This is a genomic window from Streptomyces sp. NPDC104307, from assembly GCF_055584045.1.
Window position 1 is genome coordinate 1 of the sequence record NZ_JBVJMU010000007.1, and the last position, 57,671, is coordinate 57,671.

51 protein-coding genes and 1 tRNA gene (1 of these 52 running past the window's edge) are annotated in these 57,671 nt (G+C 68.3%); 24 read left to right on the top strand and 28 right to left on the bottom strand.

The window, feature by feature from the left end:
* The 3 genes from repSA to ACZ601_RS19555 all read left to right on the top strand — a co-directional run.
* On the top strand, nucleotides 1-1,338 hold a 1,338-nt coding region (gene repSA, locus ACZ601_RS19545; protein ID WP_469539528.1), incomplete at its 5' end, for a replication initiator protein RepSA.
* Nucleotides 1,331-1,510 (top strand): helix-turn-helix domain-containing protein, encoded by a 180-nt coding sequence (locus ACZ601_RS19550; RefSeq protein WP_469539531.1) that lies wholly within the window; start codon nucleotides 1,331-1,333, stop codon nucleotides 1,508-1,510. The genes repSA and ACZ601_RS19550, both read left to right, overlap by 8 nt.
* Complete coding sequence (locus ACZ601_RS19555) at nucleotides 1,510-2,667, top strand: tyrosine-type recombinase/integrase (protein WP_469539534.1); 1,158 nt, start codon at nucleotides 1,510-1,512, stop codon at nucleotides 2,665-2,667. Before ACZ601_RS19550 ends, ACZ601_RS19555 begins: the two co-directional genes overlap by 1 nt.
* A 55-nt stretch (nucleotides 2,668-2,722) precedes the next feature.
* Here the strand turns inward: ACZ601_RS19555 and ACZ601_RS19560 are convergent.
* The 9 genes from ACZ601_RS19560 to dnaA form a co-directional block, all read right to left on the bottom strand.
* Nucleotides 2,723-2,799: transfer RNA gene (locus tag ACZ601_RS19560), tRNA-Ile, on the bottom strand.
* Between the two features lie 77 nt (nucleotides 2,800-2,876).
* Nucleotides 2,877-3,473, bottom strand: coding sequence for a DUF3566 domain-containing protein (locus ACZ601_RS19565; protein ID WP_469539537.1), 597 nt, complete (start codon nucleotides 3,471-3,473; stop codon nucleotides 2,877-2,879).
* 93 nt (nucleotides 3,474-3,566) lie between these two features.
* Nucleotides 3,567-6,218, bottom strand: a complete 2,652-nt coding sequence (gene gyrA, locus ACZ601_RS19570; protein WP_469539540.1) for a DNA gyrase subunit A — start codon at nucleotides 6,216-6,218, stop codon at nucleotides 3,567-3,569.
* Nucleotides 6,219-6,306: 88 nt separating this feature from the next.
* Nucleotides 6,307-8,418, bottom strand: a complete 2,112-nt coding sequence (gene gyrB / locus ACZ601_RS19575; protein WP_440574431.1) for a DNA topoisomerase (ATP-hydrolyzing) subunit B — start codon at nucleotides 8,416-8,418, stop codon at nucleotides 6,307-6,309.
* A 393-nt stretch (nucleotides 8,419-8,811) separates the two neighbouring features.
* Nucleotides 8,812-9,411: a DciA family protein gene (locus ACZ601_RS19580; protein WP_469539543.1), complete on the bottom strand. Its 600-nt coding sequence runs from the start codon at nucleotides 9,409-9,411 to the stop codon at nucleotides 8,812-8,814.
* Complete coding sequence (gene recF, locus ACZ601_RS19585; RefSeq protein ID WP_469539546.1) at nucleotides 9,408-10,538, bottom strand: DNA replication/repair protein RecF; 1,131 nt, start codon at nucleotides 10,536-10,538, stop codon at nucleotides 9,408-9,410. Before recF ends, ACZ601_RS19580 begins: the two co-directional genes overlap by 4 nt.
* Before the next feature lie 82 nt (nucleotides 10,539-10,620).
* Entirely contained in the window at nucleotides 10,621-11,499 is an 879-nt protein-coding gene (gene gnd / locus ACZ601_RS19590) for a phosphogluconate dehydrogenase (NAD(+)-dependent, decarboxylating) (RefSeq protein WP_440574428.1), read from the bottom strand.
* 131 nt (nucleotides 11,500-11,630) lie between these two features.
* Nucleotides 11,631-12,761 (bottom strand): DNA polymerase III subunit beta, encoded by a 1,131-nt coding sequence (gene dnaN, locus ACZ601_RS19595; protein WP_024489504.1) that lies wholly within the window; start codon nucleotides 12,759-12,761, stop codon nucleotides 11,631-11,633.
* A 917-nt stretch (nucleotides 12,762-13,678) separates the two neighbouring features.
* Complete coding sequence (dnaA, locus tag ACZ601_RS19600) at nucleotides 13,679-15,490, bottom strand: chromosomal replication initiator protein DnaA (RefSeq protein ID WP_469539550.1); 1,812 nt, start codon at nucleotides 15,488-15,490, stop codon at nucleotides 13,679-13,681.
* A gap of 379 nt (nucleotides 15,491-15,869) precedes the next feature.
* Between dnaA and rpmH the strand changes: the two genes are divergently transcribed.
* The 9 genes from rpmH (at nucleotide 15,870) to ACZ601_RS19645 (ending at nucleotide 22,663) form a co-directional block, all read left to right on the top strand.
* Nucleotides 15,870-16,007: a 50S ribosomal protein L34 gene (gene rpmH, locus ACZ601_RS19605; RefSeq protein WP_010985740.1), complete on the top strand. Its 138-nt coding sequence runs from the start codon at nucleotides 15,870-15,872 to the stop codon at nucleotides 16,005-16,007.
* A gap of 21 nt (nucleotides 16,008-16,028) precedes the next feature.
* Nucleotides 16,029-16,400, top strand: coding sequence for a ribonuclease P protein component (gene rnpA / locus ACZ601_RS19610; RefSeq protein WP_093895046.1), 372 nt, complete (start codon nucleotides 16,029-16,031; stop codon nucleotides 16,398-16,400).
* Nucleotides 16,397-16,756: a membrane protein insertion efficiency factor YidD gene (gene yidD, locus ACZ601_RS19615; protein ID WP_078617610.1), complete on the top strand. Its 360-nt coding sequence runs from the start codon at nucleotides 16,397-16,399 to the stop codon at nucleotides 16,754-16,756. The genes rnpA and yidD overlap by 4 nt, the downstream gene beginning before the upstream one ends.
* A 3-nt stretch (nucleotides 16,757-16,759) precedes the next feature.
* Nucleotides 16,760-18,025 (top strand): membrane protein insertase YidC, encoded by a 1,266-nt coding sequence (gene yidC / locus ACZ601_RS19620; protein WP_469539554.1) that lies wholly within the window; start codon nucleotides 16,760-16,762, stop codon nucleotides 18,023-18,025.
* 14 nt (nucleotides 18,026-18,039) lie between these two features.
* Complete coding sequence (locus tag ACZ601_RS19625) at nucleotides 18,040-18,549, top strand: Jag family protein (RefSeq protein WP_073733240.1); 510 nt, start codon at nucleotides 18,040-18,042, stop codon at nucleotides 18,547-18,549.
* A gap of 107 nt (nucleotides 18,550-18,656) precedes the next feature.
* Nucleotides 18,657-19,373, top strand: a complete 717-nt coding sequence (gene rsmG / locus ACZ601_RS19630; protein WP_024489509.1) for a 16S rRNA (guanine(527)-N(7))-methyltransferase RsmG — start codon at nucleotides 18,657-18,659, stop codon at nucleotides 19,371-19,373.
* A gap of 293 nt (nucleotides 19,374-19,666) precedes the next feature.
* Entirely contained in the window at nucleotides 19,667-20,746 is a 1,080-nt protein-coding gene (locus tag ACZ601_RS19635) for a ParA family protein (protein WP_440574425.1), read from the top strand.
* Nucleotides 20,743-21,846 carry a ParB/RepB/Spo0J family partition protein gene (locus tag ACZ601_RS19640; RefSeq protein WP_469539560.1) on the top strand — a complete coding sequence of 368 codons (1,104 nt, stop codon included), beginning with the start codon at nucleotides 20,743-20,745 and terminating at the stop codon, nucleotides 21,844-21,846. The genes ACZ601_RS19635 and ACZ601_RS19640 overlap by 4 nt, the downstream gene beginning before the upstream one ends.
* A gap of 199 nt (nucleotides 21,847-22,045) precedes the next feature.
* Nucleotides 22,046-22,663 (top strand): GNAT family N-acetyltransferase, encoded by a 618-nt coding sequence (locus ACZ601_RS19645; RefSeq protein WP_073733237.1) that lies wholly within the window; start codon nucleotides 22,046-22,048, stop codon nucleotides 22,661-22,663.
* A 110-nt stretch (nucleotides 22,664-22,773) separates the two neighbouring features.
* Here the strand turns inward: ACZ601_RS19645 and trxA are convergent, their stop codons facing one another.
* From trxA to ACZ601_RS19680, 7 genes are all read right to left on the bottom strand, one after another.
* Nucleotides 22,774-23,100 carry a thioredoxin gene (trxA, locus tag ACZ601_RS19650; RefSeq protein WP_371777300.1) on the bottom strand — a complete coding sequence of 109 codons (327 nt, stop codon included), beginning with the start codon at nucleotides 23,098-23,100 and terminating at the stop codon, nucleotides 22,774-22,776.
* Nucleotides 23,101-23,142: 42 nt separating this feature from the next.
* Nucleotides 23,143-24,105 (bottom strand): thioredoxin-disulfide reductase, encoded by a 963-nt coding sequence (gene trxB, locus ACZ601_RS19655; RefSeq protein ID WP_440574422.1) that lies wholly within the window; start codon nucleotides 24,103-24,105, stop codon nucleotides 23,143-23,145.
* A 134-nt stretch (nucleotides 24,106-24,239) separates the two neighbouring features.
* Entirely contained in the window at nucleotides 24,240-25,196 is a 957-nt protein-coding gene (locus tag ACZ601_RS19660; RefSeq protein WP_469539564.1) for an anti-sigma factor, read from the bottom strand.
* The gene (sigM, locus tag ACZ601_RS19665; protein WP_469539567.1) at nucleotides 25,193-25,894 is read right to left on the bottom strand and encodes an RNA polymerase sigma factor SigM; all 702 of its coding nucleotides are present in this window, start codon (nucleotides 25,892-25,894) and stop codon (nucleotides 25,193-25,195) included. The genes ACZ601_RS19660 and sigM overlap by 4 nt, the downstream gene beginning before the upstream one ends.
* 25 nt (nucleotides 25,895-25,919) lie before the next feature.
* Nucleotides 25,920-27,611, bottom strand: coding sequence for a protein kinase family protein (locus ACZ601_RS19670; protein WP_440574419.1), 1,692 nt, complete (start codon nucleotides 27,609-27,611; stop codon nucleotides 25,920-25,922).
* A gap of 128 nt (nucleotides 27,612-27,739) precedes the next feature.
* The gene (murJ, locus tag ACZ601_RS19675) at nucleotides 27,740-29,896 is read right to left on the bottom strand and encodes a murein biosynthesis integral membrane protein MurJ (RefSeq protein WP_469539570.1); all 2,157 of its coding nucleotides are present in this window, start codon (nucleotides 29,894-29,896) and stop codon (nucleotides 27,740-27,742) included.
* 49 nt (nucleotides 29,897-29,945) lie between these two features.
* Entirely contained in the window at nucleotides 29,946-32,243 is a 2,298-nt protein-coding gene (locus ACZ601_RS19680) for a DUF6049 family protein (protein ID WP_440574417.1), read from the bottom strand.
* Nucleotides 32,244-32,426: 183 nt separating this feature from the next.
* Between ACZ601_RS19680 and ACZ601_RS19685 the strand changes: the two genes are divergently transcribed.
* Nucleotides 32,427-33,869 (top strand): CCA tRNA nucleotidyltransferase, encoded by a 1,443-nt coding sequence (locus tag ACZ601_RS19685; protein WP_469539573.1) that lies wholly within the window; start codon nucleotides 32,427-32,429, stop codon nucleotides 33,867-33,869.
* A 133-nt stretch (nucleotides 33,870-34,002) separates the two neighbouring features.
* Here the strand turns inward: ACZ601_RS19685 and ACZ601_RS19690 are convergent, their stop codons facing one another.
* From ACZ601_RS19690 to ACZ601_RS19705, 4 genes are all read right to left on the bottom strand, one after another.
* Nucleotides 34,003-34,617: an LppU/SCO3897 family protein gene (locus ACZ601_RS19690; RefSeq protein WP_469539576.1), complete on the bottom strand. Its 615-nt coding sequence runs from the start codon at nucleotides 34,615-34,617 to the stop codon at nucleotides 34,003-34,005.
* A gap of 47 nt (nucleotides 34,618-34,664) precedes the next feature.
* The gene (locus ACZ601_RS19695) at nucleotides 34,665-35,933 is read right to left on the bottom strand and encodes an MFS transporter (protein ID WP_440578106.1); all 1,269 of its coding nucleotides are present in this window, start codon (nucleotides 35,931-35,933) and stop codon (nucleotides 34,665-34,667) included.
* Between the two features lie 168 nt (nucleotides 35,934-36,101).
* A complete protein-coding gene (locus ACZ601_RS19700; protein WP_440578107.1) occupies nucleotides 36,102-37,184 on the bottom strand; it encodes an inositol-3-phosphate synthase in 1,083 nt (360 codons plus the stop codon).
* A 62-nt stretch (nucleotides 37,185-37,246) separates the two neighbouring features.
* The gene (locus ACZ601_RS19705) at nucleotides 37,247-37,951 is read right to left on the bottom strand and encodes a PadR family transcriptional regulator (RefSeq protein ID WP_440578108.1); all 705 of its coding nucleotides are present in this window, start codon (nucleotides 37,949-37,951) and stop codon (nucleotides 37,247-37,249) included.
* A gap of 402 nt (nucleotides 37,952-38,353) precedes the next feature.
* Here ACZ601_RS19705 and ACZ601_RS19710 point away from each other — a divergent pair, with 402 nt between their 5' ends.
* Together ACZ601_RS19710 and ACZ601_RS19715 are read left to right on the top strand one after the other, a co-directional pair.
* The gene (locus ACZ601_RS19710) at nucleotides 38,354-41,149 is read left to right on the top strand and encodes a transglycosylase domain-containing protein (RefSeq protein ID WP_469539580.1); all 2,796 of its coding nucleotides are present in this window, start codon (nucleotides 38,354-38,356) and stop codon (nucleotides 41,147-41,149) included.
* A gap of 122 nt (nucleotides 41,150-41,271) precedes the next feature.
* Complete coding sequence (locus tag ACZ601_RS19715) at nucleotides 41,272-42,768, top strand: glycosyltransferase family 87 protein (RefSeq protein ID WP_469539583.1); 1,497 nt, start codon at nucleotides 41,272-41,274, stop codon at nucleotides 42,766-42,768.
* Nucleotides 42,769-42,825: 57 nt separating this feature from the next.
* On the opposite strand, the gene ACZ601_RS19720 is transcribed toward ACZ601_RS19715, so the two are convergent.
* The 3 genes from ACZ601_RS19720 to ACZ601_RS19730 form a co-directional block, all read right to left on the bottom strand.
* A complete protein-coding gene (locus tag ACZ601_RS19720; RefSeq protein ID WP_440573527.1) occupies nucleotides 42,826-43,857 on the bottom strand; it encodes an alanine racemase in 1,032 nt (343 codons plus the stop codon).
* A 169-nt stretch (nucleotides 43,858-44,026) separates the two neighbouring features.
* Entirely contained in the window at nucleotides 44,027-45,145 is a 1,119-nt protein-coding gene (locus ACZ601_RS19725) for a lipid II:glycine glycyltransferase FemX (RefSeq protein ID WP_328696292.1), read from the bottom strand.
* Nucleotides 45,146-45,336: 191 nt separating this feature from the next.
* Complete coding sequence (locus tag ACZ601_RS19730; protein WP_390088478.1) at nucleotides 45,337-45,651, bottom strand: hypothetical protein; 315 nt, start codon at nucleotides 45,649-45,651, stop codon at nucleotides 45,337-45,339.
* A gap of 280 nt (nucleotides 45,652-45,931) precedes the next feature.
* Here ACZ601_RS19730 and rpsF point away from each other — a divergent pair, with 280 nt between their 5' ends.
* The 4 genes from rpsF to rplI all read left to right on the top strand — a co-directional run bounded on the left by rpsF (nucleotide 45,932) and on the right by rplI (nucleotide 47,675).
* A complete protein-coding gene (gene rpsF / locus ACZ601_RS19735) occupies nucleotides 45,932-46,222 on the top strand; it encodes a 30S ribosomal protein S6 (protein ID WP_018101872.1) in 291 nt (96 codons plus the stop codon).
* Nucleotides 46,223-46,296: 74 nt separating this feature from the next.
* Nucleotides 46,297-46,929: a single-stranded DNA-binding protein gene (locus tag ACZ601_RS19740; RefSeq protein WP_073733222.1), complete on the top strand. Its 633-nt coding sequence runs from the start codon at nucleotides 46,297-46,299 to the stop codon at nucleotides 46,927-46,929.
* 44 nt (nucleotides 46,930-46,973) lie between these two features.
* Entirely contained in the window at nucleotides 46,974-47,210 is a 237-nt protein-coding gene (gene rpsR / locus ACZ601_RS19745) for a 30S ribosomal protein S18 (RefSeq protein WP_003967857.1), read from the top strand.
* A gap of 18 nt (nucleotides 47,211-47,228) precedes the next feature.
* Entirely contained in the window at nucleotides 47,229-47,675 is a 447-nt protein-coding gene (gene rplI / locus ACZ601_RS19750) for a 50S ribosomal protein L9 (protein WP_073733221.1), read from the top strand.
* Between the two features lie 142 nt (nucleotides 47,676-47,817).
* On the opposite strand, the gene ACZ601_RS19755 is transcribed toward rplI, so the two are convergent.
* Complete coding sequence (locus tag ACZ601_RS19755; protein ID WP_469539590.1) at nucleotides 47,818-49,155, bottom strand: MATE family efflux transporter; 1,338 nt, start codon at nucleotides 49,153-49,155, stop codon at nucleotides 47,818-47,820.
* 476 nt (nucleotides 49,156-49,631) lie between these two features.
* Here ACZ601_RS19755 and dnaB point away from each other — a divergent pair, with 476 nt between their 5' ends.
* The gene (gene dnaB / locus ACZ601_RS19760; protein ID WP_063624777.1) at nucleotides 49,632-51,092 is read left to right on the top strand and encodes a replicative DNA helicase; all 1,461 of its coding nucleotides are present in this window, start codon (nucleotides 49,632-49,634) and stop codon (nucleotides 51,090-51,092) included.
* Between the two features lie 45 nt (nucleotides 51,093-51,137).
* Here the strand turns inward: dnaB and ACZ601_RS19765 are convergent, their stop codons facing one another.
* The gene (locus tag ACZ601_RS19765; RefSeq protein WP_469539593.1) at nucleotides 51,138-51,497 is read right to left on the bottom strand and encodes a putative quinol monooxygenase; all 360 of its coding nucleotides are present in this window, start codon (nucleotides 51,495-51,497) and stop codon (nucleotides 51,138-51,140) included.
* Nucleotides 51,498-51,597: 100 nt separating this feature from the next.
* Here ACZ601_RS19765 and ACZ601_RS19770 point away from each other — a divergent pair, with 100 nt between their 5' ends.
* Both ACZ601_RS19770 and ACZ601_RS19775 read left to right on the top strand, forming a co-directional pair.
* The gene (locus ACZ601_RS19770; RefSeq protein WP_469539596.1) at nucleotides 51,598-51,915 is read left to right on the top strand and encodes an ArsR/SmtB family transcription factor; all 318 of its coding nucleotides are present in this window, start codon (nucleotides 51,598-51,600) and stop codon (nucleotides 51,913-51,915) included.
* A 132-nt stretch (nucleotides 51,916-52,047) separates the two neighbouring features.
* Nucleotides 52,048-53,178 (top strand): NADAR family protein, encoded by a 1,131-nt coding sequence (locus ACZ601_RS19775; RefSeq protein WP_469539598.1) that lies wholly within the window; start codon nucleotides 52,048-52,050, stop codon nucleotides 53,176-53,178.
* 89 nt (nucleotides 53,179-53,267) lie between these two features.
* On the opposite strand, the gene ACZ601_RS19780 is transcribed toward ACZ601_RS19775, so the two are convergent.
* The 3 genes from ACZ601_RS19780 to ACZ601_RS19790 all read right to left on the bottom strand — a co-directional run bounded on the left by ACZ601_RS19780 (nucleotide 53,268) and on the right by ACZ601_RS19790 (nucleotide 56,330).
* Nucleotides 53,268-54,071, bottom strand: a complete 804-nt coding sequence (locus tag ACZ601_RS19780; protein ID WP_469539601.1) for a helix-turn-helix domain-containing protein — start codon at nucleotides 54,069-54,071, stop codon at nucleotides 53,268-53,270.
* A 103-nt stretch (nucleotides 54,072-54,174) separates the two neighbouring features.
* The gene (locus ACZ601_RS19785; protein WP_469539604.1) at nucleotides 54,175-54,984 is read right to left on the bottom strand and encodes an alpha/beta fold hydrolase; all 810 of its coding nucleotides are present in this window, start codon (nucleotides 54,982-54,984) and stop codon (nucleotides 54,175-54,177) included.
* Nucleotides 54,985-55,220: 236 nt separating this feature from the next.
* Nucleotides 55,221-56,330 (bottom strand): FAD-dependent oxidoreductase, encoded by a 1,110-nt coding sequence (locus tag ACZ601_RS19790; protein WP_469540064.1) that lies wholly within the window; start codon nucleotides 56,328-56,330, stop codon nucleotides 55,221-55,223.
* 141 nt (nucleotides 56,331-56,471) lie between these two features.
* On the opposite strand from ACZ601_RS19790, the gene ACZ601_RS19795 reads away from it, so the two are divergent.
* Entirely contained in the window at nucleotides 56,472-57,152 is a 681-nt protein-coding gene (locus ACZ601_RS19795) for a TetR/AcrR family transcriptional regulator (protein ID WP_469539607.1), read from the top strand.
* 176 nt (nucleotides 57,153-57,328) lie between these two features.
* Nucleotides 57,329-57,671, top strand: the start of a protein-coding gene (locus ACZ601_RS19800; RefSeq protein WP_469539610.1) for an N-acyl homoserine lactonase family protein. Its footprint extends 359 nt past the window's final position; the window shows 343 of its 702 coding nt (coding positions 1-343); the start codon lies at nucleotides 57,329-57,331; its stop codon lies beyond the right edge, outside the window.

Consider the following 57,671-nt stretch of genomic DNA (forward strand, 5'->3'; position numbering starts at 1 on the left):
ACCGGCTTCGACCGCTGGAACGAACAGATCCGCCGCACCGGAGGATGCGCCCAGCCCATCCACCTCACCGGCGCCACCAAGACCACCGACCGGGCCACCGGCACCCTGCTGCACCACTACACGACCGACAACGAGCCCGGCGGCCGGTTACGTATCGCCTGCGGCAACCGCCGCGCCTCCCGCTGCCCCGCCTGCGCCTGGACCTACGCCGGCGACACCTACCACCTCATCCGAGCCGGCCTCACCGGAGACCCAGACAAAGGCACCCCCCACACCATCCGCAACCACCCCCGCGTCTTCGCCACCCTCACCGCCCCCTCCTTCGGACCGGTCCACAACCGCCCCGGGAACCGGCCCTGCCGCTGCGGCACCCACCACCCGGAGACCGCCCCCGAACTCGGCACCCCGCTCGACCCCGACCGGTACGACTACGCGGGCGCGGTGCTGTGGAACAACCACGCCTCCGACCTGTGGCGCTACTTCACGATCTACCTCCGCCGCGAAATCGCCAAGCGTGCCGGCCTCACCCAGAAAGCGGCCCGCGAACAGTCCCGGCTCTCCTTCGGGAAGGTCGCGGAGTATCAAAAGCGCGGAGCAGTTCACTTCCACGCCGTGATCCGCTTCGACGGACCGGACGGCCCTGACTCACCGCCCCCGGCCTGGGCCACCCTCGATCTCCTCGACGACGCCATCCGCGCCGCCGCTGCCCGGGTTGAGGTCACCGTGCCCGCGAACGAGGAAGCCGGGTTCCCCACGCCCTGGGTGCTGCACTGGGGCACCCAGCTCGACGTCCAGCCCATCGGCGCGTTCGGCAACGGCGAAGACCTCACCGAACAAGCCGTGGCCTCCTACGTCGCCAAGTACGCCACGAAAGCCGCCGAGACCACCGGGACCGTGGATCACCGCGTCGGCAACAAGGAGTCGCTGATCCTCCTCGGCGTCCCTGAGCACCCGCGCCGGCTGATCGAAGCATGCCTGGATCTCCACCACTTCTACCCCGATCGCAAGCTCCGCGACTGGGCGCACATGCTCGGCTTCCGCGGCCACTTCTCCACCAAATCCCGCGCCTACTCCACCACCCTCGGCGCCCTCCGCCAGGTCCGCGCCGACTACCGCGCCGCCCAGCAACGCGCCGCCCTCGGCCTCCCCGACCCCGACGACCACCCCGAGGCCACGACCCTCACGCTCGCGCACTGGACCTACGCCGGCCACGGCCACACCCCCGGCGAATCCTGGCTCGCCGCCAACATCCACCGCGACCTCCAACACAACCGCGACACCGCCCGCGAAGCACGAGCCGAACTCGAAGCCCTCGACGGTGGTGACTGGGATGTCTGACGAGCTGCTAACGGTGCCTGAGGTGATGTCCCGGCTCAAGGTCGGCCGGACCACCGTCTACGACCTGATCCGTACGCGCCGCCTGCCCTCGCTGACGATCGGCAGCAGCCGCCGAATCCCGGCGGACGGCCTGCGCACGTTCCTCGCATCCCGGCTTGAGGAGGCTGCCTGATGGCCAAACGTCGCCCCAACGGTGGGGGAACCATCACCAAGCGCAAGGACGGCCGCTATCAGGGGGCTGCGTACGTCACCAACACGGAGGGGCATCGGGTCCGGAAGTTCGTCTACGGCGCGACGTACGACGAAGCGAACGAGAAGCTGGGCAAGCTCCAGGACCAGGAGCGCAACGGCGTACCGGTGCCCTCGCGGACCTGGTCGCTCGGTGAGTGGCTGGCCTACTGGCTTGAGCACATCGTGAAGCCGAACCGGGAGCACAACACGTACGTGAAGTACGAGTCCAAGGTGAGGCTGTACCTGGTCCCCCATCTGGGCAAGAAGCCGTTGGTTCGGCTGACCCCGGCTCAGCTCCGCTCGTTCATGGCCGAGCTGAAGCGCACGGAGGTTCCGCCGGCCGCCCGCTTCGAGGTGCTGCGGGTCCTGCGGAACGCGCTGAACCGGGCCGTTCGTGAGGAGCTGCTGACGCGAAACGTCGCTGAGCTGGTGGACATGCCGAAGGTGACCAAGAAGGAGGCCAAGCCGTGGAACGCGCGGGAAGCGATCTCGTTCCTGCGCTCGGCTCGGGCGCACCGCCTTTACGCGGCCTGCGTCCTGGTGCTCGTCCTGGGCCTGCGTCGCAGCGAGGTACTGGGCCTGCGCTGGCAGGACGTCGACTTCGATCAGCGGCAGTTCACACCGCTCAAGCAGGTGCAGCGGGTCAAGGGCGTCGGCCTGGTCCTCAAGGACCTCAAAACCGAGTCCTCGCACGCGGTGCTGCCGCTGCCCGAGTTCTGTGCCCGTGCCCTGGAGGAGCGCCGGACGCTGCAAGACCTGGAACGGAAGATCGTGGGGGACCACTGGAACCAGAATCCGGGGGAAGAACTGATCTTCTCTTCCGAGCGCGGCGGCCTGATCGATCCCGTGGGCTTCTCCCGCAGCTTCAACGCCCTGGTGAAGCGGGCCGGTGTCCGCCGGATCACCGTGCGGCTGGCTCGCCATACCTGCGGCACCCTGCTGGCCTTCTTGAAGGTGCACCCCAAGGTCGCGCAAGCGATCCTCCGGCACAGCCAGATCAGCATGACCATGGACGTCTACACCCACGTGGTGGGCGACGGTGAGCGGGAAGCCGTGACGCTGCTCGCGGAACTTCTGGAAGATCCCCTGATCGGCTGATGTCAGCCGGAGATGTCAAAGGCCAGTGACTCACGTGAGTCACTGGCCTTTGAGCTGGTGGGGCTAACAGGATTTGAACCTGTGGCCTCATCCTTATCAGGGATGCGCTCTAACCAACTGAGCTATAGCCCCGCCGCGCTTTTGTGTCGCGCTGACGTGAAGAAGATTAGCGCACGTCGGGGCCAGTCCCAAAATCGATAGATGCGCCGCTACTCGTCCTCGGCCAGCGTGAGCTCGACACCGCCCACGAAGCCGGCCGACAAGTTGTAGATGAAGGCGCCCAGCGTCGCCAGCGCGGTCGCCAGCACCACATCGATCACGGCGATGACCGACGTGAAGATGAGGACCCTGGGCAGCGACAGGAACGCCTGCAGGTCGAAGCCGCTGCCCTCGTTGGAGCCGGTCGCCTCGCTGATCGTGCCGCCCACGGTGGAGAAGACGCCCATCGCGTCCATCACCATCCACAGGACCGCCGACGCCACCACCGTGCAGATGCCGAGCGCGATGGACAGCAGGAAGCTGACCTTCATCACCGACCACGGATCGGCCTTGGCCACCCGCAGGCGCGCCTTGCGGGTACGCGGAGTGGTCCGCGCCCCCGTCCGCGGCTTGCGGGCCGCCTGAGCCGCGCCCGCGCCCTGCGGGGCCCCCTGGGGGCGGCCCCCGTGGGTCCCGCCCGGAGGCGAGGGGTAGGCCTGCGGCGGGTGGTAGGGCCCCGCCTGGCCCGGTGCGGGCTCACGCTCGCCGGGCAGGGGCCCGGCCGCGTAGCCCTCGTACTGGGGTTGAGGACCCCGGGTATCCGTCACAGTGCCCCCTTGGGAGTCCGTGGCAGGGCCACGGGCACCGTTCGCGCCGGCTCCGGAAGCGGCCGAACCGGCGCCCGTGGCTCCACTCACGCTCTACTCCTCGTGCTCCCCGGTCGAGGACGTCGTGCCCTCGACAGTGCTCTCACCAGCCGCGTCGGCCGTCTCGGCCTCAGCTGTCACTGCCTCGGCCGCGTCGCCGTCGGCGTCGACGGGACCGTCGACCTCTTCGGCCTCACGACCCGCCTCGGCGTTACGGGCGATGCCGACCACGGCATCACGCTTGCCCAGGTTGATCAGTTGGACGCCCATGGTGTCACGGCCCGTCTCCCTGACTTCATTGACTCGCGTACGAATCACACCACCGCCGAGCGTGATGGCAAGGATCTCATCCGTAGCCTCGACCACCAGCGCACCGACCAGTGAGCCCCGGTCCTCCACGATCTTGGCGGCCTTGATGCCCAGGCCGCCGCGACCCTGGACGCGGTACTCGTCGACGGGGGTCCGCTTCGCGTACCCGCCGTCAGTGGCAGTGAACACGAAAGTACCGGGCCTGACGACATTCATCGAGAGGAGTTCGTCTCCCTCGCGGAAACTCATGCCCTTGACACCCGAGGTGGCACGGCCCATCGGGCGCAGCGCGTCGTCCGTCGCGGTGAACCTGATCGACTGGGCCTTCTTGCTGATGAGCAGCAGATCGTCCTCCGACGACACCAGCTCCGCGCCGATCAGCTCGTCGTCCGAGCCGTCCGCCGTCTCGCGCAGGTTGATGGCGATGACGCCACCGGAGCGCGGGGAGTCGTAGTCCTTCAGCGCGGTCTTCTTCACGAGACCGCCCTTCGTGGCCAGGATCAGGTACGGCGCGGCGTCGTAGTCACGGATCGCCAGGATCTGCGCGATCTGCTCGTCCGGCTGGAAGGCCAGCAGGTTGGCGACGTGCTGACCGCGTGCGTCACGGCCGGCGTCCGGGAGCTCGTACGCCTTCGCCCGGTAGACGCGGCCCTTGTTCGTGAAGAACAGCAGCCAGTGGTGCGTGGTCGACACGAAGAAGTGGTCGACGATGTCGTCCTGCTTCAGCTTCGTGCCGCGCACGCCCTTGCCGCCGCGCTTCTGCGAGCGGTAGTCCTCGGTCTTCGTACGCTTCACATAGCCGCCGCGGGAGATCGTGACGACGATGTCCTCCTCGGCGATCAGGTCCTCCACGGACATGTCACCGTCGAAGGGCACCAGCTTGGAGCGCCGGTCGTCGCCGAACTTGTCGACGATCGCCGCCAGCTCCTCGCTGACGATCTGCCGCTGCCGCTCGGGCGAGGACAGGATCGCGTTGTACTCGTTGATCTTCGCCTGGAGCTCGTCGTGCTCGGCGGTGATCTTCTGGTGCTCCAGCGCGGCCAGCCGGCGCAGCTGCATCTCCAGGATCGCGTTCGCCTGGATGTCGTCGATCTCCAGGAGGCCCATCAGGCCCTCCCGCGCGATCTCCACGGTGTTGCTGCGCCGGATGAGGGCGATGACCTCGTCGATGGCGTCCAGGGCCTTGAGGAGGCCGCGCAGGATGTGCGCCCGCTCCTCCGCCTTGCGCAGCCGGAACCGCGTGCGCCGGACGATGACCTCGATCTGGTGCGTCACCCAGTGGCGGATGAAGGCGTCGATCGACAGGGTGCGCGGCACCCCGTCCACCAGCGCCAGCATGTTGGCGCCGAAGTTGGACTGCAGGTCGGTGTGCTTGTACAGGTTGTTCAGGACGACCTTGGCGACCGCGTCCCGCTTGAGCACGACGACCAGGCGCTGGCCGGTGCGCGACGAGGTCTCGTCACGGACGTCGGCGATGCCGCCGACCTTGCCGTCCTTGACCAGGTCGGCGATCTTCTGCGCGAGGTTGTCGGGGTTGGTCTGGTACGGAAGCTCCGTGACCACCAGGCACTGGCGGTTCTGGATCTCCTCGACCGCGACGACCGCGCGCATCGTGATCGAGCCACGGCCCGTGCGGTACGCCTCCTCGATGCCCTTGCGGCCCACGACGAGGGCGCCGGTCGGGAAGTCCGGGCCCTTGATCCGCTCGATCAGGGCTTCCAGGAGCTCCTCCTGCGAGGCCTCCGGGTGCTCCAGGTACCACTGCGCACCGGAGGCGACCTCGCGCAGGTTGTGCGGCGGGATGTTGGTCGCCATGCCGACCGCGATGCCCGCGGAACCGTTCACCAGCAGGTTCGGGAAGCGCGCCGGCAGGACCGTCGGCTCCTGGTTGCGGCCGTCGTAGTTGTCCTGGAAGTCGACGGTCTCCTCGTCGATGTCGCGGACCATCTCCATGGACAGCGGCATCATCTTGCACTCGGTGTACCGCATGGCGGCGGCCGGGTCGTTGCCCGGGGAACCGAAGTTGCCGTTGGAGTCGACCAGCGGCATGCGCATCGACCAGTGCTGCGCCAGGCGCACCAGGGCGTCGTAGATCGATGAGTCGCCGTGCGGGTGGTACGTACCCATGACGTCACCGACGACGCGGGCGCACTTGTAGAAGCCCTTCTCGGGCCGGTAGCCGCCGTCGTACATCGCGTACAGCACCCGGCGGTGGACGGGCTTGAGGCCGTCCCGCACGTCGGGCAGGGCACGCGAGACGATGACGGACATCGCGTAGTCGAGGTAGGAGCGTTGCATCTCCGTTTCGAGCCCGACGGGCTCGACACGCATGCCCACGCCCTCGACGGGCGGAACCTCTTCTGGCGTCACGGGGGCGGGGGTGTTCTCGTCGGCCATTGCTGGTCAAAGTCCTTTCGCGCTGCGGCTGCGGCTGCGGCTTGGAGGGTCCGGACAGTCACCGGACCCTCCTCCTTGTACGGCCGACTCAGATGTCGAGGAAGCGGACGTCCTTGGCGTTGCGCTGGATGAAGGAGCGCCGCGCCTCGACGTCCTCACCCATCAGCACCGAGAACAGGTCGTCGGCCTGCGCCGCGTCGTCGAGCGTGACCTGGCCGAGCACGCGGTGGTCGACGTCCATCGTGGTCACGCGCAGTTCCTCGGCGTTCATCTCGCCGAGGCCCTTGAAGCGCTGGATCGAGTCTTCCTTGATCCGCTTGCCGTTCTGCTTGCCGAGCGCCACGAGGGCGTCGCGCTCGCGGTCCGAGTACGCGTACTCGAAGTCGTCCCGGCCCCACTTGATCTTGTAGAGCGGCGGGCGCGAGAGGTAGACGTGCCCGGCCTCGACCAGCGGCCGCATGAAGCGGAAGAGGAACGTGAGCAGCAGGGTGTTGATGTGCTGCCCGTCGACGTCGGCGTCCGCCATCAGAATGATCTTGTGATAGCGGAGCTTCTCGATGTCGAAGTCCTCGTGGACCCCGGTGCCGAAGGCCGAGATCAGCGCCTGGACCTCGGTGTTCTGGAGGATCTTGTCGATCCGGGCCTTCTCGACGTTCAGGATCTTGCCTCGGATCGGCAGGATGGCCTGGTACATCGGGTTACGGCCGGACTTCGCCGAACCACCGGCGGAGTCACCCTCGACGATGAAGATCTCGCACTTCGTCGGGTCGTTGGACTGGCAGTCGCTCAGCTTGCCCGGCAGCGAGGCGCTCTCCAGGAGCCCCTTGCGGCGGGTCAGGTCACGCGCCTTGCGGGCCGCCACCCGGGCGGTCGACGCGGCGATGCCCTTGCGGATGATGTCGGCGGCCTCGTTGGGGTTCCGGTCGAACCAGTCCGTGAGCTGCTCGTGGACGACCTTCTGCACGAAGGTCTTGGCCTCCGTGTTGCCCAGCTTGGTCTTCGTCTGGCCCTCGAACTGCGGCTCGCCCAGCTTCACCGAGATGATCGCGGTCAGGCCCTCGCGGACGTCCTCGCCGGTGAGGTTGTCGTCCTTCTCGCGCAGCAGCTTCTTGTCGCGCGCGTACCGGTTGACCAGCGAGGTCAGCGCCGCGCGGAAGCCCTCCTCGTGCGTGCCGCCCTCGTGGGTGTGGATCGCGTTGGCGAAGGAGTAGACACCCTCGCTGTACTGCGTGTTCCACTGCATGGCGATCTCGGCCGAGAGGAGCCGGTCCTTGTCCTCTGCCTCGATGTCGATCACCGACTGGTGGATGACATCGCCCTTGCGGGAGTTGAGGTACTTGACGAAGTCGACGATGCCGTTCTCGTAGTGGTACGTGACCGTCCGGGTCGTCTCCTCCTCCGGGACCTCGGTCACCTCCGCGCTGTCCGCGCCCGCCGTCGCCTTCGCGGACTCCCGCTCGTCCGTCAGCTTGAGGGTGAGGCCCTTGTTGAGGAAGGCCATCTCCTGGAAGCGGCGCGAGAGCGTCTCGAAGGAGTACTCGGTCGTCTCAAAGATGTCGCCGTCGGCCCAGAAGGTGACGGACGTACCCGTCTCGTCGGTCTCCTCGTTCTGCTTCAGCGGGGCGGTCGGGACGCCGAACTTGTAGTCCTGGGTCCAGCGGTAGCCGTCGGTCTTGACCTCGACGGCGACCCGGGTGGACAGGGCGTTGACGACGGAGACACCGACGCCGTGCAGGCCGCCGGAGACCGCGTAGCCGCCGCCGCCGAACTTTCCGCCCGCGTGCAGCACGGTGAGCACGACCTCGACGGCCGGCTTGCCCTCGGACGGCACGATGCCGACCGGGATGCCGCGGCCGTTGTCGATCACGCGTACCCCGCCGTCGGCGAGGATCGTGACGTCGATCGTGTCCGCGTGACCGGCCATGGCCTCGTCGACGGAGTTGTCGACGACCTCTTGGACGAGGTGGTGGAGACCGCGGTCACCGGTCGAGCCGATGTACATGCCGGGCCGCTTGCGGACCGCGTCCAGGCCCTCCAGCACGGTGATCGCGCTGGCGTCGTACGAGGCGGTCACCTCGCCCGGGGCGGGAGAAGTCACCTCGCCCGGCGCGGGAGCGGCGTCGCTCCCGTCGGGGATGGACGGAATGTTCTCGTTGGGGTTGCCGGAATCGGCCACGAAGCGCCCTTTCTGGCACAGCACAGGCCGTTCTCCGGGCAGGCGGGAGCGGCTGCGTCGTTCGGCTTGTATCGACGAATCCCGCAAGGACGCGGGATTGTCCACCAGTCTACCGGTAGCGCCGACCCGAATGGGGGTTTGCCGGTACCTGAGTCCGCATGTGCCGCCCTGAAGCCACGCCTGACGACTCCCCATATTCGGGAAGGGGCCTCAAGGGGCTCACACGGGCGTTGAGCGCTTCGGCCTGTCAACCTCTCGCTACGGTGAGGGACGTCCGCTCCGCACCCCGCGGTTTCCACCACCGCGCACCCGTGCAGGACGGCGTCCACAGGCATCGGGAACACACGGGACAGACCTCACCGCGGTCCCCCTCGACAGCACCGCCGCACCGGCCTCGAAAATGGGTAAAAGCCCAGCTCAGCCGTAGGTGTCGCCCGGTCCCCTACTGCCCGGCGCACGCAGCGGACCGAACCTTCGCTGCGGTCCGCCCGGTCCCAGGACCTTGATCATCCGTACCGTGCCGTGCCCCAGATCCGCGTTCAGCCGGGCCACCAGCTGAGGCGCCAGCAGCCGCAGCTGGGTCGCCCACGCCGTCGAGTCGCACTGCACCGTCAGCACCCGCTCTTCGGGATCCTCGTCGTAGCGCAGCGGCACACAATGATTGGCCAGATCATCACCAACGATCTGCGGCCAGCGGCCCATCACGCCGCCCACCGCCGCGGGCGCCTCCCAGCCGCGTTCGGTGATCAGCCGGTTGATCGCCGCACCCAGTGGCAGCGGATCCCGGCCGTCCGCCCGCGCCCCGGACCGCAGCCCGCCGCCCCGCCGGGCCTGCTTCTTCTGCTGTGCCGCCGCGCCGCGGGCCCGCGCCTGCTCCTTCGCCGCGCGCAGGGCCACCCGGGCCAGGTCCACCCCGGAGGGCTCCGGCTGCTTCGCCGCCCCGGACGGCGGTTGCGGCGGTGTGCCGTCCCTGCCGCCCTCCGGGAGCGGCTCCGGGCTGCCCGCGGCGCCGCTCACAGCCGCTCCACCCCGCCCGCGGACACCGCGTACCGCGTCCCCGCGAGCACCCCCGGGACGTCGTCGTCCACCGCGGCCGTCACCAGCACCTGCTCGCCCGGCGCCACCAGCTCGGCAAGGCGCTCACGCCGCCGGGCGTCCAGCTCGGCGAAGACGTCGTCCAGGACCAGCACGGGCTCGTTGCCCTCACTGCGCAGCAGATCGTACGAGGCCAGCCGCAGGGCCAGCGCGTAGGACCAGGACTCCCCGTGGCTCGCGTACCCCTTGGCCGGCATGCCGCGCAGCCCGAGCACCAGGTCGTCCCGGTGCGGGCCGACCAGCGTGACGCCCCGCTCGATCTCCTGCTTGCGCACCTCGGCCAGGGCCGCGATCAGCTGCGCGTACAGCTCCTCGCGGGTACGGGCGGGACTCACGTCCGCGCCCACCGAACTGCGGTACTCCAGCGTCACGGGGCCGCCGCCGGGCGCCACGTCCGCGTACGCCTTGTCCGTCAGCGGCTGCATCGTCGCGATCAGGTCCAGCCGCTGCGCCAGCAGCTCGGCGCCCACCCGGCCCAGATGCTGGTCCCAGACGTCGAGCGTCGACAGGTCCATCGAACGGCCACCATGCCTGCGCGCCATCGCCGCCGACTTCAGGAGCGTGTTGCGCTGCTTCAGCACCCGCTCGTAGTCGGAGCGGACCCCGGCCATCCGCGGCGACCGGGCCGTGACCAGCTCGTCCAGGAACCGGCGGCGCTCGCCCGGATCGCCCTTCACCAGCGCCAGATCCTCCGGAGCGAACAGCACCGTCCGTACGATGCCGAGCACGTCACGGGGCCTGACCTGCGACGATCTATTGATCCGGGCGCGATTGGCCTTGCCCGGATTCAGTTCGAGCTCGACCAGCTGCGAACGCTCGCCCTGGGTGACGGCGGCCCTGATGACGGCTCGCTCCGCGCCCATGCGCACCAGCGGCGCGTCCGAGGAGACCCGGTGGCTGCCGAGCGACGCGAGGTAGCCGACGGCCTCGACCAGATTGGTCTTGCCCTGGCCGTTGGCCCCCACGAACGCGGTGACGCCCGGGTCGAGAGGCACCTCGACCCGGGCGTACGAGCGGAAGTCGGCCAGCGACAGATGCGTGACATGCATGGTGTACGCCGACCTTCCCGGCTTCCTGCTCCGTGCTGTGTGGTGCGGGCGGACAACCGGTCCGGCCCGCTCCTCTTCGCTGCTACTTCTTGTTCTCGACCGCGTGGCCGCCGAACTGGTTGCGCAGTGCGGCGATCATCTTCATCTGCGGGGAGTCGTCCTGGCGCGAGGCGAACCGGGCGAAGAGCGACGCCGTGATCGCGGGCAGCGGGACGGCGTTGTCGATCGCGGCCTCCACCGTCCACCGGCCCTCGCCGGAGTCGGCGGCGAAACCGCGGAGCTGGTCCAGGTGCTCGTCGTCGTCCAGCGCGTTGACCGCCAGGTCGAGCAGCCAGGAACGGATGACCGTGCCCTCCTGCCAGGAGCGGAAGACCTCGCGCACGTCGGTGACGGAGTCGACCTTCTCCAGGAGCTCCCAGCCCTCGGCGTAGGCCTGCATCATGGCGTACTCAATGCCGTTGTGAACCATCTTCGCGAAGTGGCCGGCGCCGACCTTGCCCGCGTGGACGGAACCGAAGTCGCCCTCGGGCTTCAGTGCGTCGAAGACCGGCTGGACCTTCGCGACGTTCTCGGCGTCGCCGCCGTACATCAGCGCGTAGCCGTTCTCCAGGCCCCAGACACCGCCGGAGACGCCGCAGTCGACGAAGCCGATGCCCTTGATGCCGAGCTCGACCGCGTGCTTCTCGTCGTCGGTCCAGCGGGAGTTCCCGCCGTCCACGACGACGTCACCGGCCGACAGCAGCTCGGCCAGCTCGTCGATCGTCGACTGGGTCGCGGCACCGGCCGGGACCATCACCCATACGACCCGGGGGCCCTTCAGCTTGCCCACAAGCTCTTCGAGGCTGTGGACATCGGCGACGTCCGCGTTGCGGTCGTAACCGATGACGGTGTGGCCTGCGCGGCGGATGCGCTCGCGCATGTTGCCGCCCATCTTGCCGAGGCCGACGAGACCGATCTCCATCAGAGATTCCTTAAGCGTTGTGCCGATTCGTACCCAGGACCGAGCCTACGCCCGGCCGGGGACAGGGCGACGGGCATGCTCAGCGCTGAGCGTGCCCGTCGGGGCCTGCCGTGACAGGACCGGTGACCGGATCAGCCGGAGAGGCGGACCGGCATGATCAGGTACTTGTACGCGTCATCCGCCTCGGCATCCACGGCGGCGCGGCCGCTGAGCAGCGCGGGCTTGGTGGACGTCGTGAAGGAGAGCTGGGCGACGGGGGAGTCGATCGCGCTCAGGCCGTCCAGCAGGAAGGTCGGGTTGAAGGCGATCGAGATGTCGTCGCCCTCCAGCACGGCGTCGACGCGCTCCACAGCCTGTGCGTCGTCGCTGGAACCCGCCTCCAGGATCAGCACGCCCTGCTCGAAGCTGAGCCGGACCGGGGTGTTCCGCTCGGCCACCAGCGCGACGCGCTTGACGGCCTCGACGAACGGGGCGGTCTCGATGACCGCGACCGTGTTGAACTCGGTCGGGAAAAGCGTGCGGTACTTCGGCAGGTCGCCTTCGAGCAGCCGGGTGGTCGTCCGCCGCCCTGCGCCCTCGAAGCCGATGAGACCTTCACCCGCGCCGGAGCCCGACAGCGCCAGCGTGACCGTGTCGCCGCTGGTGAGCGCCTTGGCGGTGTCCAGCAGCGTCTTGGCGGGGACCAGGGCGACGGCGGAGGCGTCGGCGTTCTCCGGCTTCCAGAGGAACTCGCGGACCGCGAAGCGGTAGCGGTCGGTGGAGGCCAGGGTGACGGTGTCGCCCTCGATCTCGATGCGCACACCGGTGAGGACGGGCAGCGTGTCGTCACGGCCCGCCGCGATGGCCACCTGGGCGGCGGCGGAGGCGAAGACCTCACCGGGGACCGTCCCGGTCGCCGTCGGCATCTCGGGGAGTGCGGGGTACTCCTCCACAGGAAGGGTGTGGAGTGTGAACCGCGAGGAGCCGCAGGCCACCGTCGCCCGTACACCGTCTGTGGAAATCTCCACCGGCCGGTTGGGCAGGGCGCGGCAGATGTCGGCGAGCAGCCGGCCGGAGACCAGCACCGTGCCGTCCTCCTCGATCTCGGCATCCACCGAGACCCGGGCCGAGACCTCGTAGTCGAAGCTGGAGAAGCTGAGGGCGCCGTCCTCCGCCTTCAGCAGCAGCCCCGCGAGAACGGGCGCCGGAGGCCGGGCCGGGAGGCTACGGGCCACCCAGGCCACAGCCTCCGCGAGTACATCGCGCTCCACCCGGATCTTCACCGGAACCGCCTCCTGCTGTTGCTCGCTCGCCCTGCTGGCCTTCGTCGTCTGGACGGGTCGCTCCACCGATGGGACGGGGAGGACGCCGGGGTCCAGTCTGACCTACCGCACCGACACTCGGTGCTGCTCGGGGTCAAGTCGCGACAAGCGGTCCGCGGAGCTCCGGCGCCGAGTTGTGCACAGGCCCCACTTCGAAGCGGATTCCGGGCTAACTAGAGGTAGTAGTAGTAGTAGGGCCTGTGGAAACCGTGGATAACGTCGTTTCCGCAGGTCAGGCCCTGTTTTTTGTCCACCGGTCCTGTGGGCGGAACCGGTGGACAACCCGGGGTTTCTGTGGACACCCGAAAGTTCTGCACAACCGGTACACAGGGCAGGGGGGTTTCTCCCCAGGTCTGTCCCCAGCTTTACCCAGCTTCCCCACAGCCCAACCGACCCTCTTGGTGTGACGCCTTTCACTCGGGGCGGTGAGAGCGGGTGTCGTGTTGCCGAACAGTGGACAGAGGTGTGGAGAAGCCCGCCGAACCTGGGGACAAGAAGGCCAGTCCTGTGGGCTGCCGGTGGACAACGCTGACGCGACCCTGTGGACGAAAAACTTGTCCACAGGCTGTGGATCATTGTTGACCACAAATCCCCAGGCCTCTGAGCAGGCCTGATGGAGTATCGGCTGCCGTGCCTGTGGAAGCAGTATGGACAACTTTTCAATCCCCAGGCTGTGGAGGGGAGATTGTGCCCAGATCTGTGGAGAACGGCCCCTCCGCGGCAGGTATTCGAACAGCGGGGACGGGCCTGCGCCACGAGAACCTCGTGCACAGCGGCTCCTGACCCAACTGAAAAGGGCGCTCCGGGACCCGATTCGGTTCCCGGAGCGCCCTTTCGGTGCTCGCGGAGGCGCGGCTGTGTGACGAGGTGGTGGGTCGTCAGCCGTTCTTGATGCGGTTGGTGAGCTCGGTGACCTGGTTGTAGATGGAGCGCCGCTCCGCCATCAGCGCCCGGATCTTGCGGTCGGCGTGCATCACGGTCGTGTGGTCGCGGCCGCCGAACTGGGCGCCGATCTTGGGCAGCGAGAGGTCCGTCAGCTCACGGCACAGGTACATCGCGATCTGGCGCGCCGTCACGAGCACCCGGCTGCGGGACGATCCGCAGAGATCCTCCACCGTCAGCCCGAAGTAGTCGGCGGTCGCCGCCATGATGGCCGGCGCCGTGATCTCCGGGGCGGCGTCCTCGCCGCCCGGGATCAGGTCCTTCAGCACGATCTCGGTCAGCCCGAGGTCCACCGGCTGGCGGTTGAGACTGGCGAAGGCCGTGACCCGGATGAGCGCGCCCTCAAGCTCCCGGATGTTGCGGGAGATACGGGAGGCGATGAACTCCAGCACCTCCGGCGGAGCGTTGAGCTGCTCCTGCACCGCCTTCTTACGGAGGATCGCGATACGCGTCTCCAGCTCCGGCGGCTGCACATCGGTGGTGAGACCCCACTCGAAACGATTCCGCAGCCGGTCCTCCAGGGTCACCAGCTGCTTGGGCGGCCGGTCGGAGGACAGCACGATCTGCTTGTTGGCGTTGTGAAGCGTATTGAAGGTGTGGAAGAACTCCTCCTGCGTCGACTCCTTGCTCGCCAGGAACTGGATGTCGTCGACCAGCAGGATGTCGACGTCGCGGTACCGCTTGCGGAAGGTGTCGCCCTTGCCGTCGCGGATCGAGTTGATGAACTCGTTGGTGAACTCCTCCGAGCTCACGTACCGCACCCGGGTGCCCGGGTAGAGGCTGCGGGCGTAGTGCCCGATGGCGTGCAGCAGGTGGGTCTTGCCGAGTCCCGACTCCCCGTAGATGAAGAGCGGGTTGTACGCCTTGGCGGGCGCCTCTGCGACGGCGACGGCCGCGGCGTGCGCGAAGCGGTTCGAGGCTCCGATGACGAAGGTGTCGAAGAGGTACTTCGGGTTCAGCCGGGCGTGCGGCTCACCGGGCCCTGGCGCGGGTGCCGGCTGTGCGCCCATCGGTCCCGGGACGCCGCCGGGCCGGCCCGTGCCGCCGCCCTGCCGGTGCTGGGGCTCCTGCATGTCGCGCCGCTCGGACCGCTGGGAGTCGTAGCCCTGGTGCTCGGGGGGCTGCTGGCGGTAGTCGTGCTGGGGCTGCTGCTGGGGACGGCCGCCGCCGTACGGCTCGCGCCAGTGCTCGCCGGAGGCGTCGCGGTCCTGGTAGCCGCCGAGCCGGGGCTGCTGCCAGGAGAGGTCCTCCTGGGTGCGCGGCCAGGCGCCGGGTTCGGGGCGCTGCTGCTGGTAGTCGGGGTAGGCGGGTCGGGCGGTCGGCATGCCGTCGTCCGAGGGGCGGTGCCCGTAGCTGTCGTAGGAGTCGTTGTGCTGCCGCTCGTCGTGCTGCGGTCCCTGATAGCGGTGCTGCTGCTGGGACTGGTGCTGCTGCGACTGGTGCATCGGGGGCGCCGGCGGGTTCGGCGGCTCGCCCGCGGAGTCGTCGACCGTGATCGCGATCCGGATCGGGCGGCCGCACTCGCGGGTCAGCGTCTCGCTGATGAGCGGAGCGAGCCGGCCCTCCAGGACGCGCTTGCCCCATTCATTGGGGACGGCGAGCAGCGCGGTGTCGGCGACCAGGGCGAGCGGCTGGCAGCGCTCGATCCACTGTTTGTCCTTCGGCTCGATGCCCTGCTGGCCCTCCCCGAGGAGTTGCTCCAGCACTCGTGGCCACACTGCGGCAAGATCGGCAGGTACGTCAGCCACAAGGCACGCTCTCTCGCTGGTCCCACGAATGTGTGTTTCTCGGGACGTATGGGTCGGGATGGGTGAGGACCGGCAGGCGGGAAGAAAAAGAACCGGGGTTCGGCCACGGTAGGCGGGCCGACCCGTGCGGTTCAAGTCGTTGTCCACAGGCTGTGCACAATGGAAGGCCCGACAGGGTCGGTTTGACCGGATGGCGTAGCCGCGCGTACCGTGACCAGGTCGAGTTGTCGATGGCTGCTGCCGCCTGCCTCCGATGGGCAAAGATCACGATCTGTGATTGTGAAGCGGTGCACTAGGGCGTTTACGCGAGTCTCTCGTGGGCGCACGGTGACAGCCAGGCGATGTCCCGCCAATACACGATCATTTCTGGAGCCCCCGAGTGAGCAAGCGCACCTTCCAGCCGAACAACCGTCGTCGCGCGAAGACCCACGGTTTCCGTCTGCGCATGCGGACCCGCGCCGGCCGCGCGATTCTCGCGTCCCGCCGTGGCAAGGGCCGCGCCAGCCTGTCCGCCTGATCGCGTACAGGTCGTCATGACGTGCTGCCTACCGAGAATCGGCTGAGGCGGCGCGAGGACTTCGCGACCGCGGTACGACGAGGACGCAGGGCCGGCCGCCCGCTACTCGTCGTCCATCTACGTAGCGGTGCAACGGACCCGCACGTGACTGGGGAGAATGCTCCCCCGCCGCGTGCGGGTTTCGTTGTCAGCAAAGCCGTGGGTGGCGCGGTCGTCCGCACAGCGGTGAAGCGAAGGCTTCGCCATCTGGTCCGAGAGCGACTCGCCCTGCTGCCCCCCGGTAGCCTGGTTGTCGTACGAGCGTTGCCCGGTGCGGGCGACGCCGACCATGAACAGCTGGCCCGAGACCTGGATGCCGCCCTTCAGCGGCTGCTGGGAGGGGGCGCGCGATGAAGTACCCGCTGCTGGCTCTCATCAAGCTGTACCAGTGGACGATCAGCCCACTTCTCGGGCCTGTCTGCCGTTACTACCCGTCGTGTTCCCACTATGGATATACGGCGATCGACCGGCACGGAGCGATCAAGGGAACGGCGCTGACAGCCTGGCGCATCCTGCGATGCAATCCGTGGTCACCCGGCGGCGTGGATTACGTACCACCACGCAAACGTCCGCGTTGGCACGAACTGCTGCGAGATCTCTTCCGCGGCGGTAAGGGCGGGGACTCCGCCGCTGATGTGCCTCCCGGGGGATCGGCCACCGATCTTCCGAGCTCGGCCGCAGAGACTTCGCCCAATGCTCAAGGAGCCTGATTAGTGGACACGATTGCCAGTCTGTTCAGCTTCATCACATGGCCTGTTTCCTGGGTCATCGTCCAGTTCCACAAGTTGTACGGGGCGATCTTCGGCCCCGACACGGGATGGGCCTGGGGTCTGTCCATCGTGTCCCTCGTGGTGCTGATCCGTATCTGTCTCGTTCCGCTGTTCGTCAAGCAGATCAAGTCGACGCGGAACATGCAGGTGCTCCAGCCGAAGATGAAGGCGATCCAGGAGCGCTACAAGAGCGACAAGCAGCGTCAGTCCGAAGAGATGATGAAGCTCTACAAGGAGACGGGTACCAACCCGTTGTCCTCGTGCCTTCCCATCCTGGCGCAGTCACCGTTCTTCTTCGCCCTGTACCACGTGCTCTCGGCCATCGCGTCGAACAAGAAGATCGGTGTGATCGACCAGTCGCTGCTGGACAGCGCGCGTCAGGCACACATCTTCGGTGCCCCGCTGGCCGCCAAGTTCATGGACAGCGCGGACAAGGTCCAGGCGCTCGGCGCCTCGCTGGTGGATGTCCGGGTCGTCACCGCGGTCATGATCGTGATGATGTCGGCCTCGCAGTTCTTCACCCAGCGCCAGCTGATGACGAAGAACGTCGACCTGACGGTCAAGACGCCGTACATGCAGCAGCAGAAGATGCTGATGTACATCTTCCCGCTGATCTTCGCCGTCATGGGCATCAACTTCCCCGTCGGTGTCCTCGTCTACTGGCTGACCACCAACGTCTGGACCATGGGTCAGCAGATGTACGTGATCAACCAGAACCCCACGCCGGGCAGCAAGGCGCAGGACCAGTACCTGGGACGTCTGCTGAAGAGCGTCACCACCCACGGTGAGGTGCGCGGCAGGACCAAGCGCAATACGGTCAAGCGGATCGTGTCCAAGGGCCCGGACCGCAATGACATCGAGCGCAAGTTCGTCACGGGACTGGCCAAGCTCGGCCTCGCTCCGCAGGAGGACGGATCGGTGGTCAAGAGTGACACCGCTGTCGCCGACGCCGAGGGCGGAGCCGCGCAGCGACGCCAGCAGCCCAAGCGCCAGAGCAAGGCGCAGCGTCACACCGGCGCAGGTCAGCAGAGCGGGACCAAGGACACCGACTCCAGCGCGTCGGAGACCACTCCCTCCCTGCAGAAGAAGGCACCGCAGGACGACAAGCCCAAGCCGGCGGGCGGCAAGTCCGCGTCCGGCTCCTCACGCCAAGCCAAGTCCGGACAGCGCAAGGGTCCGCAGCGGCCCAAGCACCCGTCCAAGAAGTAAGAAGGAGTCCATCCGTGACGGAAGGCACCACCTCCACGGCCGCTGAGGGCAGCGACACCTTGACCCGCCTTGAGCAGGAAGGGGAGATCGCAGCGGACTACCTTGAGGGCCTGCTCGACATCGCCGATCTCGACGGCGACATCGACATGGACGTCGAGGCGGACCGGGCCGCGGTCTCGATCATCAGTGAGTCGGCACGTGAACTGCAGAAGCTCGTGGGCCGCGACGGTGAGGTGCTGGAGGCGCTCCAGGAGCTGACGCGGCTGGCCGTGCACCGGGAGACCGGCGACCGGAGCCGTCTGATGCTCGACATCGGGGGTTTCCGGGCGCAGAAGCGTACGGAGCTGGCCGAACTGGGTGCCAAGGCCGCGGACGAGGTCAAGAGCTCCGGTGAGCCCGTGAAGCTGGATCCGATGACGCCGTTCGAGCGCAAGGTCGTGCACGACGCGGTCGCGGCCGCGGGTCTGCGCAGCGAATCGGAGGGCGAGGAGCCGCAGCGCTTCGTCGTCGTCCTGCCGGCCTGACCGGCTCTTCTCCTGTCGGCCCCGTCTGTTCGCAGGCGGGGCCGATCTTTGTCAGCCTGATAGTCAGCCACCATGGTGCGGTAATGCGGTATGGAAGGACGGTTCCCGTGACGGAGGAAGTAGAGCTTCCCCAGGCGCCCGACGAGGCCCGGGAGGTGTTCGGTGAGTGCTTTCCCGAGGCTGTCCGGTACGCGGAACTGCTGGCCGACGCGGGGGTCAAGCGCGGGCTGATCGGTCCGCGTGAGGTGCCGCGGCTGTGGGAACGGCACCTACTGAACTGCGCGGTGCTCTCCGAGGTCGTCCCCGATGGCGTCACGGTCTGCGATGTGGGCTCGGGTGCCGGGCTTCCGGGCATCCCGCTGGCGTTGGTGCGGCCGGATCTGAAGATCACCCTGCTGGAGCCGTTGCTGCGGCGGACGAACTTCCTCCAGGAGGTCGTCGAGCTCCTGGGACTCGATCATGTGACGGTCGTCCGGGGCCGGGCCGAGGAGGTCCTGGGGACGCTTCAGCCGGTCCATGTGGTGACGGCTCGGGCGGTGGCCCCGCTGGACCGCTTGGCCGGCTGGGGAGTGCCACTGCTTCGCCCGTACGGCGAGATGCTGGCGCTCAAGGGCGATACCGCAGAGGAGGAGATCAACGGTGCGCGGGCGGCCCTGAGCAAGCTCGGTGTGCTGGAGACCGAGGTGTTGCAGGTGGGTGAGGGCATCGTTGATCCGATGTCCACCGTGGTGCGCGTGGTGGTGGGTGAGAGTCCCGGTGGTGTGAGGTTCGCCGCAAAGAGGGCCAAGGCCGCGAGGGTCAGCCGGACACGTCGTCGTCGCTAACCCCGTCCGATCACGCTGTGCGCATGACCGTTACGCACCGTTTGGTGGGTGTATCGGGGATGCCTCGCACGGGGAGGTGTACGTACCCCGCGCGGAGTGTCGTGCCCCTGTAGCTACGCTGCAGGGGCATCGTGTTTCACGTGAAACGTCGCTCTCTGCTGCATGGAATTATCAGCCGCGGTCGTGCGGCTGCCGCGCCTCGCCATCGCAGGCCCGTTAGGGCTACGGAGTTGTCCACAGAAGTGGATTCGTCCACAGAAGAGCGGGCCTCGCTGGTTCGCGACCCCGAAAGCATGGCAGGCTCTGCTCATTGCGAGCCTGAAGTCGAGGAGAGTGAATCCTTGCGGTCCGACGCCAACATCGCGGGACCGATGACCGACCCGGTCCCCGGTCCCCGATCCGAATCGGCGGTGGACGGTGTTTCACGTGAAACACCGCCACCGATGGACGACACACCCATCGGCCGCGCGGCCCAGCTGGCGGTCGAGGCCCTTGGCCGCGCCGGCGAGGGGCTGCCGCGACCTGACCAGACGCGCGTCATGGTGGTGGCCAACCAGAAGGGCGGGGTGGGTAAGACCACCTCGACGGTCAACCTTGCCGCGTCACTAGCCCTCCACGGTGCTCGTGTCCTGGTGGTCGACCTGGATCCGCAGGGGAACGCCTCCACGGCACTGGGCATCGACCACCACGCCGAAGTCCCCTCGATCTATGACGTCCTGGTGGAGAGCAAGCCGCTCTCCGACGTGGTTCAGCCCGTCCCGGACGTCGAAGGTCTCTTCTGCGCCCCAGCGACCATCGATCTCGCCGGTGCGGAGATCGAGCTGGTGTCGCTGGTGGCGCGGGAGAGTCGACTCCAGCGGGCGATCCAGGCCTACGAACAGCCGCTGGACTACATCCTCATCGACTGCCCGCCCTCGCTCGGTCTCCTGACCGTCAACGCCCTGGTGGCCGGTGCGGAGGTGTTGATCCCGATCCAGTGCGAGTACTACGCGCTGGAAGGGCTCGGGCAGCTGCTGCGCAATGTCGATCTCGTACGGGGTCACCTCAACCCCGAGCTCCATGTGTCGACGATCCTGCTCACCATGTACGACGGCCGGACCAGGCTCGCGTCGCAGGTCGCGGAGGAGGTGCGCACGCACTTCGGCAAGGAGGTGCTGCGCACCAGCATTCCGCGCTCGGTGCGGATCTCCGAGGCGCCGAGCTACGGGCAGACCGTACTCACCTACGACCCCGGGTCCAGTGGCTCCTTGTCGTACCTTGAGGCGGCACGTGAGATCGCTCTGCGCGGGGTGGGATTGCATTACGAGGCGCAGCAGGCCCACACGGGCAGTCGGAACAGCCAGCAGCAGAACACTTCGGAGGGGATCCAGTGAGTGAGCGTCGTAGAGGGTTGGGGCGAGGGCTCGGTGCCCTGATTCCCGCCGCTCCGCAGGAGAAGCCGGTCTCGTCGCCCCGGTCCGGTGCGTCCCCTGCCGGGACGGGCCCGGTCATGACGGCCGAGCGGGGAGTTGCTGCCGCCAAGGTGACGTCGCTCGGTGCCGTGCCGGAGCCGAGTGCTCCTGTTTCGGATTCGGCCGTGGCCGGTGGACCGAGCGAGGTGGCAGGGGCGTACTTCGCCGAGATCCTGCTCGACTCCATCACGCCGAACCCTCGCCAGCCCCGCGAGGTCTTCGACGAGGACGCGCTTGCCGAGCTGGTGACCTCCATCAAGGAGGTCGGTCTCCTTCAGCCGGTCGTTGTGCGGCAGACCGGCGCCGACCGCTTTGAGCTCATCATGGGCGAGCGGCGCTGGAGGGCCTGCCGTGAAGCAGGTCTGGAGCGGATCCCCTCCATCGTCCGGGCCACGGATGACGAGAAGCTCCTCCTGGACGCGCTCCTGGAGAACCTTCACCGGGCTCAGCTCAACCCGTTGGAGGAGGCGGCTGCGTACGATCAGCTGCTCAAGGAGTTCAAGTGCACGCATGACCAGCTGGCCGACCGCATCGGGCGATCCCGGCCGCAGGTGTCCAACACCTTGCGTCTGCTGAGGCTGTCGCCTCCGGTGCAGCGAAGGGTCGCTGCCGGGGTGCTCTCGGCGGGACACGCACGTGCGCTGCTCTCGGTGGACGACTCCGAGGAGCAGGACAAGCTGGCACATCGCATCGTGGCCGAGGGCCTCTCGGTGCGCGCGGTCGAGGAGATCGTGACGCTCCTGAGCTCCAGGCCCACGAGCGCCTCCAAGGCCAAGGGGCCGCGAGCCGGCGGCCGGCTGTCACCGGCGCTGTCCGATCTGGCATCCAGGCTCTCGGACCGCTTCGAGACCCGGGTGAAGGTCGACCTCGGTCAGAAGAAGGGAAAGATCGTCGTCGAGTTCGCCTCGATGGAGGATCTGGACCGCATCCTCGGCAGCCTCGCTCCCGGCGAAGGCCGTGTGCTGGACCGCAGTCCGGCGGAGGAGTCGGCGGAGGAGCAGGCTGAGGACGACGAGAGCTGACTTCTGAGCAACGGAGGGCGGGCTGTGTTCCGGTAGGACGGAACAGAGCCCGCCCTTTGCTTTCTCTCGGTGTCAGCTTGATCCCTTCGTGGATACGATGCGTTCAGGTAGGCCACATCCTGTTGATCCGTCTCCGCGAACGGAGTGCACCGTCCGTCGCACGCGATGCGGTGGACGAGGGAAGTGAGGAACAGCCTTCATGGGGCGTCGGCTCGCACCGCTCACACTGGACAACCTCTCTGATCTACCCGAGCGCTGTCGTTCCTGTGTGTTCTGGGAACTTGATCCGGTGCGCGGGGCGGCCGCGGTCAAGGCCGGCAGGCCCGGTGCGGAGAAGGAGGCCTGGATCTCTGGTGTCCTGCTGGAGTGGGGGTCCTGCGGCCGCGTTGTCTACGTCGATGACGTTCCGGTCGGCTTCGTCCTCTATGCACCGCCGGCCTATGTCCCGCGGGCCGCGTCCTTTCCGACCAGCCCGGTCTCCCCCGATGCCGTTCAGCTGATGACTGCCCTGATCCTGCCGGGGTACCAGGGACAAGGCCTGGGTCGGGTCATGGTGCAGACCGTTGCCAAGGATCTGCTCAGCCGCGGATTCAAGGCGATCGAGGCGTTCGCGGACGCCCGCTGGAAGGAACCGGCCTGCGTGCTGCCTGCGGATCATCTGCTGGCAGTGGGCTTCAAGACCGTACGAACACATCCGTCTCATCCGCGGCTGCGGCTGGAGCTGCGTACGACCCTTTCGTGGAAAGAGGATGTAGAGCTGGCCCTGGACCGGCTGCTGGGTGCGGTCCAGAAGGAGCCCGTGCTGCGACCGCTGTGATGCGGGTGGCGCACCTAGGTGTCGTATGTACGTGCCGTGAAACGTGAAACGGGCCCACCCCTCGGGGTGGGCCCGTTTCACGTGAAACATCGGGCAGCGGTTCCGCCTTATTAGGCGATGAAGCCTTCGAGGTCGCGAAGGATCGCGGCCTTCGGCTTGGCGCCGACGATGGTCTTGGCTACCTCGCCGCCCTGGTAGACGTTCAGCGTCGGGATGGACATGACGCCGTACTTGGCAGCGGTGGCCGGGTTCTCGTCGATGTTGAGCTTGACGATCTCGATCTCGCCGTGCTCAGCCGCGATGGCCTCCAGAGAGGGGGCGATCTGACGGCACGGTCCGCACCAGGCAGCCCAGAAGTCCACCAGTACGGGCTTGTCACTCTTCAGGACGACCTCGTCGAACGAGTCGTCAGTCACGTTCTTCAGCGCGCCGGCCACGGCGGCCTCCTTAACTTCGCGGGGGTGTGGGTGAGGCTTGGATCAGACGGTGGCTGCGGCGGCGTTCTCGTCGTCGGCGAGCGCGGCAAGGAAGCGCTCGGAGTCGAGTGCGGCGGAGCAGCCGGTGCCGGCAGCGGTGATGGCCTGCCGGTAGGTGTGGTCGACGACATCGCCTGCGCCGAAGACACCGGTGAGGTTCGTGCGCGTCGAGGGGGCCTGGACCTTGAGGTAGCCCTCGTCGTCGAGGTCGAGCTGGCCCTTGAAGAGCTCGGTGCGCGGGTCATGGCCGACTGCGATGAACAGGCCGGTAACGGGGAGCTCGGAGGTCTCACCGGTCTTGGTGTTGCGCAGGGTCAGCCCGGACAGCTTCTGCTCGCCGTGCACCCCGGCGACCTCGCTGTCCCAGGCGAACTTGATCTTCGGATCTGCGAAGGCGCGGTCCTGCATGGCCTTGGAGGCTCGCAGCGAGTCGCGGCGGTGGACGATGGTGACCGACTTGGCGAAGCGGGAGAGGAACGTTGCCTCCTCCATCGCGGTGTCGCCGCCGCCGACCACGGCGATGTCCTGGTCCTTGAAGAAGAACCCGTCGCAGGTCGCGCACCAGGAGACGCCGCGCCCGGAGAGAGCGTCCTCGTTGGGCAGGCCCAGCTTGCGGTGCTGCGAGCCGGTGGTGACGATGACGGCCTTGGCGCGGTGCACCGTGCCCGCGGTGTCGGTGACGGTCTTGATGTCACCGGTGAGGTCGACGGAGACCACGTCGTCGGGGACCAGCTCGGCACCGAACCGCTCGGCCTGGGCGCGCATGTTGTCCATGAGCTCCGGGCCCATGATTCCGTCCTGGAATCCGGGGAAGTTCTCCACGTCGGTCGTGTTCATCAGCGCGCCACCGGCGGTGACGGCACCCTCGAAGACCAGCGGCTTCAGAGAGGCGCGCGCGGTGTACAGCGCGGCCGTGTAGCCCGCTGGGCCGGAGCCGATGATGATCACATTACGCACGTCGCTCACGGGTTTCTTCCTCGTCTCTGCAGACTGCCTACTGTCCACGCCTACTGGGGCCGGTTCAACGACTCTCACCCCACCCAACGGATCCTACGGGGGATGCATTCCCGACGTGCCCGGGGCGGTACCCGGCGTGATGCTCAGGGGCGGGCGTAGGCGTGTGTCAGCAGGAGCTTCCCCTTGACCCCAGGGTCCGCGCCGACGCATGCGGCATCGACGACGTAGGCCTCGACCCGGGTCGCGTCGGTGGGATGCGGGAGGACGACGAGGAAGGCATCCGCGCCTTGATAGGTGCCCTTCTCGACAGCGAGGACGGCAGCGTTCCGTCCTATCCCCTGCTCCACACACGAAGGGACGGTCACTGCGGGAGCGCGAAGCGGTGCCTGCGGGGACGCCGAGCCGGGAGGCTCGGTCTCCGGCGAGGACTTCGTGTCGATGGAGGGTGCCTGATTCTGGCCGGCCGACTTCTCTGGATCCGACGGTTCCGTGCCGGAGCTCAGCAGACTCTGGACACGCTCTTGGACCGTGGACTGCGAGAACGCCTGCGAGTCGGATTTCTTGGCGCTGGTTCCGTGGTCCGATGCACTGACATCGGCGGAGTTGTGTGACGTGGGGATGTTCTGCAGCAGGAAGACGCTCACACCGACTACGGCGGCGCCCAGTGTGGCGCCGAACACCGCCCTGCGGCGGCGTCGGCGCACCGGGCGGCGGCCGGGACCGGTGGCGGCACGTGCGTGCCCGGCAGGGCGGTCCGCGAGCTCCTGCCCGGCAGCGGCCTGCTCTGTTTCACGTGAAACATCTGCCTCCGCGTGTGAACCGTCCGCCTGCGCCTCGGCAGCGGTGGCAACGGCGCGGGCTTCGTCGGCCAGTGCGGCGTCGATGCGGTCCGCTATATCGATGGGCATGGCCTGCGGGGCAGGCACGGAGCCCAGCAGGCTGCGGATCTCCTCCAAGGAGGCCTGGACATCGGAGCAGAGCTCGCAGCCGTCCACGTGGCGGCGGACATCAGCGGTGCGCGGCGGCGAGAGGACGCCCTCTGTGAGGTCGGAGATCTCTGAGACGTCCGGGTGCTGGGGCGTGTCGGTTGTCGATGTCATGTTCGCCCACCTCCGCCCTTCACTCCAGCTGGATCGCTTGTTCCCGCGTCTCTTGGCCCCGCTGCCGGTGGGACGGATGTTCTCGCCGTCCGGTTCCTTCCCGTATCCCGCTCACCGCTGTCTCCGGCTTCCCGGAGATGGGTGAGCAGCGGGGCCAGCCTGGCGCGGCCCCGGGCGCAGCGGCTTTTCACGGTGCCGACCGGCACGTCGAGGATGCGACCCGCCTCGGCCACCGGATACCCCTGCATATCGACGAGGACGAGGGCCGCACGCTGCTCGGCGGGGAGAGTGGCGAGGGCCGCGAACAGTTCGCGGTGCAGGTCCTGCCGCTCGGCCGGCGCCTCGGCGGACTCGTGCGGCTCCAGAAGCTGGTCGAGCCGCTCCGGGTCGTTGACGGGCGAGGTCTTCCGGGAGGACGCCTTCCGGACCCGGTCGAGACAGGCGTTGACGGTGATGCGGTGCAGCCAGGTGGTCACGGCGGACTGGCCGCGGAAGGTGTGGGCGGCGCGGAAGGCGGAGACGAGGGCATCCTGCACGGCGTCGGCCGCTTCCTCGCGGTCGCCCAGGGTGCGCAGGGCCACGGCCCACAGCCGGTCGCGATGACGTCGCGCGAGCTCACCGAAGGCGTCCGGCTCACCGGCTACGTGGCTGGCCAGAAGGTCCTGATCAGTCGAGTCGGTGAATCTGGTGTCGTCCAACGGTGAGCCCCCTCCCTTGGTGCCGTCAGCCGGTGACCTTGATGTCCGAGATCTTGCCCCGGAAGGTCCCCTCGCTCGCCGGCAGCTTGGTGAGCCAGACCAGAAGGTACCGCGCCTGAACGGATTCGCCGGGCTTGAGTGACACGTTTGTGCCTGAACCTTCGGCAACCTTGGTGAAGTTGTTCGGCATCGTCGGTGCCGTGGCGTCGCTGGACGTGCGCAACTCGGCCGATGTGGTGCCGCCCAGGAACGTGACGTCCACCGTGCGGACCCGCTGGACCTTGCCGAGGTCGAGTACGACCCCGACGCCTTCCTTCAAGTTCCCGAAGTTGGCGGAGTAGTAGCCGTCGGTGTGCCAGTACGTGTTCGGGTCTCCGTCGTAGACGTGAGCTATGTCCTGAGGCTTCTCCGTCCCGTCGCCGAGCGGGTCGAAGTCCTTGGCGCTGACGATCTGGACTGGCTTGCTCTGCTCGACCGGCGGGGTGTTGCCGTTCTCCGGGTTGCTCTGCGTGGTACCCGGGTCGCCCGACTTGCTGTCGTGGTCCAGGAGGGTTTCCGCGAGCTGCCAGCTGCCGAGGCCCAGCGCGGCGATGAGCAGCGCGGAGACGGCCCACTTGAGCGCCTTGCCGGTGCGGCTCTGCAGCGGGGCGGGCGGTACGACATGCGCGGACTGGGTGGTCGGGGCGCCGGGGGCTGCAGGACGTCCGTAGGTGCCCTGCTGGTAGGTGGTCCGCTGGTACTCGGGCGGAGCGGTGAACGTGGGCTCGGGCGGGCGGATGCGCGGCATTGCCGCGACTGCCTTGGCCAGCTCGTCGGGCGTGGTGCACGGCTGCTCCTGGCGGGAGGCCGTGGCGCCGTCGTTGGCGAGCGCCCGCATGGCGATCTCGGAGAGGCCGCGGTGCACGCCGGCCCGTACCTGGTCGGGCGGGATCAGGCCCACGCCCTTGGGGAGCCCGGTGAGGCCGTAGGCGTCGCTCTCGTACGGCCAGCGCTGGGTCAGCGCGGCGTAGAGCAGGGCGCCGATCGCTTCGGTGTCGGCGCGCTGGGGGCCCTCGGAGGTGATGCCGCGCAGTGCCGCGTTCACCGCGAGACCGCGGATCCGGTACTGACCGGAGGAGCTGCGGAGCACCGCGCCGGGAGTGAGCCGCAGATGGGCCAGTCCCTCGCGATGCGCGGCCGCCATGGCCTGGGAGATCTGGCTGACGAGCTGGTAGGCGTCGTGGGCGTCCATCGGGCCCGCGCCGAGCAGCGCGGTGAGCTCGGTGGCGTCCGGAAGCCATTCGTGGACGACGTAGACGAGGTCGTTCTCCTCCACGGCGTCGAGGACCTGCACGAAGCGGGGGTCGCCGAGCAGTGCGGAGGAACGGGCTGCGGCCAGCACCGAGCGGGCTCGCGGGTGGTCGGCGGGGAGGAGATGGACGCCCACCGCGCGACGCAGTTTCTCATCGACGGCGCGCCAGCTGCTGAAACCGTCCAGCCGGGTGACGCACTCCTCCAGCCGGTAGCGTCCGGCGAGTTTGTGACCGCTGTGCAGATCGGGGGAAGACACGGTGGCATCGGCGTCCGCCGGTTCGTCCACCGCTTCCTGGGGGCCTGCGCCCGTTGATTCCTGGGCTTCTGCCGTGCCGTCGGTCGTGGCCTCGTCCGCCTTGGCGGACAGCGGCTTGTCGCCGCTGTTGTCGGCCACGTCAACGGCAGCCGTGCTACGTTCCGCCACCGTCGTTCCTGCCTCCCCATCCGTTGCGCGATGCCAGCCAGCTCTGCACAGTCACGCCAATTGTGCCCATACTCCGGCACCATGCACGACACGCAGGAACCGGAGATGGTTGTGCGGGCCGGTGATCTTCAGCGGCCGAGCCGTCCCCGGACCATGCCGACCATGCCGTTGATCTCTTCGATCCGCATCCGCTTCGCCGCGACGACGAAAACACCCAGCAGCACGATCCCGCCGCAGACCAGCGCGAGGAGCGAGCCCGATGCGCCGTCGCCGAGCGCGTGGAGAAGTGCGAACCCCACACCGCCGCCGATCAGTGCCGCGGGGATCGCGGCGAGGCAGAGCCGGGCATAGGTACGCAGGACGTGGGCGCCGTCCAGATCGCCGCCGAGTCGGTTCCGCAGCCGGCGCCACGCGATACCGACGCCGACGGCGTAGGCGAGGCCGTACGAGGCGGCCATGCCTACCACCGCCCACTGGGCGGGCAGGGCGACGTAGCAGATGGCCGAGGCAGCCGCGTTGACCAGCGCGACGATGACGGTGTTGTAGAAGGGTGTGCGGGTGTCCTCGTAGGCGTAGAACCCTCGCAGCACCACGTACTGCACCGAGTAGGGGATCAGCCCGAGGCCGAAGGCCATCAGGATGTAGCCCATGGAACGGGCGGCCTCCGGGCCGGTGGAGGCGTACAGCAGGGTGGAGATCGGAACGCCCAGGGCGAGGAAGGTGAAGGCGACCGGCACGATGGCCACGGCGGAGTTGCGCAGGCCCTGTGAGATGTCGTCGCGGACCGCGCCCGGGTCGTTGTCGTGGGCGGCACGGGAGATACGGGGCAGCAGAGCGGCCATGACCGAGACGGTGATGATCGCCTGCGGCATGCCCCAGATCAGCTGGGCGTTGGAGTAGGCGAGGAAGCCCGCTCCGTCCCGGCCGGACGCCTTGCCGGCTGCGGTCGCCAGCTGGGTGACGACGATGACACCGGCCTGGTTGGCGAAGACGAACAGGACCGTCCACTTGGCCAGGCTGACCGTCTTGCCCAGCCCGTGGCCCTTCCAGTCGAAGCGGGGGCGGAAACGGAACCCGGCCTCGCGCAGGTACGGGATCATCGCCAGTGCCTGGACGATCAGACCGAGCAGGGTGCCGACACCGAGCAGCCGAACGCCCTCCGGTGGGATCGTCTGGACACCCATGTGGGATTCGGCGGAGGTGCCGTAGACCCAGATGAACAGGCCGAAGGTGAAGATCATGACGATGTTGTTGAGGACCGGGGTCCACATCATCGCGCCGAACTTGCCGCGAGCGTTGAGGATCTGGCCCATCACGACGTGCACACCCATGAAGAAGATCGTGGGCAGGCAGTAGCGGGCGAAGGTGGTGGCTACGTTGTTGGCTGCCGCATCGTTGGCGATCGTAGGCGACATCAGATGAATGAGCCACGGGGCCGCGAAGACCGCCAGGGCGACGATCACGCCGAGCGCGACCATCACCAGGGTCAGCAGCCGGTTCGCGTAGGCCTCGCCGCCGTCCTCGTCGTCCTTCATGGAGCGGACGAGCTGGGGGACGAACACCGAGTTGAGGCCGCCTCCCACGGTGAGGATGTAGATCATCGTCGGCAGCGTGTAGGCGATGGTGAAGCTGTCGCCGAGCAGGGCCGCGCCGAGGGCCGCGGTGATCACCAGGCTGCGTACGAATCCGGTGAGCCGTGAGACGAGGGTGCCGGCCGCCATGACCGCACTGGACTTCAGCAGCCCGGAGGCCCGGCCGCCGGACTTCGGCGGTACGGGTGCGGGGGCCGGTTCCGGCCGTTCAGGGACGGGGGAGCCCGCCGGGCCCTCCTGGTCCCGGAAGAGGTGGGCGAACGCGTCGGGTTCGTCGCGCCCCGCCGAGGCCTGGGTGACGAGATCGTCCACACCGACGAACTGGGTGGTCGCCGCGTCGTCGCCGTACGGCAGGTGCCGGGACGGGCCGTCGGGCTCGGGGGGCGGGGTCTGTGCCCAGATCCGTGGGTCGGGGGCGTACGGGGCGGCAGGCGGCTGCTGGTAGAGCGGCTGCGGCTGCTGGTAGGTGCCGGGAGGCGGTGGCGGATGCGCCGCCCGGTCGTACAGGGCCTCGTTCACCGGATCCTGTGCCGAGAGGTCCTGCGCCCGGTAGGGGTCGTAGTCGTACGCGGCCTGCAGATACGGATCGGGTGCTGGTGGCACCTGCGCCGGATCAGAGGGCACCGGAGGACCGCCGGAAGAACCGGCTCCGCCCGTACCCTGACCGCGATCACCGTCGTACGGCGCGTTCATCGAAACCCCACCTCATCGTCCCCGGCCGACCGGCCACGACAGACATCGCTCAACGGTCCACTTTCTCACCCGTGCCCGACGGCTCCGTGCTTTCGGGACCGGTGTCCGGCGTCGGGTCACTCGGCTGCTCGGGTTCACTGCCGTCGTCGCCCGCCGCGCCGCCCGCGTTGGCGCGCTTGCGATGTGCATACATCCTGATGCCGGCGAGGACCAGGAGCAGCAGTCCGCCGGCGATCACGAGAAGGACGGTCGGCGTCAGCTCGGACACCTTCACGGTGAAGTTCATCTCCGCGCCGTACGGGGTGCCGTCCTCCGTGTACAGCTGGGCGGTCATCTGGACCTGGCCGTTGATGTTGGCCGCGGCGTCGAACTTCACGGACTGGCTGTGACCGCCGGCGATCTGGATCGGCTGCTCCGCCACGGCACCGCCGTCGTTCAGCTTGAGCCGCGTCGCGTTCTCCGACTTCAGCCGCAGCACCAGGTGGTCGGCGTCCTGCAACAGCCTGTTCTGCACCGTCACCGGGATCGTGGCGCTCCGCCCGGACAGGGTGACATCCGACTTCGAGATCAGCTGGACCTCGTTGACGAGACCCTGCAGATAGGTGCGCACCGAGTCCCGGTACTGCTGGGCCTCCAGCGGCCTGCCCCGCCACGACGTCGACATGGAGCGGTTGACCGCGTTGCCGAAGGGGGTCACCACGCGCTCGGGCTGGGTGAGGATGACCTGGAAGTTGTTGAGGGAGGCCTGAGTGGACTTGATGTCCTGGAAGGCCTGGGTGGGCAGCTCCTGGCTGCGCAGTTTCTTCGGATACTGGGACGTCCGGGGGACCTGTGTGGTCGCCTTCGCGTCGGGCTTCCCCTCGGCCGCCTGGATCAGCCCCTGGGACTGCGTCCAGCGATCGTCGTCGAGGGCGTGCAGGGCACGGGCCATCGTCTGGGCCTGGGCGACGGTCGGCATCCGCTGGGGCGCGACGACGACGCTCCGGTCCTTGTCCGTGTCCTGCTCGGCCAGGGAGAGCGTGAGGGCGAGGAATTTCTGCACGGCGAGCGTGGAGTCCCCGGCCTTCGTCATATCGCCCTGGAAGGCCGTGGAGAGCCGGGAGTCGGAGACCACGGCGGTGGTGCCGCCGCCGATCGGCCGGGCGGCGGTGGGCGTGTACACCAGGCCGCCGTTCTCCTGGAGGCTGTCGCTGCGGGAGATCACGTTGTGGGCGCCGGCCGATGTGGCCACGTCCACGATCGACGGGTCGATGGCACCGTCGACCGGCCACGCGAAGTCCGTCGAGGGCTTCAGGTGCAGGATTGTCTGCACCGTCGTCACGGCCACCTCACTGGCGTTCTGGAGGTGGCTCAGGGTGCCCGACACGTTCTTGCCGCGGTGCGCGATCGATGCCAGATCGGGATCACCGAACGGCAGCGCGATGACCTTGCCCTCGGTCACCGCCGCTTCCAGCGAGCTCAGCCACTGCTTGGCCACGTTCTGATTCGTACCGGCGATCGTGGTGTCACCGGACTTGACCCGGTAGTCCCGTGTCATCGCGTCCACGCTGGCCAGCAGGTCCGGGTCGATGACCCACGTCACGGGCAGCTGCCTGCCCAGCGACACCATCTGTTCCAGGCGGCCGCCCGGCGCGATCTCGGCGGCCAGCTCGTCGTCGGCGAACACCGGGGTCTGCTGGGAGTCGGAGCCGGTCTCTGCGGTGAGGTGCGCCGGTGCGATCAGGGGCCAGGCGTAACTGATCCGGGGCTTGGAGTCGCGGTCCTCGCTCTGCCAGGGGAGGAACGTGCGCTTGATCCCGAGCACCTGGTCGTAGAGGGCGTGGGACGTCTGGCCCGACAGGGTGACGCCGAGCTGGTACACGCCGTCGTCGCCGAGCCCCAGCTTGCTGACCGGCACGGACAGGGTGAAGTCCTGGCTGATCCCGGAGGGCAGCTTGGCGATCTTGACCGTGTACTTGCCGCCGACCGGAGACGGGTCGGCACCCGGCAGATATCCCGTGCGCCGGTTTGCCGCGTCGATCGACGTCCTGCTGTAGAGCCGGGGGCCCACGCGCAGATCGACCTGGGCCGCGGTGACGGTCTCCTTGCTCTTGTTGGTCAGGGTGCCGGAGACGGTGAGGGTGTCCCCCTTCACCGGGGCACTCGGGGTCACGGTGTCCAGGGACACCGCGACTGTCCCGGAGCCCGTCGGGGCCTTGTCCGGCACGCCGGCCTGTGCCGCCGGCGCGGCCGCCCCGGCCAGCAGGGCGGCGAAGAGCGGAGCCCCGGCGAGCACGGCGGCTGTGCGCCGCAGCCACCGGCGGGCAGGAGAGGGACTCATCCCCTGGAAGTCTGCCGCCTCGGCCACGCGCCTACCCGTCCCTCGTCGTCATGAGCTGCTGTCGATCGTCGTCCGTTGCTGCGTCCACGCATGGTAACGATGTGCGCGACGGCTAAGTGCTGGGGTGTACGGCACATGATCGGGAGAGTCTCGCAGGGCTGAAGGAAACCATGACGTCCGGGCCGGTCCGGGCACGTACCCTTTTCTGTTGTGCCGAATGCCAATGAAGACAACGCCAGTGTCCTGACCCAGGTGCAGCACCGCGCAGTCAGTGAACTGCTCCGGGTGTCCCCGGTCGCCGACGATCTCGCCCGCCGATTCCAGGATGCCGGATTCAGTCTCGCCCTGGTCGGCGGCTCGGTCCGGGACGTACTTCTGGGCAGGCTCGGGAACGACCTGGACTTCACTACCGATGCCCGCCCCGAGGACGTCCTGAAGATCGTCCGGCCCTGGGCGGACTCGGTGTGGGAAGTCGGGATCGCCTTCGGCACGGTGGGCGCCCAGAAGGACGGTTACCAGATCGAAGTCACCACATACCGGTCCGAGGCGTACGACCGAACCTCGCGCAAGCCGGAAGTTTCCTACGGCGACTCCATCGAGGACGACCTCGTTCGACGTGATTTCACGGTCAACGCGATGGCTGTCGCGCTGCCGCAGAAGGCCTTCATCGACCCCCACGGTGGCATCGAGGACCTGTCGGAGCGGGTCCTGCGCACTCCCGGTACCCCCGAGGAATCGTTCTCCGACGACCCGCTGCGCATGCTGCGAGCCGCGCGCTTCGCCGCGCAGCTGGACTTCGAAGTGGCTCCCGATGTGGTCGAGGCGATGACGGAAATGGCGGGGCGGATCGAGATCGTCTCCGCCGAGCGGGTCCGTGAGGAGCTCAACAAGCTCCTTCTCTCCTCGCACCCACGGAAGGGGCTGGCGCTTCTTGTCGACACGGGGCTGGCACAACAGGTCCTTCCCGAGCTCCCCGCGCTCCGGCTCGAAAGTGATGAGCATCACCGCCACAAGGATGTGTACGAGCACTCCCTGACCGTTCTGGAGCAGGCGATCGACCTGGAGGAGGACGGCCCGGACCTCGTTCTGCGGCTTGCCGCGCTTCTCCATGACATCGGCAAGCCGAGGACGCGGCGCTTCGAGAAGGACGGCCGGGTCTCGTTCCATCACCACGAGGTGGTGGGCGCCAAGATGGTCAAGAAGCGGATGACCGACCTCAAGTACTCCAACGACATGGTCAAGGACGTCTCGAAGCTGGTGGAGCTGCATCTGCGCTTCCACGGGTACGGCGACGGGGAGTGGACCGACTCGGCCGTCCGCCGCTATGTGCGTGACGCCGGCCCGCTGCTGGAGCGGCTGCACAAGCTCACCCGCTCGGACTGCACCACGCGCAATAAGCGCAAGGCGTCAGCCCTCTCGCGTACCTATGACGCACTGGAGGAGCGCATCGCGCAGCTGCAGGACAAGGAAGAGCTCGACGCGATCCGGCCGGACCTGGACGGCAACGAGATCATGCAGATCCTGAACGTCGGGCCCGGACCGGTCATCGGCAAGGCATACGCGTTTCTGCTGGAACTGCGCCTGGAGAACGGGCCGATGGAGCATGACGAGGCAGTGGCAGAGCTCAAGAAGTGGTGGGAATCGCAGGACTGAGTCCCGCCGGGCGGTACGGACGGGAGGGCTGCCGGTCATGTTTCACGTGAAACATGACCGGCAGCCCATACGGCGAGGGCGCTGTTTCACGTGAAACAGCGCCCTCGCCCGGTTCTGCTTCCGTTCCGGAGGATCAGCCGCCGGGCTTGATCGGCATGAGGCAGAGCACCACGCTGCTCCGGCTCTTCCGGCTGCCCGAGGTCTCGGTGTACGCCACGTACTTCTTCGCGTCACAGAGATCGGTGTCGGAGGTGTTGTCGTGTACTGCGACGACCTTGAACTCGGCAGCGTTCGAACCGCAGTCAGCCGATTTCATGTCTGGGCTGAAGCTGGTGCCCTTGTTCTCCAGGCAGTCGCCCACCGCTGCGGCCTTGGCGTCGGACTCGAATATCTTGTCCCAGCCGAACTTCAGTCCCGCCAGTGCGCCGAGAGCCACCACGATGATGATGAGGTTGCGCACCGCGAGGAAGGCCTTCTTGCCGCCGGACGCGTTCTGCGGCGGGCCCTGCGGGGGCATTCCCTGTGGAGGCATTCCCTGCGGTGCCGGGCCGCCGGGCTGGCCTCCCCAGGGCTGCTGTCCCTGATGCGGCGGGTAGGGCTGCTGAGGTGCGGCGTACCCCTGCTGCTGAGGGGCGCCGTACCCCGGCTGCTGCGGGTAGCCATATCCGGGCTGTTGCTGCGGCGGGTAGGGCTGCTGTGGAGGCTGCTGCCCGTATGGTCCAGGGCCCTGCTGAGGCGGATAGGTCATGCGCGTACCCCCGTGAATCCTGCACTGCTTTCTTTGACGCGCGCACGCTATACGACCTCGCGGGTGCGGCTCCAGCGGTACAGGGCCACGGCCACCAGGGCGTAGAGCGCGGCCACTCCGATCACCACCGCGGCCGACCTGCCGTCAGGAGGCAGCATGAGGGCGGCGGCACCGGCTGCGCCCACGAAGGCCACGTTGAACAGCACGTCGTAGAGCGAGAACACCCGGCCGCGGAAGGCGTCGTCCACCGAGGTCTGCACCACCGTGTCCGTCGCGATCTTCGCCCCCTGGGTGACGAGGCCGAGCACGAACGCGGCGACGAGCATCGGAGTGGGGGTGAACCAGAGCCCCAGCGCCGGTACGAGGGCGGCTGCGGCGGCGGCGCACACCGTCATCCAGCGGAACCGCCCGAGCCGCGCCACGGCCCACGGGGACAGCACCGCCGCGGCGAAGAATCCCGCCCCGGACACCCCCACCGCCAGCCCGAGCAGCGCCAGCCCATGGGCCTCGGTGTCCGCCCAGGCGTACCGGCACAGCATCAGAACCGTCACCGTCAGCGCCCCGTAGCAGAAGCGGATCACCGTCATGGCGGCCAGCGCCCGTGCGGCGTGCCTGCGTTCCGCCAGATGGCGCAGCCCGTCACCGAGACCGCGGGCGGTCGTGGCCAGAGCCCTGCGCAGGGGCAGGGGGCCGCTGCCCCGCTCCGGGCCGAGGAGCCCGGCGGCAAGGGTCAGGGACGCCACCGCCGAGGCGAGGTAGAGCCCGGCGCCCAGCAGCACCACCGCCGCGTCGGAGTCGGACAGCAGTAGCCGTACGACGAAGGCGAGGCCACCGCCTGCCGTCGCGGCGAGCGTGCCGGCGGTCGGGGAGAGGGAGTTGGCCAGCACCAGCCGTTCCTGGTCGACGACGCGCGGCAGCGCGGCGGAGAGGCCGGCCAGGACGAAGCGGTTGACGGCGGTGACGCACAGGGCCGATGTGTAGAAGAGCCAGTCCGGGGCGGAGCCCAGGATCAGGAGTGCGGTGCAGCAGGCGAGCCCGGCGCGCAGCAGATTGCCGTAGAGGAAGACCTGGCGGCGGGGCCAGCGGTCCAGCAGCACTCCGGCGAACGGGCCGATGAGCGAGTAGGGCAGCAGGAGCACGGCCATGGCGGAGGCGATGGCGCCCGCCGATGTCTGTTTCTCCGGGGAGAAGACCACATGCGTCGCGAGCGCCACCTGGTAGACGCCATCGGCCGACTGGGACAGCACCCGTACGGCCAGCAGGCGGCGGAAGTTCCGAAGGCGCAGGAGAACGCGCAGGTCGCGCACGACGGGCATGGGAGCAAGGGTCACATACGTTGAGGGTCCCCGGGCGGATTGCCCGGGGACCCTCAACAGTGCGGGAGCTCAGGAGCGTTACCGCTCCCGGCTGTGCCGCGCCGACATACCTGGGGCCGATCGTCCGGATTCAGCCTGAACCGGACACCGGACCCTGTTCAGGTGGCGTCAGTTGGAGACGTCGCCCCGGATGAACTTCTCGACGTTCTCGCGGGCCTCGTCGTCGAAGTACTGGACCGGCGGGGACTTCATGAAGTACGAGGACGCGGAGAGGATCGGACCACCGATGCCGCGGTCCTTGGCGATCTTCGCGGCGCGGACGGCGTCGATGATGACACCGGCCGAGTTCGGGGAGTCCCAGACCTCAAGCTTGTACTCAAGGTTCAGCGGAACGTCACCGAAGGCGCGGCCCTCAAGGCGCACGTACGCCCACTTGCGGTCGTCCAGCCAGGCCACGTAGTCCGACGGGCCGATGTGGACGTTGTCCGCACCGAGGTCGCGGTCGCGGATCTGCGAGGTGACGGCCTGCGTCTTGGAGATCTTCTTGGACTCAAGGCGCTCACGCTCAAGCATGTTCTTGAAGTCCATGTTGCCGCCGACGTTCAGCTGCATCGTGCGGTCCAGGACGACGCCCCGGTCCTCGAAGAGCTTCGCCATCACGCGGTGCGTGATGGTGGCGCCGACCTGGGACTTGATGTCGTCGCCGACGATCGGGACACCGGCCTCGGTGAACTTGTCCGCCCACTCCTTGGTGCCGGCGATGAAGACCGGGAGGGCGTTGACGAACGCGACCTTGGCGTCGATGGCGCACTGCGCGTAGAACTTCGCAGCGACCTCGGAGCCGACGGGCAGGTAGCAGACCAGAACGTCGACCTTGCGGTCCTTGAGGATCTGGACGATGTCGACCGGGGCCTCGGCGGACTCCTCGATGGTCTCCCGGTAGTACTTGCCGAGACCGTCGTGGGTGTGGCCGCGCTGGACGGTCACGCCGGCGTTCGGCACGTCGCAGAGCTTGATGGTGTTGTTCTCGCTGGCGCCGATGGCGTCCGAGAGGTCGAGACCGACCTTCTTCGCGTCGACGTCGAAGGCGGCGACGAACTCGACGTCCGACACGTGGTAGTCGCCGAACTGGACGTGCATCAGGCCGGGCACCTTGCCGGCCGGATCGGCGTCCTTGTAGTACTCGACGCCCTGGACCAGCGAGGCGGCGCAGTTGCCCACGCCGACGATGGCTACGCGAACCGAACCCATTCCGGTTGCTCCCTGTGTGTAATGGATGTTCCTGATGAGGGCCCCGCGGATCTGCGGGGATCTCACTTGGCGGTGTCGCCGGACGGATCCGGCGGGTTGTTACCCCGCCGGGGCAGGCCGTCCGGCTCTCCTGCGGTGTTCTGCTGAGCTGAGCCCTCGGGCGAGGATCGTCGCTGATCCCGTCCCGACCGCTCGCTCTCGATGAGCTCGTTCAGCCAGCGCACTTCGCGCTCCACGGACTCCATGCCGTGTCGCTGAAGCTCAAGTGTGTAGTCGTCGAGACGCTCGCGGGTGCGGGCCAGAGAGGCGCTCATCTTCTCAAGACGCTCCTCCAGCCGGCTGCGACGGCCTTCCAGCACCCGCATCCGCACCCCGTGCTCCGTCTGTCCGAAGAAGGCGAAACGAGCAGCGAAGTGCTCGTCCTCCCAGGAGTCCGGGCCGGTCTGCGAGAGCAGCTCTTCGAAGTGTTCCTTACCTTCCGCCGTCAATCGGTAGACGATCTTGGCGCGGCGCCCTGCCAGAGAAGAGGAAGGGGCCACCGCGCGGCCGGAGCCGGGCGGAAGGTCTGCCGGAGCGTTTTCCGGCTCCTCGATCAACCAGCCGTTGGCGACCAGCGTCTTGAGGCACGGGTAGAGGGTTCCGTAGCTGAACGCACGGAAGATCCCCAGTGATGTGTTGAGACGTTTACGCAGCTCGTAGCCGTGCATCGGAGACTCGCGGAGCAGCCCGAGGACAGCGAACTCAAGGATGCCGGAGCGTCTGCTCAACCTCGCCTCCTCCTTCTCCGAGTGTTCTCGTCCGTCCCTGTGCCGGGCTGTTATGCCGAGTCGATGTACCGAGCTGATGTATCGACTCGATACATCAGCACGATAGATCGGAGTGTCCGCCGGGGCAAGGGGGGCCTTAGTGAACGGCGTCACATAACTAATTCTTGGGAACCGACTTGCGTAATTTGAGGTGAAGTTCGGTCCTAGGAGGGTTTTGACCGTGCGTAGTCTGTCCGGCATGCAGACCACCGGGAACCGCGTGACGCCCGACCGCGTCAGTCCCCGCGGACTGACCGGATGCGCTGCGGACGTGCCCGTCGCAGGGCTGGTCCGTAATGCGGGGGGACCGGATCTCAACTGCCGCTTCCAGGCGTTCTCGCCTGCCCGAGGAGTAGTCGTTCGATGAGCGAGCACCGTCGCAAAGCACCGCAGCCGCAAGGTGGCGGGCGCGCAGCGACCAGACGAGCCACCCAGCAGTCCTCAGGACGCCGCGCAGCACCGTCACGTAGCGTGACTTCCGAATCACCTTCCGGTCCGCACGGCGGGGAGACCCCGCACGGCGGGGACACCCCGTACGGCGGGCGAGCCGCCGCGAGACGGGCCGCCCAGCGCGGTTCCGGCGGCCGTGGTGGTTCCGACGGCGGAGGACGGCGCCGGGGCGGCGGTGGCGACGACGGGGCCGAGGGCCCCGGCCGGGGCCGAGGGCGCGGCAACCAGCGCCCGGCCAAGAAGCGCTTCATCGACTACCCGCGCGCCGGCAAGCACGGCGTGCGGCGCTGGGTGCCGTCGTGGAAGCTCGTCTCCGGCCTGTGCATCGGCTTCGTGGGCCTTCTGATGGGCGTTGCCAGCCTCGCGTACGCGATGGTGACGATGCCCAAGGTGAACGATGCCGCGAAGGCGGAGAACAACGTCTACTACTGGTCCGACAACACACAGATGGTCGCGACCGGCGGGGCGGCCAACCGCCAGGTCATCGCCTACGAGCAGATCCCAGAGGCGATGCGCAACGCCGTCATCTCGGCGGAGAACAAGTCCTTCGAGCACGACAAGGGCATCGACCCGATGGGCATCGGCCGTGCCGTGTGGAACATGGCCAAGGGCGGCCAGACGCAGGGTGGCTCGACCATCACGCAGCAGTACGTGAAGAACTCGCGGCTCTCCCAGGAACAGACCCTGAGCCGGAAGGTCGAGGAGCTCTTCATCACGCTGAAGGTCGGCGAGCAGGGGAAGAAGAAGGAGGTCATGGCCGGGTACCTCAACGTCTCGTACTACGGACGTGGCGCTTCGGGTATCCAGGCGGCCGCCCGCACGTACTACGGCAAGGACGCCACGGAGCTGAACCCGAGCGAGTGCGCCTTCCTGGCGACGCTGCTCAAGGGCGCCAGCTACTACGACCCGGCAGGCGCTCCGGACGTCGACCCGCAGCAGGCGACGGCGGCGAAGAACCTGGACCGGGCGAAGAAGCGCTGGCGGTGGATCCTCGACGAGGAGTTCAAGGACGGCCGGCTGTCGAAGGCCGATCACGACAAGTACCGGACGTTCCCCATGCCCAAGCCGCTCAAGAAGGACGCCCAGCTGGGCGGGCAGACGGGCTACCTGGTCGAGCTCGCCCGGAAGTACTTCCTCGCGAACAACGACCGCGGTGTCACCGCCGAGATGCTCAACCAGGGCGGGTACGAGATCCACACGACCTTCGACAAGAAGAAGGTCGCGCAGCTCAACAAGGCCGTCAAGAAGGTCTACGACGAGAAGATCGACCCCAAGAAGCGCCCCGACAAGGACACTCACGTCCAGTTCGGTGGCGGCTCCGTCGATCCGGAGACCGGCGCCATCAAGGCGATCTACGGCGGCAAGGACGCGACCCAGCACTACACCAACAACGCCGACCCGACCGGGGCCGCGGTGGGTTCGACCTTCAAGCCGTTCGTGCTGGCCGCCGCGATGGAACACGGAAGACGGGACCCCGAGCTCGGCGCGGATCAGAACGATTCGCAGCGCGAGAAGGTCTCGCCGCTGAGCGTCTACAACGGCGACAACAAGCTGAAGATCAAGAAGTACAACGGCCAGATCTGGACGAACGAGAAGGGTGAGGAGTGGCTGCAGACCAACGACGGCAACCACTCCGAGGGCAACATCACGCTTCGTAAGGCGATGGAGGTCTCCGCCAACTCCCCCTACGTCCAGCTCGGTATGGACGTGGGCACGGACAAGGTGAAGGAGGCGGCGATGGCCGCCGGCCTGAAGGACGACGACAACATGGCGAACTCGACCGTTCCGTCGTTCTCCATCGGTACGTCCTCGCCGAGCGTGATCCGGATGGCCGGCGCGTACGCCACGTTCGCGGCCAGCGGCCAGCAGCGAGAACCGTTCTCGGTCACCCAGGTGAAGAAGCTCGGCAAGGTGATCTACCAGCACGAGACGGTCACCAAGCGCGCCTTCGACAACAACGTGGCCGACAACGTGACCGACGTGCTCAAGAACGTCGTCGATCACGGTACGGGTACGCCCGCCAGACTCCCGGGCCGCGATGTGGCGGGTAAGACGGGTACGACGGACGACAACCTCTCCGCCTGGTTCGTCGGCTACACCCCGCAGCTCTCGACGGCGATCAGCATGTACCGGCTGGACGACAACGAGAAGCACAAGGGCCGCAAGTTCGAGAAGATGTACGGGACCGGCGGCGAGGAGAAGATCCACGGCGCCTCGTTCCCGGCGCAGATCTGGCACGACTACATGGCCGATGCCATGGAGGGCCAGAAGGTCGTGGACTTCCCGAAGGCGGAGCCGATCGGCGACAAGCTCTACGGCGGCGGCGCGAGCAGCCCCAAGCCGACGCCCAGCTACACGCCCCCGCCGAGTCCGTCCACGACGCCGTCCGACACGTCCTCGCCGAGCGCTCCGGCCTCGCCTCCGTCGCCGCCCGACCCGACGGAGAGCTGCGACACCTGGAGCTGGAACTGCCAGGACGACACCGGCGGTACGTCCGACGGAGGGGACAACGGTGGCGCCGACGCCGGTGCGACCGGCGGGCAGGACGGCGGCACGACCGGTGCCACGGACGGGACAACGGCCGGCAACGGCGATCCCGGCGGCGCCAGCCCGCCCGCCGGTGACGGGGGCAACAGCGACGGAGGCAATGGCAACGGGAACGGCAACGGGAACGGCAACGGCACCATCTTCGGAGGTGCCAACGGGTAGCGGTCTCCGCCCGGCCGGGCAGCCCGGCGCGAGGCAGTCCGACAGCCACGGCGAGGGCCGCCGCACCACAGGGTGCGGCGGCCCTCGCCGTTCGCACAGTCCGGTACGGCAGGATGTGCGGCATGCCAAGTGCAGAGGACACGAGCGTGCAGCAGGAACGGTCCGTCGTACGGCCCACGCGTGAGGACGAGGTCGCCGCGGCCGGCAGCGAGCTGATCGGCGGGAGGTCGGGCCGCTGGTCGCGGCTCGGGAGTACCGCACTCACCCCGGTGGGTGCCGTGGCGCTGGTCGCGCTGGGGATGTTCGCGCTCGGCATGGTGCAGAAGCTGCCCTGCTACAACTGGGCCTGGTTCCAGGGCGCGGGCTCCCAGTACACCCACGCCTGCTATTCCGATATTCCGCATCTGTACGCCGGGCGCGGCTTCTCCGACGGCCTGGTGCCGTACTTCGACCGGCTGCCCGGCGATATGCAGTACCTGGAGTACCCCGTGCTCACGGGGGTGTTCATGCAGATCGCGTCCTGGCTGACCCCGGGCGGCTCGATCCAGCACCAGGAGCAGGTGTACTGGCTGGTGAACGCGGGCATGCTGATGATCTGCACCGCGATCATCGCCGTCTGTGTCGCGCGCACGCACCGGCGCCGCCCCTGGGACGGCCTCCTGGTGGCTCTCGCACCCGCCTTCGCCCTCACCGCCACGATCAACTGGGACCTGCTGGCCGTCGCCCTCACGGCCGCGGCGATGCTGATGTGGTCCAGGAGCCGTCCGCTGGCGTTCGGCATCCTGATCGGGCTGGCCACGGCCGCCAAGCTGTATCCCGTGCTGCTACTGGGCCCGGCCTTCGTGCTGTGCTGGCGGGCCGCGAAATGGCGGGCGTTCTGGGTCGCGACGCTCGGCGCCGCGGCCTCCTGGCTGGTCGTCAACCTGCCGGTGATGGTGTTCGCCCCCGAGGGCTGGAAGAAGTTCTACACCTTCAGCGAGGAACGCTCGATCGACTTCGGCTCGTTCTGGCTGATCATCACGCAGCGCACCGGTGAGTCCATCGACGTCAGCACGGTCAACACCGTCTCGACACTGGCGACGGTCGGGCTGTGCGCCGCCATCGGCGCGCTGACGCTGACGGCGCCGCGCAGGCCCCGGTTCGCGCAGCTCGCGTTCCTCGTCGTCGCGGTGTTCATCCTCGTCAACAAGGTCTACTCACCGCAGTACGTGCTCTGGCTGATCCCCCTCGCCGCACTGGCCCGGCCGCGCTGGCGGGACTTCCTGATCTGGCAGGCGTGCGAGGTCATGTACTTCCTGGGGATCTGGATGTACCTCGCCTACACGACGAGCGGCGACAAGCACCAGGGCCTGCCGACGGAGGGCTACCAGCTCGCCATCGCCCTGCATCTGCTGGGCACGCTGTACCTCTGCGCCGTGGTCGTGCGGGACATCCTGATGCCGGAGCGGGACGGCGTACGGCGCGACGGTTCGGACGATCCCTCCGGCGGGGTGCTCGACGGGGCGCCGGACGCCTTCGTGCTGGGCCGTGCGGCCGCGCGTCCGCCACGCCATGCCGCGCTCACGGTCGAGGGACCGCGCGTGGAGTGGGGCGCCGGCGGCTCGCCGGCCGCCGACTGAGCGACGGGGACGGGTGAGGCGCTCCGGGGCCGCCGCGATGCGGCGGCCCCGGGCGGCTCAGCGGTCTACGAGGCGGTCGAACTGCGTGGTGGTGTGGCGCAGGTGGGCCACCAGCTCGTCGCCGACCCTCGGCTCCTCCGCGTCCGAGGGCACGAACAGGATCGACACCTGCATGTGCGGCGGTTCGGCGAACCAGCGCTGCTTGCCGGCCCAGACGAACGGCGACAGGTTGCGGTTGACGGTCGCCAGGCCCGCGCGGGCGACGCCCTTGGCGCGCGGCATCACGCCGTGCAGCGCCTTCGGGGCCTCCAGGCCCACCCCGTGCGACGTGCCGCCCGCGACGACCACCAGCCAGCCGTCGGACGCGGCCTTCTGCTGCCGGTAGCCGAACCGGTCGCCCTTGGCGACGCGCGTGACGTCGAGCACCGCGCCCCGGTACTCCGTCGCCTCGTGGTCGCCGAGCCAGAGCCGGGTCCCGATGCGGGCGCGGAAACGGGTCTGCGGGAACTGCTGCTGGAGCCGTCCCAGCTCCTCGGCCCGCAGGTGGCTGACGAACATCGTGTGCAGCGGCAGCCGGGCCGCCCTGAGGCGGTCCATCCAGGCGATGACCTCCTCGACCGCGTCCGAGCCGTCCGTGCGGTCCAGCGGCAGGTGCAGGGCGAAGCCTTCGAGACGTACGTCCTCGATGGCGGCGTGCAGCTGCCCGAGCTCCTCCTCCTTGACGCCGTGCCGCCTCATCGAGCTCATGCACTCGATGACGACCCGGGCGCCCACCAGGGCGTGCACCCCGTCCACGGACGACACGGAACGGACCACCCGGTCGGGCAGGGGCACCGGCTCCTCACCCCGCCGGAACGGCGTGAGCACCAGCAGATCGCCGCTGAACCAGTCCTTGATCCGGGCTGCTTCGTAGGTGGTGCCGACCGCGAGCGTGTCGGAGCCGAAGCGGATCGCCTCGTCGGCCAGCCGTTCGTGACCGAAGCCGTACCCGTTGCCCTTGCAGACCGGTACGAGCCCGGGGAACTGATCGAGCACGGATTTCTGGTGCGCCCGCCAGCGCGCGGTGTCGACGTACAGGGAGAGCGCCATGGCCGGTCCGGAACCTTTCTGGTGGCTGCGGTGTATCAGAGGTGTGAAGAGCTACTTGAAGAGCCCATTGAAACGAATGAAGCCGGTTTCGTCAGCCGTGCACCACGGATCGTTGTGTCATGGATCCGCGCGCCACGGATTCAGGTGCCACGGATCCATGTGCCCCGGATCAGCGGCGGGACATGTAGATGTCGAGCGCCTTGTGCAGCAGCTTGTTGAGTGGGAAGTCCCACTCACCGAGGTACTCCGCGGCCTGACCGCCGGTGCCGACCTTGAACTGGATCAGGCCGAAGAGGTGGTCGGTCTCGTCCAGCGAATCGGAGATGCCGCGCAGGTCGTAGACGGTGGCGCCCATGGCGTAAGAGTCGCGGAGCATCCGCCACTGCATCGCGTTCGAGGGCCTGACCTCGCGCTTGTGGTTGGCCGACGCACCGTAGGAGTACCAGACGTGACCGCCGACGATCAGCATGGTCGCGGCCGCGACGTTCTCGCCCTCGTGACGGGCGAAGTACAGCCGCATCCGGTTGGGGTCCTCGTTGTTGAGGGCCGTCCACATGCGCTGGAAGTAGCCGAGCGGGCGCGGCCGGAAGTGGTCGCGCTCGGCCGTGATCTCGTACAGCCGCTGCCACTCGGCGAGCTCGGCATAGCTGCCCTGGACGACCTCGACGCCGGCCTTCTCGGCCTTCTTGATGTTGCGCCGCCAGAGCTGGTTGAAGCCCTTGTGGACGTCTTCGAGCGAACGGTTCGCCAGCGGCACCTGGAAGATGTAGCGGGGCTGTACGTCACCGAAGCCGGCCCCACCGTCCTCGCCCTGCTGCCATCCCATCTTCCGCAGCCGGTCCGCGACTTCGAAGGCGCGGGGCTCGATGTGGGTTGCCTCGACGTCGCGCAGGCGCTTCACGTCGGGGTCCTGGATACCGGCCTTGATCGCGTGGGCGTCCCAGCGGCGGATGACGACCGGCGGACCCATCTTCACCGAGAAGGCGCCCTGCTGCTTGAGGTGCGTCAGCATCGGCTGCAGCCAGTCGGCCAGGTTCGGGGCGTACCAGTTGATGACCGGGCCCTCGGGAAGATATGCGAGGTATCGCTTGATCTTGGGGAGCTGCCGGTAGAGCACCAGGCCGGCGCCGACGAGCTCGCCGCTCTTGTCGAACCAGCCCAGGCTCTCCGAGCGCCATTCGGCCTTCACATCCGCCCAGGCCGGGACCTGCATGTGACTCGCCGCGGGCAGACTCTGGATGTACGCCAGATGCTGCTCTCGGCTGATGGTCCTCAGGGTCAGGCTCATGCGGGGCGCTCCTCGGCAGGTGTGTCCCCATCGGTCAGGGGCTCCGGCTCTCGCGCCGAAGCCTACTGTGACCGGGAAGCGCGCGGTCTGGCCCTGTCGCACCGGGACGGTTCCGGCAGGTGGTGCGGGGGGCAGCGCCGGGCTGCGACGCCGCCCCGGGCCCCTGCCGGGACCGTCGGACGACGGCGCGCTCAGCCCACCACGCCGCCGAAGAGGCCGCCGTGCGCCATACCGAGGAAGAACCCGATGGCGGAGGCCCCGATACCGAGGATCAGCGGGAACCTCTCCCGCGTCGTCACGGAGATGTACTGCCCGTACGCGCCTACGAGAATTCCGATGAGCCCGGCCCAGGAGCTGATCAGATGCAGGCCGTGGAACCACGCCGTGACGAAGGCGAGGATGCCGAGGGCCAGCGTTACCGCCACCAGGGCGTCCTGGAGTGGATGAGCCTTTCCGTCCGTGGCGAAGAGGGAGACGGACGAACGGGGTCGCACTGCGTGTGCCATGGAGTACCTCCTGGCCGAAAGGCGGCGCGTCGTGGCGCCGCTCACACCCGATGTGTACAGATTGCGTCTCCTGACCACCGGATTTCAACCGGAAGCCCGTCTACAGGTACTCTGGACGGTCTGCACCGGTGTCTGCCCCGGCCACCCCATCTCGGCCCCCTCTCAACCGAGGGCGTTGTCAGTGGCGGCTGTTTTACTCGGAGACACTGTTGCTTACGCATCACGACCCTCCTGCCACGGAACGACCGTGGCCGCTGAGTCCAAAGGAGGTGGGTTCCACATGCGTCACTACGAGGTGATGGTCATCCTCGACCCCGATCTCGAGGAGCGAGCAGTCTCCCCGCTGATCGAGAACTTCCTCTCCGTCGTCCGTGAGGGCGAAGGAAAGGTTGAGAAGGTCGACACCTGGGGCCGTCGTCGGCTCGCTTACGAGATCAAGAAGAAGCCCGAGGGCATCTACTCGGTCATCGACCTGCAGGCCGAGCCTGCGGTCGTCAAGGAGCTCGACCGCCAGATGAACCTGAACGAGTCGGTCCTCCGGACCAAGGTCCTCCGTCCCGAGATCCACTGAGCTTCTAGCTCAGTGGTCATCGGGTTCGAGTAGCAGCAAGCAGCCAGAAGCAATCCCCGCCGAGAGGTTCATCCATGGCAGGCGAGACCGTCATCACGGTCGTCGGCAATCTCGTCGACGACCCCGAGCTGCGCTTCACCCCGTCCGGTGCGGCGGTCGCGAAGTTCCGCGTCGCGTCCACTCCCCGCATCTTCGACCGGCAGACCAATGAGTGGAAGGACGGCGAAGGCCTGTTCCTCACCTGCTCGGTCTGGCGGCAGGCGGCGGAGAACGTCGCCGAGTCGCTCACGCGAGGCATGCGCGTTGTCGTGCAGGGCCGGCTGAAGCAGCGGTCGTACGAAGACCGCGAGGGCGTCAAGCGCACGGTCTACGAGCTGGACGTCGAGGAAGTCGGCCCCAGTCTCAAGAGCGCCACCGCCAAGGTCACCAAGACCACCGGTCGCGGTGGCCAGGGCGGCCAGGGCCAGGGTGGATACGGCGGCGGTCAGCAGGGTGGCGGTAACTGGGGCGGCGGTCCCGGTGCTGGTGGCCAGCAGGGTGGTGGCGGCGCTCCCGCCGACGACCCGTGGGCCACGAGCGCGCCGGCCGGCGGCCAGCAGGGCGGGGGCCAGCAGGGCGGCGGAGGCGGCTGGGGCGGAAGCTCCGGCGGTTCCGGCGGCTCTTCTGGAACGTCTGGCGGCGGCTACTCGGACGAGCCGCCCTTCTAAGGGCAGCTCGTACCCCCACTTCTTGATCACACAGGAGAAACACCATGGCGAAGCCGCCTGTGCGCAAGCCTAAGAAGAAGGTCTGCGCGTTCTGCAAGGACAAGACCCAGTACGTGGACTACAAGGACACGAACATGCTGCGGAAGTTCATTTCCGACCGTGGCAAGATCCGTGCCCGCCGCGTCACCGGCAACTGCACGCAGCATCAGCGTGACGTCGCCACGGCTGTCAAGAACAGCCGTGAGATGGCGCTGCTGCCCTACACGTCCACCGCGCGATAAGGGAAGGGTGACCGAATCATGAAGATCATCCTCACCCACGAGGTCTCCGGCCTCGGTGCTGCTGGCGACGTCGTTGACGTCAAGGACGGGTACGCCCGTAACTACCTGGTTCCGCGTGGCTTCGCCATTCGCTGGACCAAGGGTGGCGAGAAGGACGTGGCGCAGATCCGCCGCGCCCGCAAGATCCACGAGATCGCCACGATCGAGCAGGCCAACGAGATCAAGTCCAAGCTTGAGGCCGTGAAGGTCCGTCTGGCCGTTCGCTCCGGCGACGCCGGCCGTCTCTTCGGCTCCGTCACCCCGGCCGACATCGCCTCGGCGATCAAGGCTGCCGGTGGTCCGGACGTCGACAAGCGTCGTGTCGAGCTCGGCTCGCCGATCAAGACGCTCGGCGGACACCAGGTGTCCGTGCGTCTGCACCCCGAGGTCGCTGCGAAGCTCGGCGTCGAGGTTGTTGCTGCCTGATCAGGCCGTATCTCAGCAGAACAGTGAAGGGCCGCACCTCTTGAGGTGCGGCCCTTCGCCGTTTCTCGCCGATTCCCGGTGGACCTCTGTCTGTTTCACGTGAAACAGACAGAGGTGTGGCAGGAGGCTCAGCGAGAGAGGCTCAGCGAGCGGCGCCGGTGACCAGCCACTTGCCCGAGCGGGTCCGCAGCCAGAGCGTCGCCATGCGGACGGCCATCATCAGTGTCATCGCGCACCACAGTGCCGTCAGCCCGCCTCCGACAGCGGGAACCAGCAGGGCCACCGGGGCGAAGACGGCCAGGGTTGCGAGCATGGCCCAGGCCAGATACGGGCCGTCGCCGGCGCCCATCAGTACACCGTCCAGAACGAAGACGACCCCGGCGATCGGCTGGGTCAGGGCCACCACCAGCAAGGCGGGGAAGAGGGTGTCCTGGACGGACTGGTCGCTGGTGAACAGCGGCACGAACAGCGGTCGGGCGAGAACGATCAGTACCCCGAACAGGACGCCGGACGCGATGCCCCACTGCACCATGCGGCGGCAGGCCTCGCGCGCGCCCTTCGCGTCATCGGCCCCCAGATACCGTCCGATGATGGCCTGCCCGGCGATGGCGATGGCGTCCAGCGCGAAGGCCATCAGGCTCCAGAGCGAGAGGATGATCTGGTGCGCGGCTATGTCGGTGTCGCCGAGCCGGGCGGCGACGGCGGTGGCGATGAGCAGGACGGCGCGCAGCGACATCGTACGGACCAGGAGGGGGACGCCGGCCTGGGCGCTGGCCTTGATGCCGGCGGCGTCGGGCCGTAGCGAGGCGCCGTGCCGTCGGGCGCCGCGGACCACCACGACGAGATAGGCCGCGGCCATCGAGATCTGGGCGATCACCGTGCCCCAGGCCGATCCGGCGATGCCGAGGCCGGCGCCGTAGACGAGGCCCACGTTGAGGACTCCGTTGGCTGTGAAACCGCCGATGGCGACATAGAGCGGGGTGCGGGTGTTCTGCAGGCCTCGAAGCACGCCGGTTGCGGCCATCACGACGAGCATGGCGGGGATGCCGAGGCTGGAGATCCGCAGATAGGTGGTGGCGTAGGGGGCCGCGGTGTCGGATGCGCCGAAGATCTCCACGAGCCAGGGGGACAGGGGGAGCGTCAGGGCGATGACCGCGAGGCCGAGCAGGATCGCCAGCCAGATGCCGTCCATTCCCTGGCGGATCGCGGAGGACAGGTCCCCGGCTCCGACCCGGCGGGCGACCGCCGCTGTGGTGGCGTACGCGAGGAAGACGAAGATGCTCACGCCGGTCGTCAGGAGGGCTGCCGCGACGGCCAGGCCGGCCAGTTGCGGGGTCCCGAGATGGCCGACGATGGCGCTGTCGACCATGACGAAAAGGGGCTCGGCCACGAGCGCGCCGAAGGCGGGAACCGCGAGTGCGATGATCTCGCGGTCGTGCCGACGGCGACTGGGTGGCGGGCTCGCCGGTGCCTGGGTCATAGGGGCCAATCTAATCTTCCACAGGTAACAGATGCAATCCCTGATTGATCCTTACATCTAGAGGAGTTCGGTGTTCCGCTGTGCGTGTGTTGCCGTGATCTTGCGCCGACTCGGAAAGTTTTTCTCCCCCACAGTCGGTGGATGAGAAACGTGCAGGTCAGGATGGTGATGGTGGGGGTGCTATGAGTTTTTCCACAGTGCTGTCCCCCGGTCCGTGCACAGGTTCCGCGTGGTTCTCCACAGCATCTGGTCCGTCGTCCACATGCCCTGTGGATAACCAGATTGGCTGACGGTGCTCGGAGGCCTAACGTGGGGCGGCGCCCCCACCCTGTTTCGGCCTGGAAACCGGCAGAACCCGACACACCGCAACCGGAGTCGGGCGTCTTGTTTGTCGGTGCCGTGCCGTAAGAAAGAGTGGCACGGCTATGTCCGCGGAGCGGACGGGAGGAGGTGGCCGGATGAGTATCCCCGAGCCTTTGGACGACCCCTGGGCCGACACCGGCCCCAGCGACCGGCTGCCCGTCTCCCGCCAGCGCCGGGGCGAGGGCCGTGACCGCGGTGAGCAGCACGACCGCGGCCGGGAGAGCGGCGGCTGGGAAGGCGGTTCCCGGGAATTCGAGCGGGTGCCGCCCCAGGATCTCGACGCGGAGCAGTCGGTCCTCGGCGGCATGCTGCTGTCCAAGGACGCCATCGCCGATGTCGTGGAGATCATCAAGGGCCACGATTTCTACCGCCCCGCCCACGAGACCGTCTTCCAGGCGATCCTCGACCTCTACGCCAAGGGCGAGCCGGCCGACCCGATCACCGTAGCGGCCGAACTCGTCAAGCGCGGCGAGATCACCAAGGTCGGCGGAGCCCCGTATCTGCACACCCTGGTCCAGTCGGTGCCGACCGCGGCCAACGCCTCGTACTACGCGGAGATCGTTCACGAGCGTGCCGTCCTGCGGCGGCTCGTCGAGGCGGGCACGAAGATCACGCAGATGGGATACGCGGCCGACGGCGATGTGGACGACATCGTCAACTCCGCACAGGCCGAGATCTACGCCGTCACCGAGCAGCGGACCAGCGAGGACTACCTGCCGCTCGGCGACATCATGGAAGGCGCGCTCGACGAGATCGAGGCGATCGGGTCCCGCAGCGGAGAGATGACCGGCGTGCCGACCGGCTTCACCGATCTCGACGCCCTGACCAATGGCCTCCACCCGGGCCAGATGGTCGTCATCGCGGCCCGGCCCGCCATGGGTAAGTCCACGCTCGCCCTGGACTTCGCGCGGGCATGCTCGATCAAGAGCAACCTGCCCAGCGTGATCTTCTCCCTGGAAATGGGCCGCAACGAGATCGCGATGCGACTGCTGTCCGCCGAGGCGCGGGTGGCGCTCCACCACATGCGCTCCGGCACGATGACCGACGAGGACTGGACGCGGCTGGCGCGACGGATGCCGGACGTCTCCGCCGCCCCGCTCTACATCGACGACTCCCCGAACCTCTCCATGATGGAGATCCGGGCCAAGTGCCGCCGCCTCAAGCAGCGCAACGACCTCAAACTGGTGGTCATCGACTACCTGCAGCTGATGCAGTCCGGTGGCTCGAAGCGCGCCGAGAGCCGTCAGCAAGAGGTCTCGGACATGTCCCGAAACCTCAAGCTCCTCGCCAAGGAGCTGCAGCTGCCGGTCATCGCGCTCTCCCAGCTGAACCGTGGGCCGGAGCAGCGCACGGACAAGAAGCCGATGGTCTCCGACCTCCGTGAGTCCGGTTCCATCGAGCAGGACGCCGACATGGTGATCCTGCTGCACCGTGAGGACGCCTACGAGAAGGAGTCACCGCGGGCGGGCGAGGCGGACCTGATCGTGGCCAAGCACCGTAACGGTCCGACGGCGACGATCACCGTCGCCTTCCAGGGGCACTACTCGCGCTTCGTGGACATGGCGCAGACCTGACCGGTGGTGTTGCGGCTGTAGGAGGGGCTCCGATCTCGCGAGACCTCAGTCGTGCCGGCGGATTCTCATGTCATCGTGCTCGGAGCGGCGCCGCGCCGCCGACTGGTAGGGGCTGTGCATGGTGAGAAAGCGGATGTCGAGGTCGCTCTCCAGGTAGTCCATGCGCCGCTCCCAGAAGGCTTGCATGTGGGGGAGGGCGAGGTGGGCGTCGAGATCGGCCCGGGAGCGCCAGGCCTCGTAGAAGACGAAGACGCCGGGGTCGTCGCGATCTTCGTGGAAGTGGTATTCGAGGCAGCCGGACTCCTGCCGGGTCGGCTCGACGAACGAGAGCAGAAGCTGCTTCAACTCCTCGGCGCGTTCGGGTTTCGGATGAGCGGTGCCGACGAGGGCGAGTAGCTGAGTCATGCGGGGCCCCTCTCCCATAGGTACAACCAATCTCGTACCTATGGGACGCTATCGAACTCATAGGTATGATGCAATCCATACCTGAAAGGGGTTGTCGCGGATGCCCGACGATGAAGGCCACCCGGGCGTCGAGGAGATCGAGCTCGGCCCCGTACTCTCCGCGCTGGCGGATCCGCTGCGCCGCCGAGTGGTGCGTGAGCTGGCAGCCGAACCCGACGGTGCGGCGCGGACGTGCAGCTCCTTCGGGCTGCCGGTCTCCAAGGCGACTGTCACGCACCACTTCCGCGCACTGCGCGAGGCCGGCCTGATCCGGCAGGTCGACCGGGGCAACAGCCGGATGGCCAGCCTGCGCCGGGCCGACATCGAGCAGAGGTTCCCTGGACTGCTGGGCATCGTGGCAGCCGAGCCGGAGGGGTAGTTCAGGGGCCGGCCTGCGTCACGCCGCGAGATCCTGCAGGGGCTCGGGCGGGCGCGCCGGGCGGGTGGCGGGTCCGTCGCCCTGGAGATCGGCCGGCCATGACGGTTCACGCTCAGGCGGTAGCGTGCGCCCATGACTTGGCGTGGACCGACGTACAGGATGGTGGACGGCGAGAGGATCGACGGTGCCTGGACTCACATCTGGCGGAGGTATTCACCGGACGGTGAGTACTACCTCGACGACCTGATTGTCTTCGCGGACGGAACGATCACCTGCGGAGAATGTACGGACCTGGCCGGTCTGGAGACGTTGCTCGCGACGGGCCGGCTGGCCGTGAGCAACTCCACGACTCCGGCGCTTCCCGAAGAACCGTCGAAGTGGGCCTCTCGTCATGGCGGGCCGCTGACTCCGGAGGGACTTCTTCTGGAGGTCGCGGACCGCATCGAAGCACTCAACCAGCGGCCGACTGCCGGAGACCGTTGCCGGGACGCGATCCGCAGCTTTCAGCAGGAGCCGACCGAATCCCGTCGAGCGCTGCTCCGGGCGGCGTACCTGGCGGTGCCGTCGCATCTGCGGACCTATGTGCTCGGGGACATGGACCGTCAGGACCGTCCTCTGCGGGTCCTGTTCACCGACATCGGTGAGGCCGTCGACGGTGATGGGCCCGTAGTGACGGCGGAGATGCACCGGGACGTCCTGGATTACTTCAACCGCGGTGACCAAGGCGTCCGGAGCGACCAGAAACGGCGGGCCGTCTGGTATGCCGATGATCCTTCGGAGCCGGGCCGAGCGGTGCTCACCTCGCACGAGACCGTCTACCCGCGGGGCTGGCCCGAGCAGCCGGGGCTGTTCATGCTCCGCAACGAATTCCCGGCGCAGATCACGTTCGGCGGCGAGTCCTACGCGTCCGTGCTCCACGGGTACTGGGCGCTGTCGGCGGCCGATGCCTCCGACAGCGCCGCGATCCGGGACGCGGAGTCCGGTCGGGACGCGCGTGAGCTGGGCGGCCGGGCGGCGCACCGGAACGACTGGCCGAACGTACGGCTCGCCGTCATGGCAGGGCTGCTTCGCGCGAAGTTCATCCAGCACCCCGAAGCCGCCCAGGTCCTCCTCTCCACGGGGGACGCCAGGATCAGCTACACCGGCCTCTCGGACTCGCCCTTCTGGCGGGATGTTTCCGACGGCCGGGGACGGAACTGGATGGGGCGGCTGCTTGAGCTCACCCGCTCCGAGCTCGTTGCCCAGCAGGCTCTCCGGTCTTGAGGAGCCGCCGTGCGGACCGCGTCCGCCCGCTACGGCGACTTCTGCTGCGGCGCTTTCTGCGACGGCGCTTTCTGTGACGGAGGCTTCTGCTACGGCGCTTTCTGTGGCGGAGGCTTCTGCGACGGGGGCAGGCCGGCGTACGGAGTCGGCCACGCCACGTCGTCGAACCCGAGCCACGGCGCGGCGGCAACGGCCGTGGGGGTCACGCCGGTGAACGCTCTGACCTCGCGGTGGAGGTGGGACTGGTCGACGTAGCCGGTCGCGGCCGCCACCGTAGCGGCGGCGTCCCCGGCCGCGAGCAGGTGAGCGGCGTGGTCGAAGCGCACCAGCCGGGCGGCGAGCTTGGGGTTGAGGCCGATCTGGGACCGGAAGCGGGACCAGAGGCGTTTACGGCTCCACCCCACCTCGTTCGCCAGGTCGCCGACCCGCACCTGCCCCCGGCCGCTGAGTATCCGCGACCAGGCGGCAGTGACCTCCGGGTCGCGCGGAGGGCGGGCGCCCAGCCGCCGGCCGAGGACGTCCGCGGCGATCGCGAACCGCTCGTCCCACGACGTGGCGGCGCGCAGTCTGCCCTCGGTCCTTCCGGCGTCGCGACCCCAGACGTCTGCCAGCGGGACCACTGAGCCGACGAGTTCGGTCGATGCGCCGAACACGGCGGCCGCCACGACCGGCGACAGCCGAATCTGGAGGCACCGGCATCGTTCGGTCTCCGGGCCGCTGACCCGGAGGACGCCCGGGGTCAGTCCGACGACGACGCTGCCGCGTTCGCGCCGTCCGTGGGCGGCGTAAGCGGGGCCTTCTCCCTCGCTCAGGTCCACGAACAGGGTGACCGAGGGGTGGGCGACCATGGTGATGTCCACGAGCGCGGGGACGCGTTGGGCGAACCCGGCCATGGTGATACCTGGAAGCCGCTCGGGTTTCCGCGGGACGGCGACTTCCACTGACGTCCAGTCGGGTGCCCCGGTGGTCCACACGGCATCAGGGTAGCGATCGGCGTCAGCGGCGGGCAGCCGCGAAGGACAGCAGCAATGCGCCGGTCTTCTCGGGCGCTTCGAACATGGGAAGGTGCCCGACATCGGGCAGTTGCTCGACACGCGCGTTCGGCACCGTCTCGTAGCCGTGTACCGAGGACGGTTCCCAGCGGCGGTCGGCCGCGCCGAAGATCACCAGGACCGGGACGCCGAGGGCGGCGAGTCGCTCGGGGACGCTCCGCTCGGCGATGTACGCGGTGTTACGGCGCAGCACGGTCCTGAACGTGCGGTAGCCGAGGCCCCGGGCCTCGGTGATCAGGTCGTCCGGGATGTCCACCGGGCGGTCGCACACAGAGGTCATGCCCCTGCGGAGCATCGAGTCCGAACGGACCGGCCAGAGGAGCGGGCCCAGCGGTGGGGCGATCAGGGCCCGGAGCACGGCGGGTTGCGGAAGGAGCGCGTCGGGACTCGGGCCGCTGCTGATCAGCGCGAGCGCACCGACCAGGTCCGGGCGCTGTTCGGCGAGCGCGGTGGCGATGTACCCGCCGCTGGAGTGCCCGACCGCGGTGACCGGACCGAGGGTGAGCTCGTCGAGCACGGCGGCCAGGCGGCCCGCCTGCTCAGGCACGTCGTACGACGGCGCGGGCGGGGAGTGGCCGTGACCCGGGAGGTCGACCCGGATGACGTGATGCCGCGCGGAGAGGGCCGGCACGATCGGTCTCCAGGAGCCGCCGGAGAATCCTGATCCGTGGATGAGCAGCAGTGGCGGGGCCTGCCGCGGGCCGTGGCGGACCAGGTGCATTCCGTGCGAGTGCGTGACGTCTTCATGTCCCATGTACGGGGACGATGCCTGCGCGTACGGCGATCGGTCTTGTACGAATGTCGCCGCTGGGGCGTGTCGTCAAACTGCCGTCGTCGCCCGGACGGCAGACGTCAGTTGGACGACATTCCCTAGGGCTGGGGCGTGTCCGCAAAGTCCCGTCTGGCCCGTGACGCCTGGCAAGCACTCTGGGCGGTACCGCCCACGCCGCCTCGTCATCCAGTGGCTGAGGGCGGCATGGACGGTACCCCTCAGCCGGGCTGGAAGAACTCAAGCATCCGCCGGCCGGCGTCCGGTGACATCAGCAGGTCCTGCATCTTCGCGGACATCCGGGCGGCGGCGCCGGTGCGTTCGAACATCTCGCGTTCGTACTCCTTGACGGCGGCGGGTACGTCGTCCCGGTGCGCGGCCAGCGCGAGGCCGAGCAGTGCGCCGTCGACCAGCGCCATGTTGGCGCCCTCACCCACCGGCGGCATCAGATGCGCGGCATCACCGAGCAGTGTGACGTCCGGCGCCGACGGCCAGGTCAGGCCGGCCGGGAGCGTGGTGATCGAGCGCGGTACGACCGTGTCGTCGCAGGCCGCGATCAGCGCGGTGAACCGTGCGTCCCAGCCGGGGAGCAGGTCGATCAGCCGTGCACGGGCGGTGGCCGGGTCGTCGAACGGGATACCGCTGGTGGCGAACCAGTCCTCGGCGGTGTTGTAGAAGCTGATGCCGATGCGAACGCGGCCGTCGCCGTTGCGCTGCGCCGCCAGGGAGATTCCGTTGCCGAGCACCCAGTAGTTGCCGCGCCCGACCATCGCCGCGAGGTCGGGGTGCGTGCGGTCGATGTCGGGAATGCCGATCTCGACGACGTTCTGGCCTATGTGCGCCGGGCGGGCGTCGGTGAGCAGGGCGCGGACCCGGGACCGCGCGCCGTCCGCGCCCACCAGCAGGTCGTACGGTGCGCTGCCGCCTCCCGCGAAGCGCAGCAGGCCGTCGCCGGCGGACTCGTAGGTGTGTCCCCAGCGCACTGTGCCCTCGGGGAGGGAGTCCAGCAGCAGGTCGCGCAGATCGGCGCGGTCGATCTCGGGGCGTTCGGACGGGGCGTCGTCGGGCGTGTCCTCCTGGAAGAGCAGGGTGCCGTCCGGCTCCAGGAGACGCATGTCCTGCCCCTCGCCCCGGGCGAGGGTGTGGAACCGGTCGATCAGACCGGCCTCACGGAGCGCCCGCTGGCCGGAGTGGATGTCGAGCATGCCGCCCTGACCGCGTGCCTCCCGTGACGGTTCCCGCTCGTACACGGTGGCGTCGATCCCGTTGACGTGCAGCACCCGGGCAAGGGCCAGGCCGCCTGGGCCGGCTCCGACGATGGCGATGGCGATGGTCATGCTCTTCCCCTTCGATACACGAACACGCTGATAGACGAACATGCTGATAGACGAATGGCGCTGATACACGAACGGCTCCGATACGCCGTACTGGTCGATACACTGTATCGCTCGATGCGATGTATGGTGAGCGGCATGTTGGTGTGGGAGAGGCCGGAGCCCCCGAATCGCCCGGTACCGGTGCCGTTGAGCCGGGAGGACATCGTGCGGGCGGCGATCCGGCTGGCCGACGCGGACGGCCTGGACGCGGTGTCGCTGCGCAAGGTAGCTACCGCGCTGGATGTCCGTCCGATGCGGCTGTACAAATACATCGCCGGCAAGGATGAGCTGCTCGACCTGATGGTCGACGCCGTCCACGCCGAGATCCGGCCGGCCGGAGACGGCTGGCGCGAGATGCTCCGCTCTCTTGCCGAAGCCACTCGGCACGCCGCTCACGAGCACGAATGGCTCGCGGATCTGCTGGGCGGCCGGCCCCAGCTCGGACCGAACGCCCTGGCCGGCGGCGAGACCGTGGTGGCCGCTCTGGGAGACGTCGGCCTGGACGCCACCATGCCGGTGGTCGCCGCGGTCAACGCGTACGTGATCGGCGCGGTGCGCCGGGAGAACGCCGAGCGGCGTGCCGAACGGGCCACCGGGATGGACGAGAAGCGCTGGCAGGCATCGCTCGGGCCCTATCTGGAGCGGACCTTCGCCACCGGACGGTTCCCCGCGCTGGCCACGGTGGTGCGCGATGCCGCCCACCTGGACGCCGACCAGACCTTCCGGCTCGGCCTCGACTTCCTGCTCGACGGCATCGAGGTCCGCCTCTCGCGGTGAGGCGCGGCCGGCGGGCACGACGGTTCGCCGCAACTCCGCCCTGTCCCCCGTCCGGCCTGTCCTCGGCTGCCCGCCCCTGTATGCCGTCGGCCCTGTACGCCCCCGTACGCCGTCGGCCCTGTACGCCGTCGGCAAACACCCCTGGGACGGCGGTAGTTCCCTGCCAGGCTGACGGGATGAGCAACAACACGGCGGTTCGTCGCCTCGACCTGGGGTACTTCGTCCGACCCGCGTCGGAGACCGGTGGCCCTCAGCCGCGAGTTGAAGCCGTACTCGCCTACCTGGTCCGACGTGACGAGGGACTGATCCTCTTCGACACGGGTATCGGGGACGCCGGCCCTGATACCGAAGCCCACTACCGCCCACAGCGCCGAGAACTGCGGAGGGCGCTCGCAGCCTCCGGAGTCTCCCTCTCGGATGTGTCCCTGGTGGTGAACTGTCATCTTCACTTCGACCACTGCGGGGGCAATCCGCTGCTGGGCGGCAGACCGATCCTGGTGCAGGACGTGGAGCTGGCCG

Coding starts and splice junctions, on each gene's coding strand:
- ACZ601_RS19785 (WP_469539604.1), bottom strand. CDS start 54,984: ATGGGACATGAAGACGTCACGCACTCGCACGGAATGCACCTGGTCCGC.
- ACZ601_RS19765 (WP_469539593.1), bottom strand. CDS start 51,497: ATGACTCAGCTACTCGCCCTCGTCGGCACCGCTCATCCGAAACCCGAA.
- ACZ601_RS19695 (WP_440578106.1), bottom strand. CDS start 35,933: ATGCCCGTCGTGCGCGACCTGCGCGTTCTCCTGCGCCTTCGGAACTTC.
- rplI (WP_073733221.1), top strand. CDS start 47,229: ATGAAGATCATCCTCACCCACGAGGTCTCCGGCCTCGGTGCTGCTGGC.
- ACZ601_RS19770 (WP_469539596.1), top strand. CDS start 51,598: ATGCCCGACGATGAAGGCCACCCGGGCGTCGAGGAGATCGAGCTCGGC.
- gyrA (WP_469539540.1), bottom strand. CDS start 6,218: ATGGCCGACGAGAACACCCCCGCCCCCGTGACGCCAGAAGAGGTTCCG.
- ACZ601_RS19725 (WP_328696292.1), bottom strand. CDS start 45,145: ATGAGCCTGACCCTGAGGACCATCAGCCGAGAGCAGCATCTGGCGTAC.
- ACZ601_RS19720 (WP_440573527.1), bottom strand. CDS start 43,857: ATGGCGCTCTCCCTGTACGTCGACACCGCGCGCTGGCGGGCGCACCAG.
- rpsR (WP_003967857.1), top strand. CDS start 46,974: ATGGCGAAGCCGCCTGTGCGCAAGCCTAAGAAGAAGGTCTGCGCGTTC.
- murJ (WP_469539570.1), bottom strand. CDS start 29,896: ATGAACGCGCCGTACGACGGTGATCGCGGTCAGGGTACGGGCGGAGCC.
- ACZ601_RS19635 (WP_440574425.1), top strand. CDS start 19,667: ATGGCAGGCTCTGCTCATTGCGAGCCTGAAGTCGAGGAGAGTGAATCC.
- recF (WP_469539546.1), bottom strand. CDS start 10,538: ATGCATGTCACGCATCTGTCGCTGGCCGACTTCCGCTCGTACGCCCGG.
- ACZ601_RS19740 (WP_073733222.1), top strand. CDS start 46,297: ATGGCAGGCGAGACCGTCATCACGGTCGTCGGCAATCTCGTCGACGAC.
- gnd (WP_440574428.1), bottom strand. CDS start 11,499: ATGGAGATCGGTCTCGTCGGCCTCGGCAAGATGGGCGGCAACATGCGC.
- ACZ601_RS19715 (WP_469539583.1), top strand. CDS start 41,272: ATGCCAAGTGCAGAGGACACGAGCGTGCAGCAGGAACGGTCCGTCGTA.
- ACZ601_RS19550 (WP_469539531.1), top strand. CDS start 1,331: ATGTCTGACGAGCTGCTAACGGTGCCTGAGGTGATGTCCCGGCTCAAG.
- ACZ601_RS19555 (WP_469539534.1), top strand. CDS start 1,510: ATGGCCAAACGTCGCCCCAACGGTGGGGGAACCATCACCAAGCGCAAG.
- ACZ601_RS19690 (WP_469539576.1), bottom strand. CDS start 34,617: ATGACCTATCCGCCTCAGCAGGGCCCTGGACCATACGGGCAGCAGCCT.
- ACZ601_RS19710 (WP_469539580.1), top strand. CDS start 38,354: ATGAGCGAGCACCGTCGCAAAGCACCGCAGCCGCAAGGTGGCGGGCGC.
- ACZ601_RS19775 (WP_469539598.1), top strand. CDS start 52,048: ATGACTTGGCGTGGACCGACGTACAGGATGGTGGACGGCGAGAGGATC.
- rpsF (WP_018101872.1), top strand. CDS start 45,932: ATGCGTCACTACGAGGTGATGGTCATCCTCGACCCCGATCTCGAGGAG.
- ACZ601_RS19660 (WP_469539564.1), bottom strand. CDS start 25,196: ATGACATCGACAACCGACACGCCCCAGCACCCGGACGTCTCAGAGATC.
- yidD (WP_078617610.1), top strand. CDS start 16,397: ATGAAGTACCCGCTGCTGGCTCTCATCAAGCTGTACCAGTGGACGATC.
- ACZ601_RS19780 (WP_469539601.1), bottom strand. CDS start 54,071: ATGGCCGGGTTCGCCCAACGCGTCCCCGCGCTCGTGGACATCACCATG.
- ACZ601_RS19700 (WP_440578107.1), bottom strand. CDS start 37,184: ATGGGTTCGGTTCGCGTAGCCATCGTCGGCGTGGGCAACTGCGCCGCC.
- ACZ601_RS19730 (WP_390088478.1), bottom strand. CDS start 45,651: ATGGCACACGCAGTGCGACCCCGTTCGTCCGTCTCCCTCTTCGCCACG.
- ACZ601_RS19755 (WP_469539590.1), bottom strand. CDS start 49,155: ATGACCCAGGCACCGGCGAGCCCGCCACCCAGTCGCCGTCGGCACGAC.
- ACZ601_RS19645 (WP_073733237.1), top strand. CDS start 22,046: ATGGGGCGTCGGCTCGCACCGCTCACACTGGACAACCTCTCTGATCTA.
- ACZ601_RS19795 (WP_469539607.1), top strand. CDS start 56,472: ATGTTGGTGTGGGAGAGGCCGGAGCCCCCGAATCGCCCGGTACCGGTG.